This window comes from Pseudomonas triticifolii (assembly GCF_014358015.1).
Taxonomy (GTDB): domain Bacteria; phylum Pseudomonadota; class Gammaproteobacteria; order Pseudomonadales; family Pseudomonadaceae; genus Aquipseudomonas; species Aquipseudomonas triticifolii.
On the sequence record NZ_JACONV010000025.1, the window covers coordinates 1 to 57671 of the forward strand.

Annotated in this window: 40 protein-coding genes (1 of these 40 running past the window's edge); 25 read left to right on the forward strand and 15 right to left on the reverse strand. The window is 60.9% G+C overall.

The window, feature by feature from the left end; all coding sequences use genetic code 11:
• The first annotated feature begins 434 nt into the window (after positions 1 to 434).
• From H8S56_RS21670 to yccS, 6 genes are all read left to right on the forward strand, one after another.
• Positions 435 to 1877 (forward strand): TldD/PmbA family protein, encoded by a 1443-nt coding sequence (locus H8S56_RS21670; protein WP_187519734.1) that lies wholly within the window; start codon positions 435 to 437, stop codon positions 1875 to 1877.
• Positions 1877 to 3202, forward strand: a complete 1326-nt coding sequence (locus H8S56_RS21675; RefSeq protein ID WP_024686428.1) for a TldD/PmbA family protein — start codon at positions 1877 to 1879, stop codon at positions 3200 to 3202. Before H8S56_RS21670 ends, H8S56_RS21675 begins: the two co-directional genes overlap by 1 nt.
• A 10-nt stretch (positions 3203 to 3212) precedes the next feature.
• On the forward strand, positions 3213 to 4622 hold the full coding sequence (gene mdtD, locus H8S56_RS21680) for a multidrug transporter subunit MdtD (RefSeq protein ID WP_024686427.1): 1410 nt from the start codon (positions 3213 to 3215) through the stop codon (positions 4620 to 4622).
• Positions 4623 to 4831: 209 nt separating this feature from the next.
• Positions 4832 to 6211, forward strand: a complete 1380-nt coding sequence (gene dbpA, locus H8S56_RS21685) for an ATP-dependent RNA helicase DbpA (RefSeq protein ID WP_024686578.1) — start codon at positions 4832 to 4834, stop codon at positions 6209 to 6211.
• Positions 6212 to 6526: 315 nt separating this feature from the next.
• Positions 6527 to 7705, forward strand: a complete 1179-nt coding sequence (locus H8S56_RS21690) for a BaiN/RdsA family NAD(P)/FAD-dependent oxidoreductase (protein ID WP_187519756.1) — start codon at positions 6527 to 6529, stop codon at positions 7703 to 7705.
• Between the two features lie 114 nt (positions 7706 to 7819).
• Positions 7820 to 10018 carry a YccS family putative transporter gene (yccS, locus tag H8S56_RS21695; RefSeq protein WP_032610692.1) on the forward strand — a complete coding sequence of 733 codons (2199 nt, stop codon included), beginning with the start codon at positions 7820 to 7822 and terminating at the stop codon, positions 10016 to 10018.
• On the opposite strand, the gene H8S56_RS21700 is transcribed toward yccS, so the two are convergent.
• Positions 9999 to 10736 carry a substrate-binding periplasmic protein gene (locus tag H8S56_RS21700; protein WP_187519735.1) on the reverse strand — a complete coding sequence of 246 codons (738 nt, stop codon included), beginning with the start codon at positions 10734 to 10736 and terminating at the stop codon, positions 9999 to 10001. The two genes, yccS and H8S56_RS21700, sit on opposite strands and share 20 nt — an antisense overlap.
• Positions 10737 to 10975: 239 nt before the next feature.
• Between H8S56_RS21700 and H8S56_RS21705 the strand changes: the two genes are divergently transcribed.
• Positions 10976 to 11434, forward strand: a complete 459-nt coding sequence (locus H8S56_RS21705) for a GNAT family N-acetyltransferase (protein WP_187519736.1) — start codon at positions 10976 to 10978, stop codon at positions 11432 to 11434.
• 169 nt (positions 11435 to 11603) lie between these two features.
• Here H8S56_RS21705 and H8S56_RS21710 read toward each other — a convergent pair whose 3' ends face one another.
• From H8S56_RS21710 to H8S56_RS21720, 3 genes are read right to left on the reverse strand one after another with little or no spacing between them, the layout of a single operon-like run.
• On the reverse strand, positions 11604 to 11900 hold the full coding sequence (locus H8S56_RS21710; RefSeq protein WP_187519737.1) for a winged helix-turn-helix domain-containing protein: 297 nt from the start codon (positions 11898 to 11900) through the stop codon (positions 11604 to 11606).
• Positions 11901 to 11922: 22 nt separating this feature from the next.
• The gene (locus tag H8S56_RS21715; RefSeq protein WP_187519738.1) at positions 11923 to 12450 is read right to left on the reverse strand and encodes a YgjP-like metallopeptidase domain-containing protein; all 528 of its coding nucleotides are present in this window, start codon (positions 12448 to 12450) and stop codon (positions 11923 to 11925) included.
• 51 nt (positions 12451 to 12501) lie between these two features.
• Positions 12502 to 14619 carry a two-component system response regulator gene (locus H8S56_RS21720; protein ID WP_187519739.1) on the reverse strand — a complete coding sequence of 706 codons (2118 nt, stop codon included), beginning with the start codon at positions 14617 to 14619 and terminating at the stop codon, positions 12502 to 12504.
• A gap of 316 nt (positions 14620 to 14935) precedes the next feature.
• Here H8S56_RS21720 and H8S56_RS21725 point away from each other — a divergent pair, with 316 nt between their 5' ends.
• Complete coding sequence (locus H8S56_RS21725; protein ID WP_187519740.1) at positions 14936 to 15607, forward strand: polysaccharide lyase family 7 protein; 672 nt, start codon at positions 14936 to 14938, stop codon at positions 15605 to 15607.
• Between the two features lie 85 nt (positions 15608 to 15692).
• Here the strand turns inward: H8S56_RS21725 and putP are convergent, their stop codons facing one another.
• Positions 15693 to 17180, reverse strand: coding sequence for a sodium/proline symporter PutP (putP, locus tag H8S56_RS21730; protein ID WP_187519741.1), 1488 nt, complete (start codon positions 17178 to 17180; stop codon positions 15693 to 15695).
• A 448-nt stretch (positions 17181 to 17628) separates the two neighbouring features.
• Between putP and putA the strand changes: the two genes are divergently transcribed.
• Positions 17629 to 21582 carry a trifunctional transcriptional regulator/proline dehydrogenase/L-glutamate gamma-semialdehyde dehydrogenase gene (putA, locus tag H8S56_RS21735; protein WP_187519742.1) on the forward strand — a complete coding sequence of 1318 codons (3954 nt, stop codon included), beginning with the start codon at positions 17629 to 17631 and terminating at the stop codon, positions 21580 to 21582.
• Positions 21583 to 21803: 221 nt separating this feature from the next.
• Positions 21804 to 23606 (forward strand): acyl-CoA dehydrogenase, encoded by a 1803-nt coding sequence (locus H8S56_RS21740; RefSeq protein ID WP_024688270.1) that lies wholly within the window; start codon positions 21804 to 21806, stop codon positions 23604 to 23606.
• Between the two features lie 8 nt (positions 23607 to 23614).
• Here H8S56_RS21740 and H8S56_RS21745 read toward each other — a convergent pair whose 3' ends face one another.
• Both H8S56_RS21745 and H8S56_RS21750 read right to left on the reverse strand, forming a co-directional pair.
• Positions 23615 to 26149: a dermonecrotic toxin domain-containing protein gene (locus H8S56_RS21745; protein WP_187519743.1), complete on the reverse strand. Its 2535-nt coding sequence runs from the start codon at positions 26147 to 26149 to the stop codon at positions 23615 to 23617.
• 85 nt (positions 26150 to 26234) lie between these two features.
• Complete coding sequence (locus H8S56_RS21750) at positions 26235 to 28829, reverse strand: dermonecrotic toxin domain-containing protein (RefSeq protein WP_187519744.1); 2595 nt, start codon at positions 28827 to 28829, stop codon at positions 26235 to 26237.
• Positions 28830 to 29053: 224 nt separating this feature from the next.
• On the opposite strand from H8S56_RS21750, the gene H8S56_RS21755 reads away from it, so the two are divergent.
• The 3 genes from H8S56_RS21755 to selO are packed head-to-tail and all read left to right on the forward strand — an operon-like array spanning position 29054 to position 35745.
• Entirely contained in the window at positions 29054 to 30796 is a 1743-nt protein-coding gene (locus H8S56_RS21755) for a potassium/proton antiporter (RefSeq protein ID WP_024688268.1), read from the forward strand.
• Between the two features lie 38 nt (positions 30797 to 30834).
• Complete coding sequence (mscK, locus tag H8S56_RS21760; protein WP_187519757.1) at positions 30835 to 34221, forward strand: mechanosensitive channel MscK; 3387 nt, start codon at positions 30835 to 30837, stop codon at positions 34219 to 34221.
• Between the two features lie 48 nt (positions 34222 to 34269).
• Positions 34270 to 35745, forward strand: a complete 1476-nt coding sequence (gene selO / locus H8S56_RS21765) for a protein adenylyltransferase SelO (RefSeq protein WP_187519745.1) — start codon at positions 34270 to 34272, stop codon at positions 35743 to 35745.
• A 473-nt stretch (positions 35746 to 36218) separates the two neighbouring features.
• Here the strand turns inward: selO and H8S56_RS21770 are convergent, their stop codons facing one another.
• From H8S56_RS21770 to pilG, 6 genes are all read right to left on the reverse strand, one after another.
• On the reverse strand, positions 36219 to 36707 hold the full coding sequence (locus H8S56_RS21770) for a chemotaxis protein CheW (protein WP_187519746.1): 489 nt from the start codon (positions 36705 to 36707) through the stop codon (positions 36219 to 36221).
• Positions 36700 to 42675, reverse strand: a complete 5976-nt coding sequence (locus H8S56_RS21775; protein ID WP_187519747.1) for an Hpt domain-containing protein — start codon at positions 42673 to 42675, stop codon at positions 36700 to 36702. Before H8S56_RS21775 ends, H8S56_RS21770 begins: the two co-directional genes overlap by 8 nt.
• A gap of 47 nt (positions 42676 to 42722) precedes the next feature.
• Entirely contained in the window at positions 42723 to 44765 is a 2043-nt protein-coding gene (locus H8S56_RS21780; protein WP_024685309.1) for a methyl-accepting chemotaxis protein, read from the reverse strand.
• Positions 44766 to 44840: 75 nt separating this feature from the next.
• Entirely contained in the window at positions 44841 to 45380 is a 540-nt protein-coding gene (locus H8S56_RS21785; RefSeq protein WP_187519748.1) for a chemotaxis protein CheW, read from the reverse strand.
• 14 nt (positions 45381 to 45394) lie between these two features.
• On the reverse strand, positions 45395 to 45760 hold the full coding sequence (gene pilH / locus H8S56_RS21790; RefSeq protein ID WP_004884368.1) for a twitching motility response regulator PilH: 366 nt from the start codon (positions 45758 to 45760) through the stop codon (positions 45395 to 45397).
• Between the two features lie 47 nt (positions 45761 to 45807).
• On the reverse strand, positions 45808 to 46218 hold the full coding sequence (pilG, locus tag H8S56_RS21795; protein ID WP_024685311.1) for a twitching motility response regulator PilG: 411 nt from the start codon (positions 46216 to 46218) through the stop codon (positions 45808 to 45810).
• 244 nt (positions 46219 to 46462) lie between these two features.
• Between pilG and gshB the strand changes: the two genes are divergently transcribed.
• From gshB to H8S56_RS21830, 7 genes are all read left to right on the forward strand, one after another.
• The gene (gene gshB / locus H8S56_RS21800) at positions 46463 to 47422 is read left to right on the forward strand and encodes a glutathione synthase (protein ID WP_024685312.1); all 960 of its coding nucleotides are present in this window, start codon (positions 46463 to 46465) and stop codon (positions 47420 to 47422) included.
• Between the two features lie 296 nt (positions 47423 to 47718).
• Complete coding sequence (locus tag H8S56_RS21805; protein ID WP_024684942.1) at positions 47719 to 48621, forward strand: energy transducer TonB; 903 nt, start codon at positions 47719 to 47721, stop codon at positions 48619 to 48621.
• A gap of 78 nt (positions 48622 to 48699) precedes the next feature.
• Positions 48700 to 49272: a YqgE/AlgH family protein gene (locus H8S56_RS21810; protein WP_187519749.1), complete on the forward strand. Its 573-nt coding sequence runs from the start codon at positions 48700 to 48702 to the stop codon at positions 49270 to 49272.
• Positions 49272 to 49712: a Holliday junction resolvase RuvX gene (gene ruvX, locus H8S56_RS21815; RefSeq protein ID WP_024684940.1), complete on the forward strand. Its 441-nt coding sequence runs from the start codon at positions 49272 to 49274 to the stop codon at positions 49710 to 49712. Before H8S56_RS21810 ends, ruvX begins: the two co-directional genes overlap by 1 nt.
• Positions 49713 to 49810: 98 nt before the next feature.
• On the forward strand, positions 49811 to 50323 hold the full coding sequence (gene pyrR, locus H8S56_RS21820) for a bifunctional pyr operon transcriptional regulator/uracil phosphoribosyltransferase PyrR (protein ID WP_024695864.1): 513 nt from the start codon (positions 49811 to 49813) through the stop codon (positions 50321 to 50323).
• A 12-nt stretch (positions 50324 to 50335) separates the two neighbouring features.
• Positions 50336 to 51340, forward strand: coding sequence for an aspartate carbamoyltransferase catalytic subunit (locus H8S56_RS21825; protein ID WP_024684938.1), 1005 nt, complete (start codon positions 50336 to 50338; stop codon positions 51338 to 51340).
• A complete protein-coding gene (locus H8S56_RS21830) occupies positions 51337 to 52614 on the forward strand; it encodes a dihydroorotase (RefSeq protein ID WP_024684937.1) in 1278 nt (425 codons plus the stop codon). The genes H8S56_RS21825 and H8S56_RS21830 overlap by 4 nt, the downstream gene beginning before the upstream one ends.
• A gap of 97 nt (positions 52615 to 52711) precedes the next feature.
• Here the strand turns inward: H8S56_RS21830 and H8S56_RS21835 are convergent, their stop codons facing one another.
• Positions 52712 to 53116 (reverse strand): NINE protein, encoded by a 405-nt coding sequence (locus tag H8S56_RS21835; RefSeq protein WP_024684936.1) that lies wholly within the window; start codon positions 53114 to 53116, stop codon positions 52712 to 52714.
• Between the two features lie 250 nt (positions 53117 to 53366).
• Here H8S56_RS21835 and H8S56_RS21840 point away from each other — a divergent pair, with 250 nt between their 5' ends.
• On the forward strand, positions 53367 to 54053 hold the full coding sequence (locus tag H8S56_RS21840) for a C40 family peptidase (protein WP_187519750.1): 687 nt from the start codon (positions 53367 to 53369) through the stop codon (positions 54051 to 54053).
• A gap of 62 nt (positions 54054 to 54115) precedes the next feature.
• Here the strand turns inward: H8S56_RS21840 and H8S56_RS21845 are convergent, their stop codons facing one another.
• Positions 54116 to 55150 carry a type IV pilus twitching motility protein PilT gene (locus H8S56_RS21845; RefSeq protein WP_024695861.1) on the reverse strand — a complete coding sequence of 345 codons (1035 nt, stop codon included), beginning with the start codon at positions 55148 to 55150 and terminating at the stop codon, positions 54116 to 54118.
• A 55-nt stretch (positions 55151 to 55205) separates the two neighbouring features.
• Between H8S56_RS21845 and H8S56_RS21850 the strand changes: the two genes are divergently transcribed.
• The 4 genes from H8S56_RS21850 to metX all read left to right on the forward strand — a co-directional run.
• Positions 55206 to 55892: a YggS family pyridoxal phosphate-dependent enzyme gene (locus H8S56_RS21850; RefSeq protein WP_187519751.1), complete on the forward strand. Its 687-nt coding sequence runs from the start codon at positions 55206 to 55208 to the stop codon at positions 55890 to 55892.
• A 23-nt stretch (positions 55893 to 55915) separates the two neighbouring features.
• Complete coding sequence (gene proC, locus H8S56_RS21855; RefSeq protein WP_024684932.1) at positions 55916 to 56734, forward strand: pyrroline-5-carboxylate reductase; 819 nt, start codon at positions 55916 to 55918, stop codon at positions 56732 to 56734.
• Positions 56735 to 56761: 27 nt separating this feature from the next.
• Entirely contained in the window at positions 56762 to 57352 is a 591-nt protein-coding gene (locus tag H8S56_RS21860; protein WP_122696578.1) for a YggT family protein, read from the forward strand.
• Positions 57353 to 57521: 169 nt separating this feature from the next.
• Positions 57522 to 57671, forward strand: partial view of a homoserine O-succinyltransferase MetX gene (gene metX / locus H8S56_RS21865; protein ID WP_187519752.1) — the 5' portion only. Its footprint extends 990 nt past the window's final position; only the first 150 of its 1140 coding nucleotides appear in the window; the start codon lies at positions 57522 to 57524; its stop codon lies off the right edge, out of view.

Genomic DNA, 57671 nt, shown 5'->3' on the forward strand with positions numbered 1-57671 from the left:
CCTCCCACGGGGTATGCACTCAGTCAGACACTTTCGTTTCGGCCCCGTTTTGCGCATCCTCAGCGTTACATGCAAGCCTTGCTGCAACCCACGGGGTATGCACTCAGTCAGACACTTCGTTTCGGCCTCGTTTTGCGCGTCTTCAGCGTCATACACAAGCCTTGCTGAAACCCACGGACTGTGGGAGGCGGCTTGCCGGCGATGGCGTCCGTTCAGTCACCGATAGGTCGCTTCAGAAACAGCATCGCCGGCAAGCCGCCTCCCACGGGGTATGCATTCAGTCAGGTACTTCCTTTTTAAGGGTCACGCACGCGTCTATCTCAACCCAACGGGTGCAGCACGGGCTGTCCTCGGGTTAATCTCTTTCTTCAAGGCAATCGGCCCACAAGGTCGTCCGGGCTTCACCGACCGCCCTCAAGAAGGAGCTTGTCTGCATGTTCGATTTCTCCGCCCCACTCAAGCAGCGGTTTGCTGCCCTCAAGAGTGATGCACAATTCTTTTCCGTGCGTTATGTCCGTCGAACCGGGCAACGTTTGTGTGTACGCAAGAACGTGGCCGAGCCGCCGTCGCTGTTTACCGATGAAGGTGCGATGCTGACGGTGCGTCTCAATGGTGTCGAAACCTACGCCGCCACTCACGACATTTCCCAGAACGGCCTGCAGACCGCTCTGCACCAGGCCGAAAGCATGGCTCGCCGTCTGGCCCCCCATGCATTGCTGGACCTGAGCGAACAACCTGTGTCGACCGCCAGGGCCGACTACTTTTCGCCGAACTTCGATCAGGCGTTCCCGCCCTTGAGCGACTGCATTGGCCTGCTGATGACGGAATCCACGTCAGTCCCCAAAGACGAGCGCCTGGTCAACTGGCAGGCAGAGTTGGGGCTGGAAACGGTCGAGCAGCTCTACTTCAATACGGCAGGTGCCGAGTTGCGCCAGGCGCAGCGCTTTGTCTTTCCGGGCATGAGCGTCACGGCCTATGACGGGGCCGACAGCCAGACCCGCAGCCTGGGCGGTCAGAATTTCGGCCAGCAAGGCGGCGTGGAAGTGCTGAGCAGTTGCGGTTTGATCGGTGCGGCCACTACGGTCGCCGATCAGGCGTTGCAGCTGATCATGGCACCCAACACCCCATCCGGCCCTCGCGACCTGCTGTTGATGCCGGACCAGATGGTGCTGCAAGTCCACGAATCCATCGGCCATCCGCTGGAGCTGGACCGGATTCTGGGCGATGAGCGCAATTACGCAGGCACCAGCTTCGTCAAGATGTCGGACTTCGGCACCCTGCAATACGGCTCTGACCTGCTCAACGTAACGTTCGACCCGGACATTCCCGAGCAGCTCGCCAGCTACGCCCATGACGACGACGGCACCGCGGCGAGCAAGCAATTCCTGATCCGCAACGGTTTGCTGCAACGCCCACTGGGCGGTGCGCTGTCGCAATACCGCAGCGGCATGGAAGGCGTGGCCAACAGCCGCGCCAGCAGCTGGAATCGTCCGCCCATCGACCGCATGGCCAACCTGAACATCGAGCCGGGCGAGCAATCCATGGACAGCCTGATTGGCAACATCGAGCACGGCATTCTGATGTCGAGCAATCGCTCATGGTCCATCGACGACGCCCGCAACAAGTTTCAGTTCGGCTGTGAGTGGGGTCAATTGATTGAAAACGGCGAACTCAAAGGCGTGGTGAAGAACCCCAACTATCGGGCGATCTCTGCGCGCTTCTGGAAAAGCCTCAGCGCCGTCGGCGACATCAGCACCTTCAAGGTGCTGGGCACTCCGAACTGCGGCAAGGGTGAGCCCAACCAGGTGATCCGGGTCGGCCACGCGACACCCGCGTGCGTCTTCAGTCGCGTCGATGTGTTTGGAGGAGATGCCTGATGACTCAGCAGCAGCAATTCGAGGCGCTGGTCGCCGTGCTCAAGACCGCTGTTCGCCCGACCGAACACTTCACCCTGGCGTATGACGCAGAGGCGTCGGACTTCATTCGCTTCAACCACGGTCAGGTGCGTCAGGCCGGGCAGGTGCGGCAAGCCATCCTGAACGTGAAGCTGATTGATGACGGCCGCCACGCCAACCTGGAAGTGACGTTGTCCGGCGACACAGGCACCGACACCCAGCGCCTGACTGACGCCTTGCACCAGTTGCGCGAAACCCTGCCATTGTTGTCGAAAGACCCTTATCTGTTGCCCAACACGCAGCCCTGGCAGAGCAACAATGTGCAGGAAAACCCGCTGCCGGACAGCGCAGAGGTGGTCGAGCGGATCAGCGAACTGGCTCACGGGCTGGATCTGGTCGGCTTCTACGCCTCTGGCCCGTTGTATCGCGGGTTCGCCAGTTCGTGGGGCGCGCAGGGCTGGCACCAGGCCAACAGCTTCAACTTCGACTGGAGCCTGTTTCACGAAAACGGTCAGGCGGTGAAAGCCAACTACGCCGGTCACGACTGGGACAGCGAGGCCTTCACGCGTCGCTTCGAACAAGCCCGGGAGCAACTGGACTACCTCGGCCGTCCACTGCACACGCTTGAGCCTGGACAGTACCGCGCCTACCTGGCCCCGGCCGCGCTGGACGAAGTCATCGGCATGCTGAGCTGGGGCGGGTTCTCTGCGCAGGCCATTGCCAGCAAACGCAGCCCGCTACAACGGCTGTACAACGGCGACGCGCACTTCAGTGCGCAGGTCAGTATCGAAGAAAAGGTCAGCGGTTCGCTGTCGCCGGCCTTTTCACGCGAAGGCTACCCACGCAAGGATCTGAAACTGGTCGCTTGCGGCAAGGCGGATGAGCGGCTGGTGGACTCCAGCAGCGCCGCCGAATACGACTTGCAGGCCAACGGTGCCGACTACGGCGAATGGCCGAGTGCGCTGGACATCGCGGGCGGTTCACTGGCGCTGGATCAGATTCTGCAGAAGCTCGGCACCGGGCTGTACATCAGTAACCTCTGGTACCTGAACTTCTCCGACCAGGCGGCGGGACGTCTGACCGGCATGACGCGTTTCGCGACCTTCTGGGTCGAGGACGGCAAGATCGTTGCGCCGGTCAGCACCATGCGTTTCGACGACAGCGCCTACAGCCTGCTGGGCAGCGCACTGGAAGATCTGACGCAAGAGCGGGAACTCATTCTGCAATCGAGTACCTACAGTCAGCGCCAGACAGGATCCATTCAACTGCCCGGTGCTCTGATCAGCCGACTGACCCTCACGTTATAGCAAGGAGCTTATGGCCAACTCTGCCACGCACGTACTGGATGAGAAGACCCTGCGCTGGATGCCGTGGGTCATTGCCATCGCGTTCTTCATGCAAAGCCTGGACGGCACAATTCTCAACACTGCCCTGCCGTCCATGGCCCATTCGCTGGCCGAAGATCCACTGCGCATGCAATCGGTGGTCATCGCCTACATGCTGACCATCGCACTGCTGATTCCCGCCTCGGGCTGGATTGCCGACCGGTTCGGGATCAAGCGGATTTTCTTCAGTGCCATTCTGCTGTTCAGCTTCGGCTCGCTGCTGTGTGCGCTGTCCAACTCGCTGGGCATGCTGGTCGGCGCACGGGTGATCCAGGGGCTGGGCGGCGCACTGATGGTGCCCATCGGGCGGCTGATCGTGCTGCGGGTGTATCCGCGTTCAGAGCTGGTGCGGATCATGGGCTTCATCACGGTTCCGGGTCTGGTGGGTCCGCTGCTGGGCCCGACACTGGGCGGCTGGATGGTCGAGTACCTGAGCTGGCACTGGATTTTCCTGCTGAATATTCCGGTCGGGATCATCGGCTGTTACGCGGTCAAGCACTTCATCCCGGACATCCCCGGCGGCGGACGCACCCGTTTCGACGGGGTCGGGTTCGTGCTGTTCGGCGCAGCCATGGTGCTGATCACCATTGCCCTGGAGGGCCTGGGCGAGCTGCATCTGCCGCACATGCGCGTGGTCTTGCTGCTGTTCGCGGGCATGGGCTGTCTGGCGGCCTACTGGTTGCGGGCCGGGCACATCGACGCGCCGCTGTTCGCGCCGTCGCTATTTCGCACCCGCACCTTTGCGGTCGGCATCATGGGCAACCTGTTTGCGCGACTGGGCAGCGGCGCGTTGCCCTTTCTGGTGCCGTTGCTGCTGCAGGTCGCGCTGGGCTATTCGCCGTCTCAGGCTGGCATGAGCATGCTGCCGCTGGCCGCCGCCGGGATGTTCGCCAAGACGGTGGCGCGCTGGCTGATCGAGCACCTGGGCTATCGCAACATCCTGACCGGCAATACGTTGCTGCTGGGCATTCTGCTGGCGAGCCTGGCGCTGGTCGATGTGCAGACACCGTACTGGGTGTTGCTGGTGCATCTGGGCCTGCTGGGCGCGGTCAACTCGCTACAATTCACGGCGATGAACACCGTGACCCTGATCGACCTGGACGACGCCAGCGCCGCCAGCGGCAACAGTTTGCTGTCGGTGGTTGCACAGCTGTCGCTGAGTCTGGGGGTTGCCAGTGCGGCGGCTTTGCTGGGCGGTTTCAGCGAGGAAGTCACTACCGGCGAAGTCAGCAGTGTGCTGGGCGCATTCCAGATGACCTTCCTGAGCGTTGGCGTGCTGGCAATGTTCGCAGCGGGGATCTTTCTGCAACTGCCTGCAGGTGAGGGGCGCAAGAAGGTGTGACGCCTAACCCGTGGGAGGCGGCTTGCCGGCGATGCGTATTCCGAAGCGACCTGTCAGTGACTGAACTGACGCCATCGCCGGCAAGCCGCCTCCCACAGGCCGTTGAACCGGGCCCAATAAGTTGGACAGCCATTTATCGACATCGCCATCTGAGCCTGCCCCGGGACCTGATACACTGCGCGACATTTTTGTTTTGCAGGTCCATCGTCGTGACAAACACCGCTTTCAATACTTTGCCTCTGTCCGCTGCCATGCTGGCTAACCTGGAGTCGCTTGGTTATGCCGAAATGACACCGATTCAGGCGCAGAGCCTGCCGGTGATCCTCAAGGGCATGGACCTGATCGCTCAGGCCAAGACCGGCAGCGGCAAGACCGCCGCCTTCGGCATCGGCCTGCTCAACCCCATCAACCCGCGCTTCTTCGGCTGTCAGGCACTGGTCATGTGCCCGACACGCGAACTGGCCGACCAGGTGGCCAAGGAAATCCGTCGTCTGGCGCGCTCGGAAGACAACATCAAGGTCCTGACCCTGTGTGGCGGCGTGTCGTTCGGGCCGCAGATCGGTTCGCTGGAACACGGCGCGCACATCATCGTCGGCACGCCAGGACGCATTCAACAGCACTTGCGCAAAGGTTCGCTGGTGCTGGACGGCCTGAACACGCTGATCCTCGACGAAGCCGACCGCATGCTGGACATGGGCTTCTACGACGCCATCGCCGACATCATCGAGCAGACCCCGCAACGTCGTCAGACCCTGCTGTTCTCGGCCACCTACCCGGTCGGCATCAAGCAGCTGTCCTCGAAGTTCATGCGCGACCCGCAGACCGTGAAGGTCGAGGCGCTGCACGCAGACAGCCAGATCGAGCAGATCTTCTACGAAATCTCGCCCGAGCAGCGCCTGGAAGCCGTGGTCAAGGTGCTGGGCCATTTCCGCCCGACGTCCTGCGTCGCGTTCTGCTTCACCAAGCAGCAGGTTCAGGAAGTCGTCGACCATCTGACTGCCAAAGGCATGTCCGCCGTCGGCCTGCATGGTGATCTGGAGCAGCGCGACCGTGATCAGGTGCTGGCGATGTTCGCCAACCGCAGCACCTCGGTGCTGGTCGCGACGGACGTGGCCGCGCGCGGTCTGGACATCGATGCGCTGGACATGGTGATCAACGTCGAACTGGCCCGCGATTCGGAAATCCACATCCACCGCGTCGGCCGTACCGGTCGTGCGGGCGAGAAAGGCATCGCGGTCAGCCTCGTGGCACCGTCGGAAAGCCAGCGCGCCCGCGCCATCGAAGAACTGCAGAAAGCGCCGTTGAACTGGCAGCAGTACGACAAACTGAGCATCAAGGAAGGCGGCAAGCTGCTGCCGACCATGACCACGCTGTGCATCGGCTCGGGCCGCAAGGACAAACTGCGTCCAGGCGACATCCTCGGGGCGCTGACAGGCGAGGCTGGCATTGCGGGTACTCAGGTCGGCAAGATCGCAATCTTCGACTTCCAGGCCTATGTAGCGGTCGAGCGCAGCATGGCCAAACAGGCACTGGAGCGTTTGAACAACGGCAAGATCAAAGGCAAGTCGCTGCGCGTGCGGATTTTGTAACGTTTACCGAAGATGATCGCGCCCATGGGGCAAGCGCTCATCGTCATACACAATCCTCATTGAGGAATAAGATTGCGGAACGTGGGAGCGGACTTGTCCGCGAATACTGCGCTTCAGACGCTGCATATTCGTCGGATTTACCCGCTTTCGCGGACAAGTCCGCTCCCACAGCCGAAATCGTGCCCGCTCCAGATGCCCATCGCGACTTTTGTATAACGATGAGCAGCCCGCGTGGGCATGCAACCTGTGACGTTCTGCGTCACCTCCATAAGCGGACGCACAGCGTCCATGCAGGCGATTCCCGAGGACCACGCTGTGCCCGTTACTGACGTTGTAATCATTGGCGCTGGCGCCGCAGGTTTGATGTGTGCGTTTACCGCTGCCCGTCGCGGGCGCAAGGTGATGTTGATCGACCACGCCAACAAACCCGGCAAGAAGATTCTCATGTCGGGTGGCGGACGCTGCAACTTCACCAACATGTACACCGAACCTGCCAACTTTCTTTCGCAGAACGCGCACTTCTGCAAGTCGGCACTGGCGCGCTATACCCAGTGGGATTTCATCGAGATGGTCGCCAGACATGGCGTGCCGTATCACGAGAAAAAACTCGGCCAGTTGTTCTGCGACAACAAGTCCAGCGACATTCTGGAGATGCTGCTCGAAGAGTGCCGCCAGGCCGGTGCCAGCCTGCACATGGACACCTCGGTGCAGCAGATCGACAAGACCGATTCGGGCTATCGCCTGCAAACCACCCTCGGCACGCTGGATTGCCAGTCACTGGTGATTGCCACTGGCGGGTTGTCGATCCCCACGCTGGGTGCGACCGGGTTCGGCTATCAGGTCGGCAAACAGTTCGGCCACACTCTGCTGCCAACGCGCGCAGGCCTGGTGCCGTTCACCATCACCGATCAGCTCAAGGCGCTGTGCACCGAGCTGTCGGGCACGTCGGTGGATTGCCTGGTGAGCTGCAACGACACCAGTTTCCGCGAGAACATCCTGTTCACCCACCGGGGCCTCAGCGGTCCGGCGATTCTGCAGATTTCCTCGTTCTGGCAACCTGGCGACACCGTGGAGATCAACCTGCTGCCGGATCACGATGTGCCTGCCTGGCTGTCGCAACAGCAGGCCGAACGCCCCAACAGCGAATTGAAGACGCTGCTGGGCGAGATCTTCACCAAGAAGATGGCCAACCTGATTGCCGAGCACTGGTTCGTGTCCAAACCGATGAAGCAGTACACCCACGCCGAACTGGCCGACATCGCCGCGAAGCTGGCGAGCTGGCAGGTCATCCCGGCCGGCACCGAAGGTTACCGCACGGCCGAGGTCACGCTGGGTGGGATCGACACACGCGAGGTGTCTTCCAAGACCATGGAATCGCTGAAAGCGCCTGGCCTCTATTTCGTGGGCGAAGTGCTGGACGTCAGCGGCCACCTGGGCGGCTTCAATTTTCAATGGGCGTGGGCGTCTGCCTACGCGGCTGCGCAATACGTGTGACGCAACACTGAATGCCGGTATAAATTTTGCGAGGCGGATGTACAGTCAGGCATTTGGTCTGTACATATCCTCCAGCAGGATCGACTAATTGAGCACAAGGCCGTCAGCTTATTCATGGCATCGAAATCGCTTCGTCATACTTTCCGCCGTTTGTGGGCACTGGATAAATTCAGTTACAGCGTTCGAGTCTTCATTGCCCTGACCGGCAGCATGGCGCTGTGCTGGTATCAGAACGAGATGGGCCTGCTGATTCCGCTGTTTCTGGGGATTATCGCCAGCGCCCTGGCCGAGACCGACGACAGCTGGCAAGGCCGCCTGAACGCGCTGGCCGTAACGCTGGTGTGTTTCAGCGTCGCCGCCCTCGCCGTCGAATTGTTGTTCCCTTACCCATGGCTGTTCGTGTGCTCGCTGGCGCTGGCAAGCTTCTGCCTGACCATGCTCGGCGCGCTGGGGGAACGCTATGGGGCCATTGCCTACGGCACGCTGATTCTGTCGGTCTACACCATGATTGGCGTTGACCAGCGCGGCGGCGAAGTGCTGGATTTCTGGCATGAGCCGATGCTGCTGGTGGCCGGTGCCGCGTGGTACGGCCTGCTGTCGGTGCTGTGGCAGATGCTGTTTTCCAACCAGCCGGTGCAACAGGCGTTGGCGCGCCTGTTCCGCGAGCTGGGCCAATACCTGAAACTCAAATCGACACTGTTCGAACCGATCCGCACCCTTGATGTTGAAGCCCGTCGCCTCGAACTGGCCCAGCAGAACGGCAAGGTGGTCGCGGCGCTGAACGCGACCAAGGAGATCATCCTGCACCGGGTGGGCAGCGGCCGACCGGGCTCGAAAGTCAGTCGCTACCTGAAGCTGTACTTCATCGCTCAGGACATCCACGAACGCGCCAGTTCCTCGCACTACCCTTACAACTCGCTGACCGACGCCTTTTTCCACAGTGACGTGCTGTTCCGCTGCCAGCGCCTGCTGCGTCAGCAAGGCGGTGCGTGTCAGGCGCTGTCGGAATCCATCCAGCTGCGTCAGCCATTCGTGTACGACCCCAACTTCGCCGAGGCCATGGAAGACCTGCATGCCTCGCTGGAACACCTGCGCATCCAGAGCAATCCTGCCTGGCGCGGGCTGCTGCGCTCGTTGCGCGCACTGGCTGCCAACCTCACCACGCTGGACCGGCTGATCAGCGACGCCAGCAACCCGGATGCTGTGGCAGACGCTACTGACAGCAGCCTGCTGGACCGCTCACCACGCAACCTCAAGGACGTGTGGACGCGTCTGCGCCTGCAGATGACGCCGACTTCCCTGCTGTTTCGTCACGCACTGCGCTTGCCGCTGGCGCTGACCATTGGCTACGCCATGGTGCATTTGATTCACCCGTCGCAGGGCTACTGGATCATCCTGACCACGGTCTTCGTCTGCCAGCCAAGCTACGGCGCGACCCGGCGCAAGCTGGGGCAGCGGATCATCGGCACTGCCATCGGCCTGACCGTTGGCTGGGCGCTGTTCGACCTGATTACCAGCCCGATTCTGCAATCGATGTGCGCAGTGCTGGCCGGCGTGGTGTTCTTCGTCAACCGCACCACGCGTTACACGCTATCGACGGCTGCTATAACGGTCATGGTGCTGTTCTGTTTCAATCAGGTAGGCGACGGCTACGGGCTGTTCCTGCCACGGCTGTTCGACACTCTGCTGGGCAGCCTGATTGCGGGCCTCGCCGTGTTCCTGTTCCTGCCTGACTGGCAGGGGCGACGCCTGAACAAGGTGCTGGCCAACACCCTGACCTGCAACAGCATCTACCTGCGCCAGATCATGCAGCAGTATGCTAAGGGCAAGAGTGACGACCTGGCTTACCGGCTGGCACGGCGCAACGCGCACAATGCCGATGCGGCGCTGTCGACGACGCTTGCGAACATGCTCATGGAGCCGGGTCATTTTCGTAAGGAAGCGGACGTCGGCTTCCGCTTTCTGGTTCTGTCGCACACGCTGCTCAGCTACCTGTCGGGCCTTGGCGCACACCGCGACACGCAACTGCCGAGCGATGTGCATGAACAACTCATCGACGGCGCAGGCGCCAGACTCGCCGCCAGCATCGACGAAATCGCCAGCGGCCTGGCAGAAAAGAAAAACGTTGCCGTGCAGAGCGATGAAGAAGAAGCGCTGGCCTCCCAACTGGAGCAGATACCGGAAGAGATGGACGAAAGCCAGCGACTGGTGCAGACCCAGCTTGCGCTGATCTGCCGTCAGCTCGCCCCGCTGCGCACCCTTGCCGCTCACCTGATCAAGACCCCGCAAGCCGTTACAGACCGTGCAGTTTGAACAGCTCGTCGTAACTGCCGTCAGCTTTCATCGCGGCAATTTCGCGGTCGAAGCGGGCGACAATTTCAGCATGTTTCGGATTTTTCAGGCTGACCAGAATATGCAGGCCATTCTCGCTCAGTGAGCCGGGCAAGAACTCGACGTTGTTTCTGACGTCCTCGGCCTCTCGCGCCAGGTTATAGCGGGCCACATACTCGTCTTCCAGCGCCAGGTCCACGCGTGCGGCGGCCAGCATGCGTATCGCCATGGAAAAACTCTGTACGGGGATTTTCTTCAACAGGGCGTCGTTATCGAACGCGGTAGAGTAGGCATATCCGCGCACCACGGCGATCACATACGCATGCAATTGCTCATGCGTCAGACTTTGGACAGTCGAATCGCGCCGCTTGAGCAGGCGCACACGGTTGACCAGATACTCCTTGGAAAACTGACCGACCCTGGTGCGATCCTCGCTGAACCAGGCGGCGACAAGCACATCATGACGCCCTTCGCTCACGCCCAGCATCGCCCGGGCCCAAGGCACTTGCTCGTAGACCGTCGTATAGCCGGCCCGCCGCAACGCGGTGCTGACGATGTCGGTCGCCAGCCCGCCGTTGAGCAACATGGCATCCGTGAACGGAGGCCAGCGATCGGCAGCGATGCGCAGTTTTTCCGCCGCACCGGCAGACGCCATCGTCAGAACAAGCAGAAAACCCATGGCTCGAAGCAGGTATGACATGCTCATTTTCCTGAAAAGACACGTGTCGACTTCAGACTCTTTCGCGGCAGCGCCGCCATGCAGCAGGGTGGCTATACGCCTGTATTGAAGACCCTAAATCGCTATCGAACAACCCGAAGAACGGTTGCCTTGCCTGACATGCCTGAAAACGACTAAGGCTCATCTGCACAGCAGCGTTTATTGGGAATGACGCCAGATGCGTTTAGACTTCACTTCTGGTTTCTCTGCGAGTCGGCAACATGTCTATCAAATGGATCTGCAAACATCACACCGAGCTGAACATCGAACAGCTCTACGCCGTGCTGAAGCTGCGCGCAGAAGTGTTCGTGGTGGAGCAGCAATGTGTGTATCTGGACGTGGATGGTCAGGACCTCACGGGCGACACCTGCCATTTGATGGCGTGGCAGGAAGACACACTGGTTGCGTACCTGCGCCTGCTCGACCCCATTCAGCAAGGGGGTGATGTCACCATCGGCCGAGTGGTCACGGCACCTTCGATTCGCAGCAGGGGCATCGGTCATGAACTGATGGTTCAGGCCCTGGAGCACGCCGAACGCAAATGGCCCGACCAGCCCATCTACCTGTCTGCGCAGGCGCACCTGCAGGGCTACTACAGCCGTTATGGCTTCAATCCGGTGGGCGAGGTCTATATGGAAGACGACATCCCCCACATCGGCATGCGTCGGGACCTGGAGTGAAGACGCTGCTGCGCGGTAGCCCCCCTCGTTGTACGCACGTCTAGCTGGATCGCTACAAAACGAGTGGGAGCGAGCTTGCTCGCGAAGACCGCATTGCGGACGCCTGATTCCTGGCGGCTGTACCTACAGGTTCGTGAGCAAGCTCACTCCCACACTGTACGTACATCGCTCACGGATACCCCAACACCGCCTTGATGGTGCTCAGGTGATGGGTGATCCAGTCCCGGTCGATGGCACCCCAGTCGATGATCCGGTATCGCCCGGAATGGTTGCGGGCACCTTCCTGTTGTTCGAACTCGCACTGGATGTCCAGGTCCGCCAGCGCAGCGATGGTGTCCTGAGCTGTACGGCGCGGCATGCCGGTCACTTTTTCCAGTTCCGGGACGCTGCTGGCAAGCTGACAGTCGATCAGGTACGCCACGTACAAACGGCGGTAGAAACTGCTTTTGGTCTTGCTGACCTCCATCTTTGTATCCTTCAATGCGGTGTCAGGTGATCGATCCAGAGGCGGACTGCAGGTCGCGGTACGTCAGGTAGATGCGCAGGTCGAATTCCAGTTGGTGGTAGCCGGGAAGCATGTGCTCACACAGCTTGTAAAAGGCTTTGTTGTGATCCGATTCCCGAAAGTGCGCGAGTTCGTGAACCACGATCATCTGCAGAAACTCGGGCGGCGCTTCCTTGAACAGCGACGCCACGCGAATCTCGTTCTTGGCCTTGAGCTTGCCACCCTGCACCCTTGAAATTTTAGTATGCAAGCCCAGCGCACGATGGGTCAGGTCCAGACGATTATCGAATAGGACCTTGTCGATGTTAGGTGCATTGCGCAGGTGGTCCTGCTTGAGGCTCAGGGCGAAGGCATACAACGCCTTGTCACTCTGAATCTGATGCCGCGCCGGATAACGCTGCTGCAGATAGTCCGCCAGGCGCCCCTGCGCGATCAGCTCACGCACCTGGTCCTGTAGGGCCTGCGGATAAGCTTGCAGGTATTTGAGCGGCGCGTGGCTGGGCGAAGTCATGGGCTCGAAGTACAGTCTGAAAAGCGGCCATTCTACAGCAATCAGCCCGCCTCAAGCCCGCAGTTGGACGTGCGCCGGAAAACGCAGTGCCTCCTCGGCCAGCATCGGATGAGCGATGAAAAACCCCTGCACCACCTGACAGCCATTGCTGACCAGCCACTGATACTGCTCGTGGGTTTCGACACCTTCAGCGATGACCAGCATGTCCAGGTTGCGACACAGATCAATGATGCTGCGCGCCAACGCGGCCTCGCGAGGCGACCTCAGGATGTTGGCGACGAAATGCCGGTCCAGCTTCAGCGTGTCCAGTTGCAGGTTGCGCAAATGCGACAGCGAGCACTCGCCGGTGCCGAAATCGTCCAGCGCGACGCGCACGCCGATGTCATGCAGCTCCCCCAGTTGCTTGTGGCTGTGGGAGAGGTTATGCACCAGCGAGCTTTCAGTGATCTCCACTTCCAGCTGACCCGGCTTGAGTTCGAAGCGGTCCATGGCACGCTTGAGCTCCGACACCAGATTGGGCATGCAGAACTGCGTAGGGCTGACGCAGACACTGAGCACCACGTCGGAAGAGAACACACCGCTCCAGGCTTGTCGCTGCTCCGCGCCCTGATCAAAAATCCAGCTGCCCAGTCTGTTGATCAGTCGGGTTTCTTCCAGCAGCGGGATGAACAGAGCGGGCGGCACGTCGCCCACCGCAGGATGCTGCCAGCGCAACAGCGCCTCGAACCCCCGCAGCCTGCCGTCTGCAACATGGATTTGCGGCTGATACACCACCGAAAAATCCTTGCCGTCGATGGCCGTGCGCACACTTTCTTCGAGCATCAGACGCGAGCGCGCCCGACCGTTCATGTTCTGATCGTAAAAGCGGTATTGCTGGCGTCCGGCGCGCTTGGCCTCGTACATGGCGATGTCCGCTGCGCGCAACAGGCCATCCAGGTTGGCACCACACTCGGGGTAGGTAGCAATCCCGACGCTGGCCCCAAGCGTGATGTCCACCCCATCGACATGCCGGCGACCCGACACGCGCTCGATCAGCTTTTCGGCGATCTTGGCGGCCTGCTCGGGGTAGTCCAGGCCATCAATGACCACCGTGAATTCGTCACCGCCAATACGCGCCAGAATATCGTACGGGCGCATGCTGTCTTTCAACTGCTCGGCGACCCAGAGCAGCACCTGGTCACCGGCATCGTGGCCCAGCGCATCGTTGATCTGCTTGAAGCCGTCCAGGTCCATGTACAGCACCACCAGGTACTTACCGCCCTGATCGTTGCGTCCCAGCATGCCCTCGACGGCCTGGTAGAAGCCGCGCCGGTTGAGCAGCCCGGTCAGGGCATCGGTCACCGCCTGCTTTTCCAGTTGCTGATACAGATCACGCACCACCGACATGTCGAGCACGGTGATGACCATGGCCTTCTGGTCGGCAGGCAGCGCCGCACACGACAACGCCACCGGCAACTGCTGATCTTGAGGGGTCAGCAGGACGGCGTCGTGGACGCGGTAGGTATCGGCCCTGCGGTAATGTTTGTAGAAGCCTGACTCCAGCCAGCTTTCGACATGCGGCTTATGAATGTAATCCAGCCACCGCGTGCCGCGCAGCTGTTCCACGGTGGAATTGAGCAGGAAGCAGATGGCAGGGTTGGCGAAGCGGATCACGCCGCCTTCATCCACCACCAGAATGCCTTCGGCCACGTTGGCCAGCACCGACGCATTGAAGGCACGCGCCTCTTCTAGCTCATGGGACAATTTCTGCAGCGCACGGCGGTTACGCTGCTGTTCCAGCAACGTCTGCACCTTGGGCTTGAGAATATTGGGATCGAAGGGCTTGAACAGGTAGTCGGTCGCACCGCTGGCATACCCCTTCTGCACCGCATCCTTGCTTTGCTCGTTGGCAGTCAGAAAGATAATCGGTGTCAGCCGGGTACGCTGGCTCCCGCGCATCAGGCGTGCCACCTCAAAGCCGTCCATGCCGGGCATCTGGACGTCCAGCAACACCAGGTCGACCTCGTGCTCCAGCAGGACGGTCAACGCTTCAACACCTGAACTGGCCGTGATGATGCGCCAGTCGGTCCTCTGCAGGACGGCGCACATCGTTACCAGGTTTTCCGGGTAATCATCTACAACGAGCAGTACCGAAGAGCCATCAACTGGCTGGGTTTGGGCGCATTCCATGCTACTTCTCTATGTGTGGCAAGACGCCTGGAGCTCAGGAAGACCGTCATGCTTATAAAGTGAACTCTAGCCCCGTCTCAGCAAAAGCAGAAGCAAGCCAGCCATTTGCCATCATCAAAGTAGGACCTAACCGACTAACGGTAGTTTCCTACACGCCCTACGGGTCGTGCGCTGCGGGAAAAGTGACAGCACTTTGACGTCATTTCGTCGACAATTTTCCATTAACAAATTGTCCTACAACCCGTATAAAGCCCCGTCAAACCCTCTGACTAGAGGCCTCCCTTGCTGGCAAACAGACATACCGGATGGACACACAATGATTGATCTTGGCACGTGGCAACTCAGCATTCCCGTGGGCTCACCACCCAAGACCATTGAGACCGCACAATTGGTAAAGGGTTACGACGGCAAGTACTTCGAATCCAAATCAAAATCGATTTTTTTCTGGGCACCGGTCACAGGCTCCAAGACCGATAACGCCAAATACGCACGAAGCGAGCTACGCGAGACATGGCCTGACGGCACCCTGCGAAACTGGATGTACCCTGACGCAGACAACTTCCTCAATGCCACTCTGGAAGTCGATCAGGTCCCCTCTTCCGGCAAGATCGTCATCGGCCAGATCCACGCGTATGAAAGCACCGAGCCAATGCTCAAGGTCGAGTATCAATACAAGGACGCCGACAAGGCGGGCGACATCGTGGTCAAGGTGCGCAAGCGCTTCGATGACGACGAGAGCAAGGTGTACAAGATCGCCGAAGGCGTGCCGCTCAACGAGAAATTCAAATACATCATTCACCTCAGCCCCGGCGGCCAACTGAGCGTCAGCGCGCGCAACGTGAACTGGAACACCCAGGTCAGTTCGAGCTGGCGTGACAAGCCGCTGTACTTCAAGGCGGGCGTCTACACTCAGGACCACACCGGTTATAGCAGCGAAGGCGGCAAGGCCACGTTCTATAACCTGGACATCGATCACAACAAGACCTGAACGCTACGCACCGCCGAAAACGAAAACGGCCCGCACTCACCAGAGTACGGGCCGTTCTTTATATAGCGCGATGAAGCGTTCGTGATCAGCGGTTGGCCTGGTAGTCCTTCTCGGCCGCCAGGAAGCGCGCCTGCATCGATGCAGAAGCGCCTTTACCGATCAGGCTGAACAGCACGATCGCAATGCTGGCGAAGATGAAGCCAGGAATGATTTCGTACAAGCCACTCGTGCTGAACTGTTTCCAGAGCACCACGGTAACGGCACCGACGATCACACCGGCCAGCGCGCCGTTGCGGGTCATGCCTTTCCACAGCACCGAAATCAGCACCACCGGCCCGAACGCCGCGCCAAAGCCTGCCCACGCGTAGCTGACCAGACCCAGCACACGGTTTTCCGGGTTAGCTGCCAGCAGAATGGAAATGACTGCAATCAGCAGTACCATCGCGCGACCGACCCACACCAGTTCCACCTGCGAAGCGCTTTTGCGCAGGTACGCTTTATAGAAGTCCTCGGTCAGCGCACTGGAGCACACCAGCAACTGGCAGCTCAGCGTACTCATCACCGCCGCCAGAATCGCCGACAGCAGCACGCCTGCAACCCACGGGTTGAACAGCAGCTTGGCCAGTTCGATGAAGACCCGCTCCGGGTTCTCGGTCACAGGCCCTGCCACATCGGGGTGCGCAGAGAAGTAGGCGATACCGAAGAAACCTACCGCCACGGTGCCGCCCAGGCACAGGATCATCCAGGCCATCGAGATGCGGCGGGCCTTGGCAATCGACTTGACCGAATCCGCCGCCATGAAGCGCGCGAGGATGTGCGGCTGACCGAAATAGCCCAGGCCCCAGGCCAGCAAGGAGATGATGCCGATGAAGGTGGTGTTCTTGAACATGTCGAAGCTGGTCGGATCCTTCGCTTCGATGGCCAGGAACGTGGTGTCCACGCCGCCAGTCGCCAGCAACACGATGATCGGCGTCAGGATCAGTGCAAAGATCATCAGCGTGGCCTGCACGGTGTCTGTCCAGCTCACCGCAAGGAAGCCGCCGACAAACGTGTAGGCAATGGTCGCTGCTGCGCCGGCCCACAAGGCAGTTTCGTAGGACATGCCAAAGGTGCTTTCAAACAGACGCGCGCCGGCAACGATGCCTGATGCGCAGTAAATGGTGAAGAACACCAGAATCACGACAGCCGAGATGATGCGCAACAGGCCGCTGTTGTCTTCAAAGCGGCTGCTGAAATAGTCAGGCAGGGTCAGGGCATCACCATTGTGCTCGGTCTGCACACGCAGACGACCGGCCACGAACAGCCAGTTCAGGTAGGCACCGATGATCAGGCCGATGGCGATCCAGCTTTCCGACAGGCCCGACATGTAGATAGCACCCGGCAACCCCATCAGCAGCCAGCCGCTCATGTCCGACGCACCGGCCGACAACGCCGTGACCACGCTGCCCAGACTGCGTCCGCCGAGGATGTAATCCGAAAGGTTGTTGGTGGATCGATAGGCCATGAGGCCGATCAGGACCATTGCCGCGATGTAGATCACAAACGTGATCAAGGTAGGGTTACTGACACTCATGAGTTCTGCCTTGGCATTGTTTTTATTTGGCACCTGATGACCAAAGAGGATGACAACTGAACTCCAGCTCTCCCCCGTCTCTTCACCCGACACCGCGCTGGCGATTCACTTCACAGAAATGAACAGCTAATGACTACGGTTGCACCGTGGGAACGAATCCTATTAAACAAACTGAATTAGGTGCAACCAATTTCATCCAGCAAGTTGCACCTACCACAAAAAACCGGATAGTTACGCTTTGACGCCCTATTTTGGGGCGCAAAGCCGACAGTATTCAAATAAAACTGCACCCCGATGACGCATGCAGAAGGTTTTCCCGGCACGCCAGCAAAAACGTCATGAAATATTATGAAAAAAAGGTTGCACCCGGTTGCACCTCACCGAGAACCGAGGCTAATCTGCAACAAAGCCGATGCCACATCCGTCGTGGCTACAATGAGGACAACATATGGCCACCACCACTTTGGGCGTCAAGCTGGACGACCCGACCCGCGAGCGATTGAAAGCAGCCGCCCACTCCATCGACCGGACCCCGCACTGGTTGATCAAGCAGGCGATCTTCAATTACCTGGAAAAGCTGGAAAGTGGTGCAACCCTGTCTGAACTCAACGGATCGGCGATCAAGGACAGTGATGACCGCGGCGAACTGACAGACGACGCCGGTCTGCAATGTTTCCTGGATTTTGCCGAAAGCATCCAGCCGCAATCGGTTCTGCGCGCAGCCATCACCTCCGCTTATCGTCGCCCCGAGCCTGAAGTCGTGCCGATGCTGCTTGAGCAGGCGCGTCTGCCCGTACCCATGGCCGAAGCCGCCAACAAGCTCGCTGCGTCCATCGCTGAAAAGCTGCGTAATCAGAAGAGTGCCGGCGGGCGTGCCGGTATCGTTCAAGGCCTGCTGCAGGAATTCTCACTGTCGTCGCAGGAAGGCGTCGCCCTGATGTGCCTGGCCGAAGCGCTGCTGCGTATTCCCGACAAGGGCACGCGCGATGCACTGATTCGCGACAAGATCAGCAACGGTAACTGGCAGCCACACTTGGGCAACAGCCCATCGCTGTTCGTCAACGCCGCGACCTGGGGCCTGTTGCTGACCGGCAAGCTGGTTGCTACGCACAACGAATCCGGCCTGACCTCATCGCTGAGCCGCATCATCGGCAAGAGCGGCGAGCCCATGATCCGTAAGGGCGTGGACATGGCCATGCGCCTGATGGGCGAGCAGTTCGTCACCGGTGAAACCATCGGTGAAGCGCTGGCCAACGCCAGTCGCTTCGAAGCCAAGGGCTTCCGTTATTCCTACGACATGCTGGGTGAAGCCGCGCTCACCGAGCACGACGCGCAGAAATACCTGGCGTCCTACGAACAGGCCATCCACTCCATCGGCAAGGCCTCTCACGGTCGCGGCATATATGAAGGGCCGGGCATCTCCATCAAGCTGTCGGCACTGCACCCGCGCTACAGCCGCGCCCAGTATGAGCGCGTGATGGAAGAGCTGTATCCGCGCCTGCTGTCGCTGACGCTGCTGGCCAAGCAATACGATATCGGCCTGAACATCGACGCCGAAGAAGCCGACCGCCTGGAGCTGTCGCTGGACCTGCTTGAGCGCCTGTGCTTCGAGCCACAACTGACCGGCTGGAACGGTATCGGTTTCGTGATTCAGGCCTACCAGAAGCGCTGCCCGTACGTGATCGATTATGTGATCGACCTGGCCCGTCGCAGCCGTCATCGCCTGATGATCCGTCTGGTAAAAGGCGCGTACTGGGACAGCGAGATCAAGCGCGCTCAGGTCGAAGGCCTGGAAGGCTATCCGGTTTACACCCGCAAGGTGTACACCGACGTTTCCTACATCGCCTGCGCTCGCAAACTGCTCGCCGCACCGGAAGTCATCTACCCGCAGTTCGCCACGCACAACGCGCATACCCTCGCAGCCATCTACCAGATCGCCGGGCAAAACTACTACCCCGGCCAGTACGAGTTCCAGTGCCTGCACGGCATGGGCGAACCGTTGTACGAGCAAGTGGTGGGCAAGGTGGCCGATGGCAAGCTGAACCGTCCATGCCGCGTGTACGCACCGGTCGGCACCCATGAAACGCTGCTGGCCTATCTGGTACGTCGCCTGCTGGAGAACGGTGCCAACACCTCGTTCGTCAACCGTATCGCCGACCACACCATTTCCATTCAGGAGCTGGTGGCCGACCCGGTTAACCAGATCGAACGTATGGCCACTCAGGAAGGCGGTTTCGGCCTGCCGCACCCGCGCATTCCGTTGCCACGCGACCTGTACGGCAGCGAACGCGCCAACTCCAGCGGCATCGACATGGCCAACGAACACCGCCTGGCGTCGCTGTCGTCGGCGTTGCTGGCCACCGCGCACAACGACTGGAAAGCCGCACCCATGCTTGGCTGCCCCGCCAGCGAAGGCGTAGCGAATGCTGCGCTGAACCCGTCCGACCTGCGTGACGTCGTCGGCCATGTGCAGGAAGCCACGGTGCAGGACGTCGACAACGCCATTCAATGCGCGCTCAGCGCCGGTCCAATCTGGCAGGCCACACCGCCAGCCGAACGTGCCGCCATTCTGGAGCGTGCCGCAGACTTGATGGAAGGCGAGATCCAGCCACTGATGGGCCTGCTGGTCCGCGAAGCCGGCAAGACCTTTGCCAACGCCATTGCCGAAGTGCGTGAAGCGGTGGACTTCCTGCGTTATTACGCAGTCCAGGCGCGCAACGATTTCTCCAACGATGCGCACCGTCCGCTGGGTCCTGTGGTCTGCATCAGCCCATGGAACTTCCCGCTGGCGATCTTCAGTGGCCAGGTGGCCGCTGCACTCGCCGCCGGCAACCCGGTGCTGGCCAAGCCTGCCGAGCAGACGCCGCTGATCGCCGCCCAGGCCGTACGCCTGCTGCTGGAAGCCGGTATCCCCGAAGGCGTGGTGCAATTGCTGCCAGGTCGCGGTGAAACCGTGGGCGCAGGGTTGGTCGGTGATGAGCGCGTCAAAGGCGTGATGTTCACCGGTTCCACCGAAGTCGCTCGCCTGCTGCAACGCAACGTGGCCGGTCGTCTGGACTCGCAGGGCCGTCCGGTTCCGCTGATCGCCGAAACCGGTGGCCAGAACGCCATGATCGTCGACTCCTCGGCACTGACCGAACAAGTGGTGATCGACGTCGTTTCCTCGGCCTTCGACAGCGCCGGTCAACGCTGCTCGGCACTGCGCGTGCTGTGCCTGCAGGAAGACTCTGCTGACCGTGTCATTGAAATGCTCAAGGGTGCCATGGCGGAAAACCGTCTGGGCAACCCGGAGCGCTTGTCTGTGGACATCGGCCCGGTGATCGACGCCGAAGCCAAGTCAGGCATTGAAAAACACATTCAGGCCATGCGCGACAAAGGCCGCAGCGTGTATCAGGTCGCCATCGCCGACAGCGCCGAACTCAAGCGCGGCACCTACGTGATGCCGACCCTGATCGAGCTGGAAAGCTTCGATGAACTGCAACGCGAAATCTTCGGCCCCGTGCTGCACGTAGTGCGTTACAAGCGCAAGGAACTGGACCAGTTGATCGCGCAGATCAACGCCTCCGGTTACGGCCTGACCCTGGGCGTGCACACGCGCATCGACGAGACCATCGCCAAGGTGATCGACAACGTCAATGCCGGTAACGTCTACGTCAACCGCAACATCGTCGGTGCTGTGGTGGGTGTTCAGCCGTTTGGTGGTGAAGGCCTGTCAGGCACGGGACCGAAAGCCGGTGGGCCGCTGTACCTGTATCGCCTGCTGTCGACGCGTCCACAGGACGCCATCGAGAAGTCGTTCGTGCGTGGCGATGCACTGTCCGCCCCGGATCTGCGTCTGCGCGAAGCCATGAGCAAGCCGTTGCAAGCGTTGAAAACCTGGGCCACCAGCCATCAGAACGCTGAGCTGACTGCGTTGTGCAGCCAATACGCCGAGCAATCGCAGAGCGGCATCACGCGTCAACTGGCGGGCCCGACCGGCGAGCGCAACAGCTACGCAATCCTGCCGCGCGAGCACGTGCTGTGTCTGGCCGATGACGAAACCGATCTGTTGACGCAACTGGCCGCTGTGCTGGCGGTCGGCAGCTCGGCCGTCTGGCCGGACACCGAGATCAGCAAACCGCTGCGCGCTCGCCTGCCGAAAGAGGTTCAGGCGCGCATCAAGCAGGTTGCCGACTGGACCAAGGACGAAGTGATCATCGACGCGGTCCTGCACCACGGTGATTCGGACCAACTGCGCGCCATCTGCCAGCAGATCGCCCAACGCAGCGGCGCCATTGTCGGCGTCAACGGCCTGTCCCACGGCGAGACCAACATCCCGCTGGAACGTCTGGTGATCGAGCGCGCACTGAGCGTCAACACTGCAGCGGCGGGCGGTAATGCGAGTTTGATGACCATCGGCTAACCCTGTCCCTAGCCGTATTCCCACACAGGACCGTGGGAGATACCGCAGCCTCGTAGGGGCTGCGGTCTCTCCAAGCAAACACGGAATTGTGGGAGGCGGCTTGCTGGTTGCAGCAAGACGATACCCGTCACTCACTGCGCTTCATCACCCGCATCAATCTTGCTACCGCCCCCCCATTGAGCCGCCTAGACTGGAACGATCCCCAGTCAAGGTGCGTTGCCATGTCCGAGTCGCTGCTCAGTTCCCGTAATCTGGCTTTCGAGCTGTATGAAGTGCTGGATGCCGAAGCCCTGACCCATCGTGAGCGCTTTGCCGAGCACACGCGTGAAACGTTCGATGCGGCGATTGGCACGGCGCGCACCATCGCCGAAAAGTACTTTGCGCCGCACAACCGCAAGGCCGACGAGAACGAACCGCGTTACGAAAACGGCGCGGCGGTGCTGATCCCGGAGGTGAAGCCTGCGGTGGATGCGTTTCTGGAAGCCGGTTTCCTCAACGCCGCGCGGGACTTCGAGGCAGGCGGCATGCAGCTGCCGACGCTGCTGTCGCAAGCCTGCTTTGCCCACTTTCAGGCCGCCAACGCCAGCACCACCGCGTACCCGTTTCTGACCATGGGCGCGGCGAACCTGATCGAAAGTTTCGGCGATGACGAACAGAAGCAGCGCTTTCTGCAACCGATGATCGAAGGCCGTTTCTTCGGCACCATGGCGCTGACCGAACCCCATGCTGGTTCATCGCTGTCCGATATTCGCACCCGCGCCGAACCGGCTGCGGATGGCACTTACCGGCTGCGCGGCAACAAGATTTTCATTTCCGGCGGTGATCACGGGTTGTCGGAAAACATCGTACACATGGTGCTGGCCAAGCTGCCCGATGCGCCGGGCGGCGTCAAAGGCATCTCGCTGTTCATCGTGCCCAAGTTTCTGGTCAACGACGACGGCAGTGTTGGCGAGCGTAACGACGTGGTACTGGCCGGGCTGTTTCACAAGATGGGCTGGAAAGGCACGACCTCGACCGCACTCAACTTCGGCGACAATGGCGAATGCGTGGCCTATCTGGTCGGCAAGCCGCATCACGGCCTGAGCTATATGTTCCAGATGATGAACGAAGCGCGCATCGGCGTCGGCATGGGCGCGGTCATGCTCGGTTATGCCGGTTATCTGTACTCCCTCGATTATGCGCGTGAGCGGCCGCAAGGTCGGCTGCCGGACAACAAGAGCCCGGACAGCGCTCCCGTGCCGATCATCCAGCACACCGATGTGCGACGCATGCTGTTGACCCAGAAGGCTTACGTGGAAGGTGCCTTCGACCTGGGCCTTTACGCTGCCCGCCTGTTCGATGACGCGCAGACCGGAGAGACCGGGCAAGTGCGTCAGCAGGCCCACGAACTGCTGGACCTGCTGACGCCCATCGTCAAATCCTGGCCGTCGGAATTCTGCCTCAAGGCCAACGAGCTGGCGATCCAGATTCTTGGCGGCCACGGTTATACCCGCGACTACCCGGTCGAGCAGTATTACCGGGACAACCGCCTGAACCCGATTCACGAAGGCACCCACGGCATTCAGTCGCTGGACCTGCTGGGTCGCAAGCTGGCGCAAAACGGCGGAGCGGGTCTGAAGCAACTGGTCAGGCTGATTGCCGATACCGCACAACGCGCCAGCGCCCACAGCCAGCTCGATCACCTGCGTCAGCCGCTGGAGCAATTGGTAACGGCCTTGCAGGGCGTGACCGTCGGCCTGCTGACCGATCTGGCACAGGGCAAGGTCAACGTCGCACTGGCCAACTCAGCGCTTTACCTCAAGGCATTCGGGCACACTGTGATCGGCTGGCGCTGGCTGGAACAAGCGATTCGCGCCGAAGAAGGGCTCAGCAAGGGCAACACGACAGACGCCGACTTCTACAAGGGCAAGCTGCAGGCGGCGCGGTACTTCCTGACCTGGGAAGTACCGGCCTGTCATCACGAACTGGCGATCCTGCAGGCCCGCGATGACGTGTGCCTTTCCATGCACAACGACTGGTTCTGACTCACGGTTCAAGAACGAGGAGGAAATAACCCGTCCACCAGTGCCTTGGCGTCGTCACCCAGTCTGGCTGCATATTGCTCGCGACTGAAGGCCTCCCCGGTGCGCAGGTCATAGGCAGGCCCCGACACCTGTTCCACCGGCACCTGACGCAGTTGCACATTAATGAAGCGGTAATTGCTGCCGGCCAGCTCTTCGATGCGTCGAATCTCGAAGTAGTTGCCCGGCAGGAACACCGATTCGACTTCATTGGGGCTGTTGGAAAACGGGCTGATGGGCGTTGCCGTCAGGTATTCCTTGGCGGGCAGCTCGAACACCACTGACGTGTCATCGAATGTAATCTCGCCCTTGAACCCCGTAGACGACACGCCTCCCTGACTGCTGGCAAAGACGCGGGCGATGTAGGGATTTTCACTGAACGAGGTGACGTCGGTATTCACCAGCACATCGCCGACCTTGAGCCTGCCCTCCCGGAACACCTTGCCTGACGTGCCCCGTTCGCCGCTGCCTCCACGGTACAGGGCCACATCGTTGTTGTGCGCAACGTCGCCAAGGTCTTCGATCAGTTGCTCCACCGCCTCGATCTGATTGGCCTCCGTGCGCTCGCCTGTGCGCAAAAACACGTTGTAGGCATCATCGTCCTCGGTATATCGGGTTATCGCTCCGCCGAAGTACGCGTTATCCATGGTTTTGAACACCCGATGCTTTTCGTTCCAGGCATCGATGACCACCTCTTCACCTTCGGAGTCCGAGATCACTTCCTCGTCTTCATCCAGTTCGTAAATGCCGAGCACCGACTCCTGACGCTGGTTACCCAACGCTGACAGACGCTGTTCTTCGGCCAGGTTGAACTGCATGTGGGTGTCCCAGAACGACGATGAGGCAGGGACAAGATCTTGGGCAGATGAAGCACCCGAGGCGTCTTCCATCAGCGGTTTGCCGCCCTGTAATCCGGGCTTGCGGATCAACTCCCACTGATCAAGTTCATTCAGCCTTACCGGACGTGCACCATTGAAAGCGAAGGGGTTCTCGGGGTCGACGATCGCCCAGGTCTTCAGGCTCTCCAGATACCTCACCCGGTAAGGCAGCTCACCCAGCGTGATCCAGGTCTGGCCATTGCCCAGAACATGAACACCTCGGGCATGGCCTTGCACCACAGCGGGTATGTCCTCCAGCACTTCATTACCTTCAAGGCCCGCCAGTGCAGCGGCTTCATCGTCTACTGCCGGGGCGACCTGAGCATCACGGCCGATGTCGGCCAGCAGGGGCAGGTTCAGAAACAGATAAACCGCATTCATGACAGCGCCCCGAACCCCGGCCTTGCGCAATTGCGCAGTCCGCCCGTTGACGGCCTGATCAATGTTCAGGCCCACGCTTGCAATGCCCGCCCCGATGAGGCTCAACGCGACAGGCCAGGCCAGCGCGGCCGCACCGCCAGCAACCCGGATGAATGCGCCCAGGTAGCCGATCCACAGTTGTTTGCGAAGGCTGGCACTGCTGGTCAATTGCTCATGAACGTCCTCGTTCATTTCCTGGCGAGCGACATCGCGCAGATGCTCGAACACAGGCTGAGCGCTGGTGAGCGTCGAATGCCCCAGCAGGGTCTGTTCAGTGGACCAGGGCCGAGTACCTAGCGTCGAAAGGGTTGTGCTCAACGCCTGCTGCTGCGGCTTGCGCACAAAGTGCGACACCAGCGCATCTCTGGTCGTGGCGTCGGCCAGCTGAGTCTGCAACCACTGATACAGCTCCTGCTCGTCGTCAAAACACTGGAACGCGGGTTCAGCAGCGGGCGAGTAAAGTATCTGCCGTCCATTGGCGTCGCTGATTCGCAGCATGTCCCTGGAAACATGGCCTGCACATTCGAGTACCTGCATGGCAATGCCCCCCGCGAAAGGCGGGTTCTGCTGCAACATCGCCCACGTGACCTGCGGATCGTTCAGGCCGGTAAGCGCAGTGAGTACGGTGTCAAAGTCATCTACCCGCAACTGCTTTCTGCTCAGGGCCAGCCCCGCCGAAGACAGCAGGTTCAGCTTCGCCAACGTGCAGAAGTCCTGATCATGAACGCGCCAGAACGTGTCGACTTTCTGCCTGCAGTCAGCCGCGAAATCCAGTTTCCAGAAGTCCTGCAGCACATCGCTGGGCAACATCGGCACTTCGTTGCGTTCGTTATAGAAACGCTCGCCGGGACCTGCGAGGTAGAAGCCGCTGTCGGTATTGAGCTGGTCGACTGACACGTTGTCGCTGGCGTTGAAACGATGCATCACCAGTTCAATGAGGGTCATCGATTCGGAAGGCGGCCCGACATGCTCCCATCCGGTGAACGTCAGACCGCTGCTGTCTGCACGTTCGAAGCGGTGCCAGTAAACGTCGCCCGGGTCGAGTGATTTGCCCGTATGTTTGAGAAGAATCCCGCGGGCGGCCTGAAAGGCCAACACGTAAAGATCCGGGTAGGCATTCATCAGCGTCGCCGCGCGGGCCTGAAGCTGTTTGTCCGCCCACGTGTCAGTGGCTGGCGCAGGCAGCGCCTGATGAGTTGTTTCGTGCATGACTTCCTGTCCTTGCAATGGATGAAAGCCATGCACATTAAGCAGTCGGCAGGCACAGACTGCGGTAACTATCTAAGTCGCCCACTCATGCCTGAGGTGACGCCGCCTCAGGAAAGAACACGTCCACCAGCGGTTTGCCCGCCGCACCTAACCGGGCGGCGTATCGTTCACGGCTGAACGGCTCACCGGTGCGCATCTCCAGAAGCCTGCGACCTGCAACCGGGGCGAATATTTCCTTGATCCGCACCCTCATGAACCGATAGAAGCCACCCTGAACCTCGTCGAGTTGCTCGATCTGGAAGTAGCGGCCCGGCAAAAAGATGGACTCGGCTTCTCCGGGGCTCGAGGAAAAGGGTGCGATGGGTGTGGCGCCCAAGTAGTGTCTGGCAGGCAACTCGAAGACCACCGAGCTGTCATCAAAGGAGACCGGAGCCGAGACTGAAACAGCATTGTCGCCCGCCTGGCTGCTGGCAAAGGTTCTGGCTTGATAGGGGTTTTCGCTGAACGAGGTGATGTCGGTATTGGTCAACACGTCCCCTACCTCGACATGGCCACTGCGAAAGAACTGCCCAGAGGTGCTTCGCTCGCCACTTCCACCGCGATACAGGGTGACGTCGTTATTGAAGCCCAGGGTCCTCACGTCTTCGACAAAACGCTTGATGTCCTCGACCTGCTCGGCAACGCTCGCCATTCCCGGCGGCTGGCCGTCCTCAAAGACCGTTCCGGTGCGCAGGTACTGGTTATAGAGGCCACCATTGTCGGTGTAACGCCGGATGCTCTGGCCGTAAAACATGGCCTCGTGGGTCTTGAACACACGGTGTTTTGCGCCCCAAAGGTCGATGTGCACGTCTTCGCCTTCGGAATCGGAGACCACCTCCTCTCCCGGCTCCATCCGGAAAATATCCATGACGGCCTCCTGCCGGGCAATAGCGGCCTCGGCCAGGTGCTTTTCGTCATACACGTTGATCAACATGTAGTGGTCCCAGAACGTCGACGTGGTCGTTGCGTAGCGCGGCGAGGACGACGGCTCGATCACGTCCGGCAGCACCTCCTGAGGCGCGCCGCCTGACAGGCCAGGCGATGTGATCGGCTGCCACTCGCCTTGCGCATCCAGCACAACAACCGGGCCGGAAAAGAAGGCAAACGGATTGTGCGGATCAATCACCTGCCAGCCTTGCAGCGATTCGCTGTAGCGCACGCGATAGAACAACCCGCTGCGTTGTATCCATGTCTCGCCATTGGCGAGTTGATAAATGCCTCGCAGCCGACCGTCGGCCGTGATGGGCGTGACGCCTTCAAGCGCCAGCTGATTACCGTTGAGATTGGCCAGGGTATCCGTGGTCGAAGTGGCGGGTGCCGACTCTGCAATGCCGGTGATAGCGCGACTCGACTGCGCCAGCAGCGGCAGATTGAACGCCAGGTAAATGGCATTGCAAATCGCGCCCAACACCCCGGCCTTGCGCTGCGTCGGGGTCTTGCCGCGCAACGCCTGATCGATATTCAGCCCCAGGTTGAACGCGCTCGCCTCCACCACAGCCAGCGCCACCGGCCAGCCCAACAGTGCGAGATTGCCTGCTACATGCACAAAGGCATCCAGGTACCCCATGGCTATTCGCTTGCGCACTTCGGTGTTGCTGGTCAGCAGCGCATGGGCATCCGCCCTCATCTCTTCGCGGGCGGCATCACGCAGGTAGTCGAACGGATCGCCGGGAATGGCCTCCTTGATCTGGTTGACCAGGCTGCGCCCCGTTTGAGCATCATGGCTCAGCAGGTGGGCGACGCACGCATCGAACGTGACGTCAGGCGTCTGCCGATCGGCGGCCGGGCGAACGAAGTGCCCGCGCATTTCACTGTGGGTCTGGGCATTGGCGAAACGCGCTTTGAGCCAGTCGATCAGCGCCTGCTGATCTTCAAAGCGGTGAAACGGGCTGACGTCGCCGGGCATATAAAGCATCTGCACACCCTGCTCGCCGACGATGCGCAGAATATCCCGGGCCTTGAAGCCCCCGATGTCCAGCCAGTGCACGCTTGCCTTCGCGCCGGATCGTATGCCTGCCCCCAGAGACGCCAGAGTGGGCGTGTCGCTGTGCTCATCCAGCACCAGGCTCACCAGCACCTCGAAATCGGTCGCCGATATCCGCCCGTTCTGCTTGCATCGCCCCGCTGCGGCCAGGTACCGGGCCTTGGCCAGCACACCGAACGTGTGTTCATTCAGACGCCAGAATTCATCCAGCGTCCGTTGATAAGCGACGCTGAAATCCAGCGCCCAGAAATCATTCAGTACGTCCTGCGCGAGCACGCGCACTTCATTGGTTTCGTTGAACCTGCCGTGGTCGGCTTTTACGGTGTAGAAGCCACCATAGGATGACAGCTCGTCACTGGCCACGTGATCCTGAGGGCTGAAGCGGCGAATCAACAATTCGACGATCGTCATCGACTCGACCGGCGTGCCGACATGCTCCCACCCGGTAAAGGTGTGCGGGCTGCTGACCGCGCCGCTGAACCGGTGCCAGTAGACGGCTTCGGGGTCGAGCCACTTGCCGGTGCGTTTGAACAGTACGCCCCGCGCAGCACGCCACGCCATGTCGTAGAGGTCGGGATAGGCCACAACATAGTCGTGGGCTTTCTTGCGCAGTTGTTCTTGATCGGTTAGGAGTGGCTGTGTCGTTTGAGAAGTCATGGCTTCCTGTTCCTTTGGAATGGGAGCCGTACGCAATCAAAGTCGACAGAGGCACGGGTCTTACATAGTTACGACACCCACAGGCTGCGGCCAAAAGGCCGTGTATTAATCGGCAAAACTTTGACAGCCAGCCAATTCAACAGGTTAGAATCCCTTGGCACGCGGACTGCATGGTCAGTTCTCGCACCCGCCGTTTTCGATTCGTTTTCTATGGAGTACCGCCCTTGGATGCCACGACCATCAACAGCCTGTTCCTGATTGGCGCGTTGCTGGTAGCGGCGAGCATTCTGGTCAGTTCTCTTTCTTCACGCCTGGGCATCCCGATTCTGGTCATCATCCTTGCGGTGGGCATGGTCGCGGGCGTGGATGGCGGCGGCATCATTTTCGACAACTACGCCACCGCCTATCTGGTGGGCAACCTGGCACTGGCGGTCATTCTGCTCGATGGCGGCCTGCGAACGCGGGTTGCGAGTTTCCGGGTGGCGCTCTGGCCCGCCCTGTCGCTGGCAACCGTCGGGGTGCTGATCACCACGGGGCTGACGGGCATGGTCGCCGCATGGCTGTTCAACCTGAACATGATTCAGGGCCTGCTGATCGGTGCCATCGTCGGATCGACCGACGCGGCGGCCGTGTTCTCGCTGCTCGGCGGCAAGGGACTTAACGAACGGGTCACGGCCAGTCTGGAAATCGAATCCGGCAGCAACGACCCGATGGCGGTGTTTCTGACCGTGACCCTGATCGGCATGCTCGCCAGCGGCCAGACCGGCCTGCACTGGGGGCTGCTGGGGCACCTGATTCAGGAATTCGGCATCGGCGCAATCATCGGTCTGGGCGGCGGCTGGATCATGTTGCAACTGGTCAACCGCATCAATCTGGCCGCTGGCCTGTACCCGATCCTGGTCATCGCCGGTGGTCTGGCGATCTTTGCCCTGACCAACGCCATCCACGGCAGTGGCTTTCTGGCGGTCTACCTGTGCGGTCTGGTACTGGGTAACCGGCCGATCCGCAGCCGCCATGGCATTCTGCACATGCTTGACGGCATGGCCTGGCTGGCACAGATCGGCATGTTTCTGGTGCTGGGCTTGCTGGTCACACCACACGACCTGCTGCCGATTGCCATCCCGGCGCTGGGTCTGGCGCTGTGGATGATTCTGGTGGCGCGGCCATTGTCGGTCATGGTCGGCCTGCTGCCGTTCAAGGCGTTTCATGGTCGCGAAAAGGCCTTCATCGCCTGGGTCGGCCTGCGCGGCGCGGTACCGATCATTCTTGCCGTGTTCCCGCTGATGGCCGGGCTGCCCAACGCGCAGCTGTACTTCAACCTCGCGTTCTTCATCGTGCTGGTCTCGCTGCTCCTGCAAGGCACCAGCCTGCCGTGGATGGCAAAACTGTTGAAAGTCACGGTTCCGCCCGATCCTGCGCCGATTTCCCGCGCGGCCCTTGAAGTCCATGTCACCAGCGAATGGGAGCTGTTCGTTTATCGTCTGGGCGCAGAAAAGTGGTGCATCGGCGCGGCGCTGCGTGAACTGAAAATGCCTGAAGGCACGCGCATCGCGGCGCTGTTTCGCGGCCAGCAGTTGCTTCACCCCTCCGGCAGTACCACGCTGGAAGTGGGCGACCTGCTCTGCGTGATCGGCCACGAACACGACCTGCCTGCACTGGGCAAACTGTTCAGTCAGGCTCCGCAACGGGGTCTGGACCTGCGCTTCTTCGGCGACTTCGTGCTCGAAGGTGACGCGCAACTGGGCGCGGTGGCCGCGCTTTATGGCCTGAAACTCGATGGCATCGACCCTGGCATGCCGCTCAGTCAGTTCATCGTGCAGAAGAACCGTGGCGAGCCGGTGATCGGTGACCAGATCGAATGGAATGGAACTATTTGGACCGTTGCCGTCATGGACGGGAACAAGATCCAGAAAGTGGGCGTCAAATTCCCCGAAGGAAGCCGCCCGGGTCCCGGATTGTTCCTTTAAACTGCCCACCCACACGTACCATCATGCGACCGGTGTCTATGTTTTTCCTGCGCTCCCTTTGTGCTGCCACACTGTTTACGCTTTGTCTTTCCACCTTCCCTGCGTTGGCTGCAGACCCGCCTACCAGCGAAGCCGTACAACAAAGTCTGGACAAGATCGCCGACCGCAAGCTGCCGGATGCTGACCAGAAAGCGCTGCAGCAGGTACTTGAACAGACTCTGGGGTTTCTGGCCAGCAAGCAGGACAGCGAACAGAAGCTGACCGCGCTCAAGCAGCAACTCAACCAGGCACCCAAGCAGACCACCGACAACCAGCGTGAGCTGAGCCGGCTCAAGGAAAGCAAGGTGGTTGCGGTGGCACAACGCTACGGCGGCCTCGACGTGCCGCAACTGGAGCAGGTGCTCAGCCAGCGCAGCACTCAGCAAAGCGATCTGCAGAAAGAACTCAACGACGCCAACAGCCTGAGCATCACGGCCCAGACTCGCCCGGAGCGTGCGCAGGCAGAAATCAGCGCCAACCAGAACCGCATCCAGCAGATCAACGCCATCCTCAAACTGGGCAAGGACAACGGCAAGACCCTCAGCGCCGATCAGCGCAACCTGCTGAATGCCGAGTTGGCGTCGATCAATGCGCTGAACCTGTTGCGCCGTCAGGAACTGGCTGGCAACAGCCAGCTTCAGGACCTGGGTAACAGCCAGCACGATCTGCTGACCGAGAAAGTCGCGCGCCAGGAGCAGGAAATTCAGGACCTGCAAACCCTGATCAACGACAAGCGCCGCGCCCAGTCGCAGAAAACCGTCGCCGACCTGTCCCTTGAAGCCCAAAAATCCGGCGGCAGCAGCCTGCTGGCCACCGAAAGCGCAGCCAACCTGCAACTGTCCGACTACCTGCTGCGCGGCACCGATCGCCTCAACGAACTGACGCAGCAGAACCTCAAGACCAAGCAGCAACTGGACAACCTGACCCAGACTGACCAGGCCCTGAGCGAGCAGATCAACGTTCTCAGCGGCAGCCTGCTGCTGTCCAAGATTCTCTACAAACAGAAGCAGTCGTTGCCGCATCTGGAACTGGACAAAGGACTGGCCGACGAAATCGCCAACATCCGTTTGTACCAGTTCGAAATCAACCAGCAACGCGAGCAGATGAGTACGCCGAACGCCTATGTCGAGAAACTGCTCGCCACTCAGGCTCCGGAAAACGTCACCCCGCAGTTGCGCAGAACCCTGCTGGACCTGGCCATTACCCGCAGTGACCTGCTGGAACGCCTGAACCGCGAGCTCAGTGCGTTGCTCAACGAATCCATCACCCTGCAACTGAACCAGAAGCAACTGACCAGCACCGCGATCAGCCTGCGCTCCACGCTGGACGAGCAGATGTTCTGGATTCCCAGCAACAAGCCGCTGGACATCGAGTGGTTCCAGAACATCTGGCCGCGCCTTGAAAAACAGGTCGCCACCCTGCCCTGGACGTCAAGCCTTAGCGAGCTGTCGGATGGACTGACGCAGCGCCCTCTGCTGTTCCTGCCGCTGCTGTTGCTGATAGGTGTACTGACCTGGCGGCGCAAGGCGCTGTATCAGCGTCTGAACCGCCTGCATGCAGACATTGGCCACTTCAAGCGTGACAGCCAGTGGAAAACCCCGCTGGCCCTGCTGATCAACGTGCTGCTGGCCATGCCTGTCGCCTTGGGCCTGGCCCTGTGCGGCTATGCACTGCAGATCGATGCCCGCGGGCAGAACGCCAACCTCGGCGAGGCGCTGTTGCAGATCGCTCTGGCCTGGCTGGTGTTCTACACCGCCTACCGCGTGCTCGCGCCGTCGGGTGTTGCGCAGCTGCATTTCCGCTGGGAGACGGCGCAGGTCGAGTTCCTGCGCGGCTGGATTCGTCGCCTCGGGCTGGTCGTTCTGGCGTTGGTTGCGGTCGTAGCGGTGGCTGAACACCAGCCTGCCGCGCTGGCCGACGACGTGCTGGGGATTGGCGTGGTGCTGACCTGCTACGCACTGATGGCCTGGCTGCTGGGTCGCCTGCTGGTCTCAAGCCCGACCCACCACAATGCTTCGCTGTTTCGCAAAGCCGTGGGCATGGCCTTCACCGCGCTGCCCGTGGCGTTGTTCGTGGCAGTGTGCTTCGGCTATTACTACACCGCGCTCAAGCTCAGCGACCGACTGATCGACACGCTTTACCTGCTCATGCTCTGGCTGGTGGTGGAAGCGACGTTCGTGCGCGGCCTGGGTGTGGCGGCACGCCGTCTGGCCTACCAGCGCGCCTTGGCCAAACGTCAGGCTGCTCGCGAAAACGGCGACAGCGACGCACCGGTCGAAGAGCCGAAACTGGACATCGAACAGGTCAACCAGCAGTCGCTGCGTCTGATTCGTCTGGCCTTGCTGGGCGGATTCATCGGCGCGTTGTATCTGGTCTGGGCCGACCTGATCACGGTCTTTGCCTACCTCGACAACATTACCCTTTACGAGTACACCAGCGGCACCGGCGCCAACATGAGCATGGTGCCGATCAGCCTCGGCGACTTCATCGGCGCGGTGGTGATCATCGCCATCACCTTCGTGCTGGCAGGCAACCTGCCCGGCCTTCTGGAAGTGCTGGTGCTGTCACGCCTGAATCTGGCGCAAGGCAGTGCCTACGCGACGACGACATTGCTGTCCTATGCAATTGCCGGCATCGGTTTCGTCACCACGCTCTCGACACTCGGCGTGAGCTGGGACAAATTGCAGTGGCTGGTAGCCGCGCTGTCGGTCGGTCTCGGCTTCGGTATGCAAGAGATCTTCGCCAACTTCATCTCCGGCATCATGATCCTGTTCGAACGTCCGGTGCGGATCGGCGACACCATCACCATTGGCAACCTGTCGGGTACGGTCAGCAAGATACGCATTCGTGCCACGACCATCACCGACTTCGACCGCAAGGACATCATCGTCCCGAACAAGACGTTCATCACCGGCCAGCTCATCAACTGGTCGCTGACCGACACCATCACCCGCGTGACCCTCAAACTCGGCGTGGACTACGGCTCGGACCTGGAACTGGTGCGCGAGTTGCTGTTGCAGGCGGCGCGCGAGAACCCACGGGTGCTGAAAGAGCCTGAGCCGATCGTCTACTTCCTGAACTTCGGCGAAAGTACGCTGGACCACGAACTGCGCATGCATGTACGTGATCTGGGCGACCGCAACCCGGTACTGGACGAAATCAACCGGTTCATCAACCGCGAGTTCAAGAAGCAGAAGATCAACATTTCCTTCCGCCAGATGGAGATCTACCTGAAGAACACTCAGGGCAAGGAATACAAGATGGTGCCCGTGGAGCCGGAGGAAAAACCCGGTCTGCCGACCGAGAAGACCACGCCGCCGGTCAACACCAAAGTAGCACCAGCGACCAAGGACGCGCCCGAGCCACCTGAACTCAGGCTCGACTGATCGGGTCAACCCCAGCAGAATGCCCTCACACTCTGCTGGAGATGGCCTGTGAAAGCCCTCGACGAACTCGTCTTCGACAACCGCTTCGCCCGCTTGGGCGACGCGTTCTCCACCTCGGTCCTGCCCGAACCCATCGCAGAGCCTCGCCTCGTGGTCGCCAGCACCTCGGCGCTGGCCTTGCTCGACCTCGACCCGAGCCAGGCCGAACTGCCACTTTTTGCAGACATCTTTTCTGGACACAAACTCTGGCAGGAAGCCGAGCCGCGGGCGATGGTGTACTCCGGTCATCAGTTCGGCTCATACAATCCGCGTCTGGGCGATGGCCGTGGCCTGTTGCTGGGCGAGGTTTACAACGACGCAGGCGAGCATTGGGACCTGCACCTCAAGGGTGCCGGGCAAACGCCATATTCGCGCATGGGTGACGGCCGTGCCGTGCTGCGCTCTTCGATCCGCGAGTTTCTGGCCTCCGAAGCGCTACACGCGCTGAACATCCCGAGCAGCCGCGCGGCCTGTGTGATCGGTTCGAGCACCCCAGTGTGGCGCGAAACCGAGGAACGTGCCGCCATGGTGCTGCGTCTTGCCCACAGCCATATACGCTTTGGCAGCCTCGAATACTTCTACTACACCAAGCAGCCTGAGCAGTTGAAGCAGCTGGCCGAACACGTGCTGACGATGCACTACCCGCAGTGCCAGGAACAGCCTGAGCCGTATCTGGCGATGTTCCGGGAAATCGTCGAGCGCAATGCCGAGTTGATCGCGAAGTGGCAAGCCTACGGCTTTTGCCATGGCGTGATGAACACCGACAACATGTCGATTCTGGGCATCACCTTCGACTTTGGCCCGTTCGCGTTTCTGGACGATTTCGACCAGCACTTCGTCTGCAACCATTCCGATCATGAAGGCCGTTACTCTTTCAGCAATCAAGTGCCCATCGCGCAGTGGAACCTCAGCGCGCTGGCCCAGGCCCTGACGCCGTTCATCAGCGTAGATGCGTTACGCGAGACCATCGGGTTGTTCCTGCCGCTTTATCAGGCACATTACCGGGACCTGATGCGCCGTCGCCTCGGCCTGGCTCAGGCAGGCGAGCAGGACGACGAGCAGGACGACGTGCTGATCAGCCGCCTGCTGCAATTGATGCAGAACAGTGGCGTCGATTACACGTTGTTTTTCCGCCGTCTGGGCGATGCCCCGGCCGCCGACGCATTGCAGGCCCTGCGTGACGACTTTGTCGACATAAAAGGCTTCGATAGCTGGGGCGAGACCTACCTGGCGCGCATCGCCCAGGAAGACCCTAGCCCGGAAGATGAGCGCAAAACACGCATGCACGCGGTCAACCCGCTCTACATCCTGCGCAATTACCTGGCGCAAAACGCGATTCAGGCGGCCGAACAGGGCGACTACGAAGAAGTCCGCCGCCTGCACGACGTGCTCTGCACGCCTTTCACCGAACAACCCGGCATGGACCGCTACGCCCAGCGCCCACCGGACTGGGGCAAGCATCTGGAGATCAGCTGTTCGTCGTGACGTGAGCCATGCGCTCGGCTCACTGAGTCCGCAATCCATGCCAAGTGACGCGGAACGTCACGGGAGGCATGCCCACGCGGGGCACGATCAATATCGGGTAATGATCATTCAGACACTCTGCGCTCATCGTTATACACACATCATCCTGCTCTCCAGTAGGGCAGCAGCGCTGCCCTGCTTCTTTTGACGCGGTAGTGCGGACACCACCGATTGCGACTGGGTGAAGGCTGAGTCCTGGCGCTGATTCGGGGGGCAATCGGCAGGGATGCCGATTGAGCCGCACTGGGCCATGGATGGCCCATTTGCGGCGACCCCCGAATCAGTGGCAGGACGAAGGAACCCCGGCGAAGCCGGGGCCGCAACCGGAGCGAAGGAGTTTGCTTACTTTGCTCCGTCAAAGTGAGTCGCCGAGGGGCGAAAAGGTGACGTGAGCCATGCGCTCGGCTCACTGAGTCCGCAATCCGCGTCTGCTTTCAGCCCCGCAGGGATGGATCGGCCAGCCCCGCATCCACCAGCCATTGTTCCAGCCCTTGCAGATCAGGAATACGGGTCACGGTGTCGCCGACCTGTACGGCGGCCAGTTCCAGTTCGGTCAAGGGCACGTCGACGTAGCTCAGTTGGCTGTCGACCTTGCAGGAGCGCGGGATGCCTTGGGTCAGCAGTGCAATGAACCTGACGTCATGGCGTCCGCCCAGCGCATTGAGCACAACGATACGCGCTCGCCCGCCTACGCGCGTACGGCCACCGCAGGCCGCTTCGAAGCTGAGCAGCGGCAAGGTCCGTTCGCGCCAGCTGATCGGACCCAGGTACCACTCAGGCGCGCCCGGTTCGGCGCTGCAGTCCTGGTAATCGATCAACTCGGCAACGGCGACGTTGGGCAGCAGCAGGTGACGATCACTCAACGGCAGGATCAACCCGGTCAGGCTGGTCAGCCGCTGGGTCTGGAACGAACTTTCAGACATGAACCTGGCTCCAGTGCGCGATGCTGTCGAGCAGCACATTTTCCTGATACGGCTTGCTCAGGTATTCGTTGACGCCAAGGGCCATGGCCCGGTCGCGGTGTTTCTTGCCGGAGCGGGAGGTGATCATGATGATCGGCAGATCCTTGAGCTGCTCGTCGCGGCGGATCTGGCTCGCCACTTCAAAGCCGTCCATGCGCGGCATTTCGATGTCCAGCAACAGGATGTCCGGCGTGTGTTCCTGCAGCAGGGTCATGGCATCGACACCGTCCTTGGCGGTCAGCACATGCATGCCATGACGCTCCAGCAACCGGCCCGTGACCTTGCGCACGGTGACCGAGTCGTCCACCACCATGACCAGTAGCGGCCTGCTGTGCTCGACCTCTGCCGATGTCGCCACTGACCCGACACCCGAACGAGCGCTCTGTAACCGTCCCTGCAAGGTGCGGATCTGCGCCATCAGGTCGAGGATCAGCACCACATGACCATCACCCAGAATGGTTGCACCGGAGATGCCCTGAACCCTGGAGAACTGTGCGCCGAGGTGCTTGACGACAATTTCCCGCGACCCGGCCAGCGCATCCACCTGCACCGCCACCCACTGGTCCTGCAGATGCACCAGCAGCACCGGCAGCGGCTGCAACTGGCCGATGAGCCTTGGCGGGCTGTTGTCGATCAGCTCACCCAGGTAGCGCAACTCGTAGCTGCGTCCGCCGTATTGATAGCGCGGCGGGCTGGCCTGGTAATACGCGTCCAGTTCGTTTGGCATGACGCGCACGATGCCGTCCACGGTGTTGAGCGGCACGGCGTACTGTTCTTCGCCACAGGTCACCATCAACGCACGGTTGACCGAGACCGAGAACGGCAGGCGAATCCTGAATCGTGTGCCTTTGCCCGGCACCGAATCGATCACCATCGACCCGCCCAGTTGCTTGACCTCGGCGTGCACCACGTCCATGCCGACGCCACGCCCGGAGATCTGGGTGATGATTTCGGTGGTGGAAAAACCGGCCTGCAGGATGAACGGCAGGATTTCATGATCGGCAAGGTCAGCGTCCGGATGAATCATGCCGCGCTTGATCGCCTTGCGCCGCACGGCCGCCAGATCAACACCGGAGCCGTCATCGCTGAGCTCGATCACGATATCGCCGCCCTCGTGCATCAGCTCAAGGTTGATATGACCCTCCTCGGGCTTACCGACGGCCAGGCGCTTCTCTGTGCTTTCAAGGCCATGATCGACGGCGTTGCGCAGCATGTGTTCCAGCGGCGCAACCATTCGCTCCAGCACGTTTCGGTCCATTTCACCGTCAGCATTGCCGACATCGAACTGCACCTTCTTGTCCAGTTGAGTCGCCACCTGACGCACCACCCGGCGCAGGCGCGGGACCATGCGTTCGAACGGCACCATGCGCGTGCGCATCAGGCCTTCCTGCAAACGGGTGTTGACCCGTGCCTGTTGCGACAACAGCATTTCTGCGTCATGCGCCCGGGCCGACAGGGTTTCCTTGAGGTCCATCAAGTCGGACGCCGATTCGAACAGCGATCGCGAGAGCTGTTGCAGTTGCGAATGGCGGTCCATCTCCAGCGGATCGAAATCTTCGTAGCCCAGCCGCTCCGCCTGAGCCTGATCGCGACTCAGAATCCGGCCTTGAGTCTCGATATCGAGGCGACGCAACTGATCGCGCATCCGCTCGATCGTGGTCTCCATCTCGGTCAGCGTCACCTGGGTGTCGAGCACTTCCTGCTCAAGCCGCCCGCGAAATATCGACGTCTCACCCGCCAGATTGACCAGGTCCTCCAACTGCTCGGCCGGCACCTTGATCGTTTCGGGCACATTGCGCTCGGACTCGGCATCCACACCAGGCGCGACCATGGCGGGCACCGGCTCTGGCGGACGGGCAACCGGCGTACGGTCTGTCGGCTCCAGGCTGGCGAGCTTTTGAATGCTCTCGATCAGCAGGGCCGCATCAGGCATCGGCTTTTCGGTGCGCGCCGCATCAAGCATGTCAGCCAGCACATCGTGGCCGCTTTGCAGCAGGCTCATCATCAGCGGGTCAGGCTGCATGGTGCCACTCGACAGCCCTTCGTAAAGGGTTTCAAGCTCATGCGCGAGGTCGCCGATAGGCGTGATTTCGACCATTCGCGCCCCGCCCTTGAGCGTGTGCAGGTCGCGCAGCAGGTTTTCGACTTCCAGGGTGTTCTGCGGATCGGCTTGCCAGCGAGCGAGCGACGTGCCTGAGCTTTCGAGCAGGTCGAACCCTTCCTCCAGAAAGATCTCCAGCAGCTCAGTGTCACGCTCTTGCAGCTCATCAGGTTGCGCGGCCGGCGCAAGCGACTCTGGCTCGGCTGTCTCGCCGGTGCGACAACGGATCAGCGCCTCGATCAGCGAGGAGGGATCACTGAGTGCCTCTTGCCGATACAACTGATCAAGCATGATCGCCAGTTCATCGTGGCTCTGGAGCAGCAGCCCGGCCAGTGGCGGCGAGTGGCTGAAACGCCGGTCGATCAAGCCTTCGTAGAGGTTTTCCAGTTCATGGGCCAGGTCGCCGACTTCAGCGACCTCAGCCATCCGCGCCCCTCCCTTGAGGGTGTGCAGATCACGCTGCAGCGACGACAGCGGCAAGGGGTTGTCCGGTTCGTCCAGCCAGCGCTGCAGGGCTTGCCCGGCGCTGTCGAGGATATCGACCGCTTCTTCGAGGAATATCTCGACGATCTCGTCGTCCAGGCTGGCCGCTTCAGATCGTACAGCCTCGGCCTGCGAGGCTTCGTGCGCCAGTTGTTCGGTGGCGGCATTGAGTTCCGTGACGCTCAGCGTGCGATGGCCATCGCTTTTCACCAGCCCGGTCGCAGCAGGATCGAGCGCCTGATCAAGCAGCTCGTGCAAAGCCTTCACGCATTCGGGACGAGGCTCGACATCCTGCCCCGCCGCCACCTGATCAAGCATGTTGATCAAGGCTTCGTGTGCGTGTTCGGCATCATCGAAAAAGCGCTCGCTGACGGCCAGGCTGCTTTCTTCCACTGCGCCATACAGGTCGAGCAAGGCTTCGCACAGCTCATCGACCTGCGGCAGGTCGGCCAGGTGAGCGCCGTGGCCCAGCGTGGTCAGCTCGTCGAGCAGCGCGCTGAGTTCCTGACGCTCGCCGGGGTGCTCGCGCCAGCGTCGCAGCAGGTTTTCCGCGTCCAGCACGATGTCCATGCCTTCGGCGAGGAAGCTGGCGATCAACTGAGGATTACGCTTGATGCGCAGGCCGTTGTCCGACTCGCGCAACGCCGACGTCAGCCGGTCATTGAGCAGCGCATAAGCGGATTCGATCAAGGCAGGCGCGCCCGGAATCGGCGCAAGCGGCTGACTGTCCAGTTGTTCAAGGCCTTTGAGCAGCAGCGGTTCGGCACTGCGCAGCAAGCGAATTTCAGGCGAGCCGATGGCGATCAGGTTGGCCTTGTACTCGCGCACCAGTTGGTCCAGCGGGCTGGCCAGTTCGGCTATCGGTAACACGCCCGCCATGTGCGCGCTGCCCTTGAGCGTATGCAACGCGCGCAGCAGGCTGTCGCTGATCGATGGCGAGGCCGATTGCTCGGCGCTCTCAAGAAAACGGTTCAGGGTATTCAAGTGACCGAACGCTTCCTGGCGGAAGATCTCCAACAACTGTGGATCAATGACTTCGACCTCTGTCGGCTCCACCGGCAGTGCGAGAGGTTCCAGGCCGTTGGCCAATGCATGCGCGCGCGCGGCCAGCAGATCAACGTCGTTGCGTTGACGCTGGGCACCTTCGGCAAAATCCCTGATGACCAGCGGCAACAGCGCCAGCACTTCATGCGTCAGTTGCCGGGCTTCCAGACCCGGCAGTACGTCGCCTTCCAGAATCCGGTTCAGCAGGTTTTCAACCGACCAGGCCAACTCGCTCAGGATCAGCGCACGCACCATCCGCCCGCTGCCCTTGAGCGTGTGGAACGCACGACGCACTTCGGTCAGCGCAGCGACATCCACTTGATTACCCGCCGCCAGCGAGCTCAGCCACCTGGGCAAATACTCTCGCAGCGCATCCAGCACTTCCTCGGCTTCTTCGAGGAAGACTTCACGCAGTTCATCGTCCACGGCGTCCTCACCGGAGGGCGGTGGCAACAGGCTCGTCGGGGCATGGCGAGCAGGCGGATTCACAGCTGATACCGGGCTTGCCAGCACTTGAGCGATGGTCTGCGTCGGGCTGACCAGCGCCTTGCGGTCATCCAGCGCCAGCAATTCATCCTGGGTGATCACTTCGTCGAGCAGCGGCACCTCCAGCGTATCCGGCGCAGGTGCGTAGCCCAGCCGCGCCAGACTCTGCTGCGCCAGATCGAGGATCTGGTCACCCGGCGCTTCATGGTCTTCGCCCATGCGCTCCAGGTAGTATTCGACGCCGGTGAGGGTATCCGCCAGGCAGTCGAGACGGCCCGCATCGGGGCGCGTCTCGTCCACCAGCAGGTGCTCCTGAATGTATTCGTTGCACGCCGCCAGCAGACTGGCCGCACGCGCCAGCGGGATCATGGCCAGCGCGCCGCGCACCTGAACCAGCAGGGCGCACAACGGGTCGAGGCGTCGCCGGTCCCACTCGCCGTCGATGGACTCCAGAATCACGTCCTTGGCCTGTTGCAGCACCGTGCGTGCTTCACGAATCACCAACTGGTGAATCTGGATCAGGTCGGTGGTCGGCAAGCGGCTTTCTTCACGACTGGCCTGCTCGGTGTTGCCCGCCATGCCTGCCAGCGTCGATTCGACGTAGAGCAACGCCCCCGCGACGTCCATCAACGCGGCATCGCTGGGCTCGCGCTGCCCTTGTGCCAGCCCCAGCACCACGGACAACTGATCAATGATCACCTTGCGCGGCTGACCGAAACCCAGCACTGCGAGGGTGTCGGCGATCTGTCGCAACGGCGGCAGCAGTGCGTTCAGTTCGCTGACATGCTGACGGTCGCCGCGCACGAACACGTCCAGCCGCTCCTTGACCCGCACCAGCCCTTCGCACAGGGCCTCGATGACCGAACGCATGGCGTCGCGATCCGGGCCGGTCATACGGGCGCGCTCTTCATTAACCACGTCGTTGCCGGGCAGTGCGTCGTCCAGTGCGTACTGATCCTTCAGGTCGAGCATCTTTGGCGCCAGGCTGTCGGATTTGGCGATGTAGAACAGCAGGCTTTTCAACAACTCTTCGGGCGCTGGCTGATTGATGCCCTCAACGCCCTGCTCGACCAGACGCTTGAGTTCTTTGTCGGCATCCTTCAGCAGGCTGCGCAGCGCCGGGCTGTTGGTGAAGTTGCCGTTGAGCATGGTTTCGACCAGCGCCGTGGAAATCCGCCAGAGCGGCCCGAGCGGCGCGTCTTCGCAGAGCTGTTCGAGCCTGGCGAAGACCTTGGCCATGAAGCCGAGCTGGGTTTTAACGCCCTGCTCGCGCATCAGGCCCGCCAAGGCCGCCTGCAAGGTCTGGCGCAATTTGCGCAACAGGCCGGGCAGCTCGGGCGTGTTGCGCCGGGCGAGTTCTTCCTTGTCCAGCGCGGGCACGACCACCAGTTGCGGGGCGAACAGACTGGTTTCCGACAGCAGGCTTTCGCCACGGGCGCTGCGCAGGTCGTTGAGTAACGGCAGGACCACCAGCGGCAGATCACGGCGCGCCGAATGAATGCGCTCCAGGTAGATCGGCAACTGAGTCATGGCCTGAATCAACAGCTGCTCGGACTCGACCGGATGGCTGACGCGATGCTGCTGCACCGCCAGCACCAGTTGCTCGATTTCCTCGGCCAGCAGCGCCGCGCCGTAGAACTCGATCATCTGCAGGCTGCCATGCACCTGATGCACAAGGTTCAGGCACTCGGCCATCGCCGCTGTGTTCGCGGGGTCTTCGATGAACTCATCCAGCGCGTGACGTGCCTGCGTGAGGGTCTGGGCGATTTCGCCCTTGAGCCACTCCAGCGCCACGTAGTCGTGACGATCAGCCATGACGAATACCGCCCTTTACCCGATCCAGATCGTTCATGGGGTGAACATCATCCGATTTTTTTCGATGGCGGCAAGGTGAAGCCCGACACGGAACGGCGCATTTCGCTGGCCATCTTCGCCAGGTTGCCAATGCTTTCAGCCGTTGCCGAGGTGCCCGAGGTGGTTTGCGACGTAGTCTGCTGAATCACGCTCATGGTCTGGGAAATCTGTCCGGCCGACGCGGCCTGTTGCCGCGCCGCGTCGGTGATACTTTCGATCAGTTCGGCCAGCACTCTGGACACCCCTTCGATCTCTTCGAGCGCAACGCCTGCATCCTGCGCCAGCCGCGCACCACGCACCACTTCGCTGGTGGTCTGCTCCATGGAGATGACCGCCTCGTTGGTGTCGTTCTGAATGGCCCGCACCAGCGTTTCGATCTGCTTGGTGGCCGACGACGACCGCTCGGCCAGACGCTGCACCTCGTCCGCCACCACCGCAAAACCGCGTCCGGCATCACCTGCCATGGACGCCTGAATGGCCGCGTTGAGGGCCAGAATGTTGGTCTGGTCGGCAATGTCATCGATCAGACTGACAATGTCGCCAATTTCCTGCGAAGACTCGCCCAAACGCTTGATGCGCTTGGACGTGTCCTGAATCTGCTCGCGGATATTGTCCATGCCACGAATGGTGTTATGCACCACCTCGTTGCCCTTGTTGGCGATGGTCACCGAGCGCTCGGCCACCGAGGAGGATTCCGAAGCATTGGCGGAGACCTGATCAATGGACGCGGCCATGTCGTTGATCGACGTCGAGGCTGCGCTGATCTGCAGCGCCTGATGTTCGGACGCCGCCGACAGTTGCATGGCCGTGGCCTGGGTTTCGGTGACCGCCGAGGCGACCTGCTCGGCCGTGAGGTTGATCGTGACCACCAGCTCGCGCAGTTGATCAATGGAGTAGTTGATGGAGTCGGCAATCGCGCCGGTGAAATCCTCGGTGACCGACGCGGTAACGGTCAGGTCGCCATCGGCCAGGTTCTCGATTTCATCGAGCAGGCGCATGATCGCGTTCTGGTTACGCTCGCTCTTCTGCGCCGTTTCGCGCAACTGGCGGTTGGTCTCGCGGACCATCACCAGACCGATCAGGATGATCGACATCAGCGCCAGCAGCCCCAGCACGTAACCGCCCACGGTATTGACCGTGCGCCGGTTAGCCAGGTTTTCCAGGCTGTTGGCCAGCACCGAAGTCTCGTCCAGTAGCGTCTGCGAGGTGTTGAAAATATTGCCGGACGCCTCCCGCACCCGGTACAGCTCAGGCGACGTTTCGAGAATCTCGTCCACCGAACCGGACACGAACTCGAACAGCTCGGCAATTTCGGCCAGTCGCGCCCGCGCATCCCGGTCCTCGACCTGGGTGATGCGCAAGGTCGCGTTACCTTCCAGCATGCCATTGAGCACGCGCCCGAACTGGCTGGCGTCGCGACCAAACGCATCGGCAGCCTGCACAGCCGTTTCGTCACCGGCCAGCACGGTGTTGACCGAACCCAGAATCCGCTCGGCCAGCAGGGCCTGACGCTGGGCGACCACCACCTGGGTCGCAGGCGCTTTGCTTTGCAGAAGAATCTCGACGACCTTTTCGTACTCGGCCTGTAACTGTGGAATAGTCTCGGCCAGGGTCGCGGCCACCTGATGCAGCGACAGGACGGTCTGTTCGCTGGCCAGAATCACGTCGGTGTTCTTGCGCAGCGCTTCCCAGTCGTTCTGCACGTTGCGCAACTCGTCACGTATCGACGACGGCGCAGCAGGCAGGCTGGTGTTGGGGTCGCCCTTTCTGAGGTAACCCCAGCGCAGGTCGAAGTCGTTACGCGCATCGGCCAGTAGCTTGAAAGCCTGGGCCTTACCCGACGCCGCTTCGGTGGCGTTTTTCGCGATGCGCTGGGACAGCACACGCAATTCCCCGGCATGTCCGATGTACTGCTTGTCGTAATTGGACTGCGTATTGAGGTAAGCGAAGTTGGCGAACAGCAACATGATGAAAACGATCAGCGCAAAGAACAGCACCATAATTTGCGTGCGGCTTCGAGCGCCTTCCAGTGATCTGCCTGTCTTACCCATTAATCAGGCCCCCGCCTGGACCAACTGCGATTCGTGATACACAACAGACCGGTCAATACCGGGCCAACAGCTTTTCTACAACGCCACATCCATGAAATCTGCCGACTGCACCAGCCCCCAGGGACTGAACACCAGCCAAGCCTGCTCCCGAATGAACTGCCCGCGCAGAAACGGCGCAACACGCGGATCGGGCGTGCCCTGCGCCTCGGAGATCAGACTCATCTGGCTGAAATGCTGCATGCCGAAAACCTCATCCACCAGCAGGCCCGTCAACATATCCTGATGTTCCACCACCAACACACGCCGCTGTTTGCGCACTGCTGAGAGCTCATGACCGAAGAACCCGCACAGGTCCATGAGCGGCAGCAACCGCCCGCGAAGATTGGCGACGCCCAACACCCAGGGTTTGACGCCATGCAGCGCGGCATAACGAGGCTCATGGAGGATTTCGGCGATTTCGCCGATAGGTGCCACAAAACGCTGATCGCCCATCCGAAAACCGATGCCGCTCCATTCCTGCTGATGGGTTTCCTGCAGCGGCAAACCGGCCGCCAGCGAACGGCAGCGCCGATCGATGTCCAGAAGCATTTCAAACGCTGTGCGTGGCTCGGCCATGATGATTCCGGCAATCAGCCGGCCAGCACCGCATTCAGGGTTTTCATCAGGGTGTCTTCATCCACCGGCTTGGTCAGATAATCCCGAGCACCCTGGCGCTTGCCCCAGACCTTGTCGGTTTCCTGATCCTTGGTGGTGATCATGATCACCGGAATCATCGCGGTGTCAGCGTCCTTGGTCAGCTGGCGCGTTGCCTGAAAACCGTTGAGGCCCGGCATCACGATGTCCATCAATACCGCATCGGGCTTTTCCTGACGGGCCAACGCCACGCCGTCTGCGCCGTTCTCAGCCTTGAGCACCTCGTGGCCATGCTTTTCCAGCATGCCGGTGAGTTTGTACATTTCTGTCGGCGAGTCATCGACGATCAATATTCGAGCCATGGGTGTTCCCCGTCAGGTTGCGAGCACGCGTTCAATGGGCGCGGGCGTCACGGTATATGTTGTTCTGCTGCAACGAAGCTCGGCACATGAGCCTTGATCGCGCTGAGCAGTTCTTCCTTGCTGAAAGGCTTGGTCAAAAACTGATCAGAACCTACGATTCGTCCTTTGGCCTTGTCGAACAGCCCGTCCTTGGAGGACAGCATAATGACAGGTGTGGACTTGAAGGCACGGTTGTTCTTGATCAGGGCGCAGGTCTGATAGCCGTCCAGGCGCGGCATCATGATATCGACGAATATGATGCGCGGGTGGTTATCGGCAATCTTGGCCAGGGCGTCGAAACCGTCCACCGCCGTGATGACGTCACATCCTGCGTTTTTCAGCAGCGTTTCGGCGGTGCGGCGGATGGTCTTCGAGTCATCGATGACCATGACTTTCAGGGCTGTGGGGTGTTGTTCCATATCTGCTCTTCCATCGCCGCAGCGAATTTTTGCGCGTTCTGCAAAGCACTGGGAGCCTGATGGTATGGCTTTAAGGATCCGTCAGGATCCTGGACCGGATGCCGAGTCTTTTTAGCACACTCTCTGTGCTCAAGCCATAAAGTGCGCGACCGCATGCCTACCCCTTGACCCAGCGCACTCGGAGCGCCACCCTGACGCCAATTTCACGGCCGTATCGGCCCTTATCGATCAGAGGATATTGCCCATGAGCGTTCGCCTAGGGATTGTCATGGACCCCATTGAGCACATCTCCTATAAAAAGGACAGCTCGCTGGCCATGCTGCTGGCGGCACAGGCGCGCGGCTGGACACTGTTCTATATGGAGCAGAAGGACCTTTACCAGAACGCAGGTCAGGCGCGTGCGCGCATGAAGCCGCTCAAGGTGTTCGCAGATCCAGGCAAATGGTTCGAATTCGAGGCTGAAGTCGATGCTGGCCTGGACGATCTGGACGTGATCCTGATGCGCAAGGATCCACCGTTCGACATGGAATTCGTCTACGCCACCTACCTGCTGGAGCAGGCCGAGCGTGCCGGCGTGCTGGTGGTGAACAAGCCGCAGAGCCTGCGTGACTGCAACGAAAAGCTGTTCGCCACGCTGTTCCCGCAATGCACCCCGCCGACCCTGGTGAGCCGTCGCGCCGACATCATCCGCGAGTTCGCCGAGCAACACGGCGACGTGATCCTCAAACCGCTGGATGGCATGGGCGGCGCGTCGATCTTTCGCCATCGCGCAGGCGACCCCAATCTGTCAGTGATCCTCGAAACCCTGACTGCACATGGCACCCAGCAGATCATGGCGCAAGGTTATCTGCCCGCCATCAAGGACGGCGACAAACGCATCCTGATGGTTGATGGCGAGCCTGTTCCATACTGCCTGGCACGCATTCCGGCGGCGGGCGAAACCCGTGGCAACCTCGCCGCTGGCGGCCGAGGCGAAGCGCGTCCGCTGAGTGACAAGGACCGCTGGATCGCCGAGCAGATCGGCCCGACGCTGCGTGAGAAAGGTCTGCTGTTCGTGGGTCTGGACGTGATCGGCGAGCACCTGACCGAAATCAACGTCACCAGCCCGACCTGCATCCGCGAAATCGACAACGCGTTTGGCACCGACATTGGCGGCCTGTTGATGGATGCAATCGAGAAGAAACTGCAGGCGCGCGCTGCCTGATCAGCTGGCTTCACGGCGCACGGTTGTGCAGTTCACCTGCTGTGGGAGGGGGCTTGCCCGCGATGAACGATAATGCGGTTCTCCTGATGTACCGCGTCGTCTGCATCGCCGGCAAGCCGCCTCCCACGGCCCAGTGTTTGCCGCAGGACGTGACACAATGACTGCCGGGCATATCGGGCACTAGACTTCCCTTCGTCCGATCCGGACCAGAGCTTCAACGCACATTGCGTTATCATGCGCCACCTGTAACACGACACGGACTTTGACATGCAGGCTGACGAGATGCTGAACCGCCAATGACATCAATGGCCAGAAACGACCTCCCTCTGGAGCTCGCCAACATCGGTGTACGTCCGGCTGATCGACTGGGTTTCACCCTGCTGATCGCCGCGCTGATCCATTTGGCGGTAATCCTTGGCGTGGGCTTTACCTATGTAAAGCCTGAACAGATCTCACAAACGCTGGAAATCACCCTTGCCACCTTCAAGAGCGAAGAGAAGCCCAAACAGGCAGACTTTCTCGCCCAGGACGACCAGCAGGGCAGCGGTACGTTAGACAAGGCCGAAACGCTCAAGACCACAGAAATCGCGCCCTATCAGGACACCAAGGTCAACAAGGTGACGCCGCCTCCGGCCAGCAAGCCGGTGGTTAGGCAGGAAGCGCCGAAGACCGCCGTTGCCACCACTGCGCCCAGCCCTCAGAAAACCGTCGCCAAGCGTGAAGAGGTCAAACCCGAGCCCACCGCCAAGGCCGCGCCGTCCTTCGACAGCTCGCAGTTGAGCAACGAAATTGCCAGCCTCGAGGCTGAACTGTCCGCCGAGCAGCAGCTGTATGCCAAGCGTCCGAAGATCCATCGCCTGAACGCAGCCTCGACCATGCGTGACAAGGGTGCGTGGTACAAGGATGACTGGCGCAAGAAAGTCGAGCGGGTCGGCAACCTGAATTACCCGGAAGAAGCGCGCCGCAAGCAGATCTACGGAAACTTGCGACTGCTGGTATCGATCAACCGCGACGGCTCGCTGTACGAAGTCCTGGTGCTGGAATCCTCCGGACAGCCGCTGCTGGACCAGGCCGCGCAGCGAATCGTGCGCCTGGCTGCGCCATTTGCGCCGTTCACCGGCGATCTGGCAGACATTGATCGACTGGAGATTATCCGCACCTGGAAATTCGCCCGCGGCGACAAGCTTTCCAGTAACTGATCCTTTATTTGCCGATACTGCCGACACACGTATAACTGACAGTTGTCAGGCACGCGGCTCAACGCCACACTAGGGCTCATGAAAAAAGTCTCTCCGAGTTACCTCAAGCATCAGTTCTTGATCGCCATGCCGCACATGCACGACGAGAACTTCTCGCAGACCTTGACTTATATCGTCGAGCACAACGCCAATGGCGCAATGGGACTGGTGATCAACCGCCCGCAAAGCCTGACCCTGGCCGACGTGCTCGAACAATTGCGACCGGAGCTTCCAGCCCCGGTGCGCTGCCAGCAGATTCCCATTCATTCCGGCGGTCCGGTACAGCCAGACCGCGGCTTCGTGCTGCACCCCAGCGGTCAGACCTTTCAGGCGACCGTCGACCTGCCGGGCGGCATCTCGCTTTCCACCTCTCAGGACGTGCTGTTCTCGATTGCCGACGGCTATGGCCCCGATCAAAACGTGATCACCCTGGGCTATGCAGGCTGGGACGCAGGCCAATTGGATGCCGAGATGGCCGCCAACGCCTGGCTGACCTGCTCGTTCGACCCGACCATCCTGTTCGACGTGGACAGTGAGCTGCGCCTCGATGCGGCGGCCGCACGACTGGGGGTTAATCTCAGCCTTCTCTCGACTCAGGCGGGACACGCCTGATGGCTGCATTGCGCCTGCTGCTGGGGTTTGATTTCGGCACCAAACAGATCGGCGTCGCGGTCGGCCAGGCCATTACCGGCCAGGCACGCGAGCTGTGCACACTCAAAGCGCAGAACGGCATCCCGGACTGGGACAAGGTTCAGGCGCTGATCAAGGAATGGCAACCCGATGCCATCGTGGTCGGCCTGCCGCTGAACATGGACGGCACGCGCAGCAACATGAGCGACCTGGCCGAGAAATTTTCGCGCAAGCTCAATGGTCGTTTCGGCGTGACGGTGTATACCCACGATGAACGCCTGACCACCTTCGAAGCCAAGGGCGAACGCATGGCCCGGGGCGGCCAGAAAGGCAGTTACCGCGACAACCCGGTCGACGCCATTGCCGCCGCCCTCCTGCTGCAAGGCTGGCTCGATGAGAACGCTGCGCTGTTGAATGCGTGACTTTTTGTGTCCGCATAGCTTCGAGATACCCGGATTCCACGTTTACGCCTGAGCCGCGCCGCATGGACGGACGCTGCCCGAGCCCTCAAGGAGCAACCATGAGCCTGCCAAACCCCGCCGAACTGATTCGTCAGATGGCCACTGACCTGAACGCTCACCTGAGCAAGCGCGGCATCAGCGACCCTCGCTTCATCGGTATCCGCACCGGCGGCGTGTGGGTTGCACAGGCGCTGCTCAAGGCGCTCGACAAGCCCGACCCGCTCGGCACGCTGGATGTGTCCTTCTACCGCGACGACTTCAGCCAGAATGGCCTGCACCCACAGGTGCGCCCGTCGGAGCTGCCGTTCGAGATCGAAGGCCAGCATCTGGTGCTGATCGACGACGTGCTGATGAGCGGCCGCACCATTCGCGCCGCCCTTAATGAGCTGTTCGATTACGGTCGCCCGGCCAGTGTCACGCTGGTCTGCCTGCTGGACCTGGACGCTGGCGAATTGCCGATCAGCCCTGATGTAGTGGGCGCGACGCTGTCTCTGGCGCCACAGGCACGCATCAAACTGTCCGGCCCCGAGCCACTTGCGCTTGAACTTCAAGACCTCTCTACCGCCCTCTAAGAGTCCTTTGCGATGACGCCTCTCGACGCCAAGCGCCCGCTGCAGCTCAACCACCAGGGTCAGCTGCGCCATTTTCTGTCTCTGGACGGCTTGCCTCGCGAGCTGCTCACCGAAATTCTCGACACTGCCGACTCGTTTCTCGAAGTCGGTGCCCGGGCGGTGAAAAAAGTCCCGCTGCTAAGGGGCAAGACGGTGTGTAACGTGTTCTTCGAGAACTCGACCCGCACGCGGACCACCTTCGAACTGGCCGCCCAGCGCCTGTCAGCTGACGTGATCACGCTGAACGTTTCGACCTCCTCCACCAGCAAGGGCGAGACGCTGTTCGACACCCTGCGCAACCTTGAGGCCATGGCCGCCGACATGTTCGTCGTGCGCCACGCCGACTCGGGTGCTGCGCATTTCATCGCCGAGCATGTGTGCCCGGAGGTGGCGATCATCAATGGCGGCGACGGCCGTCATGCGCACCCGACCCAGGGCATGCTCGACATGCTGACGATCCGTCGTCATAAAGGCGGTTTCGAGAACCTCTCGGTGGCCATCGTCGGCGACATCCTGCACTCGCGCGTGGCGCGCTCCAACATGCTGGCGCTCAAGGCGCTGGGCTGTCCGGACATCCGCGTGATCGGGCCGAAAACCCTGCTGCCGGTCGGCATCGAGCAATACGGGGTGAAGGTCTACACCGACCTGAACGAAGGTTTGAAAGACGTGGACGTGGTCATCATGCTGCGCCTGCAACGCGAACGCATGACCGGCGGCCTGCTGCCCAGTGAAGGCGAGTTCTACCGCCTGTTCGGCCTGACCACTGCACGTCTGGCCGTCGCAAAACCCGACGCTATCGTCATGCATCCCGGCCCGATCAATCGTGGCGTGGAAATCGAGTCGGCAGTGGCCGACGGGGCTCATTCGGTGATTCTCAATCAGGTGACATACGGCATCGCCGTGCGCATGGCCGTGCTGTCCATGGCCATGAGCGGACAGACCGCACAACGACAGTTCGAGCAGGAGAACGCCCAGTGAAGCTCAGTATTCTCGGCGCTCGCGTCATCGACCCGGTCAGCGGACTGGATCAAGTTACCGATCTGCACATCGAGGCGAGCAAGGTGCTGGCAATCGGCGCGGCACCGGCCGGTTTCGAAGCGGGCCAGACCATCGACGCCACAGGCCTTGTCGCCGCGCCCGGCCTGGTCGACCTCAATGTCTCTCTGTGCGAGCCGGGTTACAGCCGCAAAGGCAGTATCGCCAGCGAAACCCGCGCGGCAACCGCAGGCGGCGTGACCAGCGTGTGCTGCCCGCCGCGCACCAAACCGGTGCTGGACACCTCGGCGGTCGCCGAGCTGATTCTGGACCGCGCCCGCGAAGCCGGTTTCAGCAAGGTGTTTCCTGTCGGCGCACTGAGCAAAGGCCTGGACGGCGAGCAACTGGCCGAACTGATCGCCCTGCGCGATGCGGGCTGCGTGGCGTTCGGCAACGGGCTGAGCAGCTTCAACAACACCCGCACACTATGCCGGGCGCTGGAATACGCGGCCACCTTTGACCTGACCGTAATTTTCAATTCGCAGGATCGTGACCTGGCCGAAGGCGGACTGGCGCACGAAGGTCCGACGGCCAGCTTCCTCGGGCTGGCGGGTATTCCGGAGACCGCTGAAACGGTGGCTCTGGCACGCGACCTGTTGCTGGTGGAGCAAACTGGCGTGCGTGCGCACTTCAGCCAGTTGACCAGCGCTCGCGGCGCGGCGTTGATCGCCCAGGCGCAGGCACGCGGACTGCCGGTGACGGCGGATGTGGCGCTGTATCAATTGATCCTGACGGATGAGGCGTTGATCGACTTCTCCAGCCTGTACCACGTTCAGCCGCCGCTGCGCACCCGCGCCGACCGCGATGGCCTGCGTGAGGCGGTGAAGTCCGGGGTGATTCAAGCCATCTCCAGCCACCACCAGCCCCATGAGCGCGATGCCAAGCTGGCACCGTTTGGGGCCACCGAGCCTGGCATCAGCAGCGTGGAGTTGTTGCTGCCGCTGGCCATGACGCTGGTCGAAGACGGCCTGCTGGACCTCCCCACCCTGCTCGCACGCCTGAGCAGCGGCCCGGCTGCCGCCCTACGCCTGCCTGCTGGCAAGCTGAGCGCCGGTGCGCCCGCCGACATCGTCCTGTTCGACCCGGCGGCGTCCACACTTGCCGGCGAAACCTGGCTGTCCAAAGGTGAAAACTGCCCCTTCATCGGCCACTGCCTGCCAGGCTCGGTGCGCTACACGCTGGTGGACGGACGGATCAGCTATAGCCGAGAGGCGTGATTCAGCCCCGAGCGGGCGCTGACCGAGTCTGCACGGGGAATGCCGTTACGCTTGATTCAGCGCGCGCTCGCGCCTCCCGCAATGGTTTTGCCGAGCTTTAGCCGCGCTGTGCATTCTTCATGGATATCTGGTCATTGAGCGTCCAGAAGTCATACAGGATGCCGATCAGGAACAGCCCGCCGGTCAGCAGGTAGATGATCCCGGTTATCCACTTGCCCTGATACATGCGATGCACGCCGAACAGACCGAGGAAAGTCAGCAGCACCCAGGCCACGCTGTAGTCGGTGGAGCCAGGAGTGAAACGCAGGTCGGCCTGACGATCCATGGACGGGATCAGGAACAGGTCGATCAGCCAGCCGATGCCGAACAGGCCGAAGGTGAAGAACCAGATCGTCCCGGTGACCGGCTTGCCGTAGTAGAAACGGTGCGCGCCCAGAAACCCCAGAATCCACAACAGATACCCCATGACCTTGCTGTGCGTGTCGGAGCGATAGCCGTTCATTTGTAACCTCTTTAAGCCAATAGAAAAAAATAAATAACAATTTTGTGACTTCGCTGTCGTCTTCCGACGTATGGCATCAAGCCTGTTACAGCACCGTCAAACCCTTGTCGCCAAAGGAATTACGGCGAAAAGGGAAAGAGTCTGTCGCACATTTTGCAATGATGCCACTGTGACGCACTCGACAAAGGGGGTCAGATTTTTCGAAAAAGCTGTTATAAAGTTGCGCGCTGACCACTATGAGCCCTGCCGAATGCGTCCTTTTTTCAAGACATGGCTAACCATTTGCCTATTTATGCCACTGGCCGCCCACGCCACCAATCGTGAGCAACAGCTTCCTGCGAGCTTCTCGGGTTACACCGCAAAAAGCCACTTTTCGCCCGCGATCGCAACGCGCACTGCGCCTCAGGAAGCCACTGTCGTCCCTCATGCTACGCGAGACTCCCGTGCCGTTCAGACGCCGGTTTCGCGAAAGAATTCAGCCAAGGCCGTCAACGCGCAAGCGCTGGCTGCAGGCAATGCCAAGCAGGGAAACGCCGTTGTGAAACGCGCGCTGCAGGCAGTGGGTACACCCTATCGCTGGGGCGGCACCACGCCTGGCAAGGGTCTGGATTGCAGCGGTCTGGTGAAGTACGCCTACACCGACGTACGTGAAGTCGACCTGCCCCGCACGTCCAACGCCATGGCCCAGGGCCACGGGCAGACAGTGGACCGCAAGGATTTGAAGCCAGGTGATCTGCTGTTCTTCAACATCAAGAGCCGCAACATCAACCATGTGGCGATCTACCTGGGCGACAACAAGTTCGTTCACGCCCCACGCCGTGGCAAGGCTGTCACCGTCGATACGCTGAAAAAGCCGTACTGGAACAGCCATTACAAGATTGCCAAACGCGTTCTGCCGAAACAGGCCACGCCACAAATGCGGGTCGTGCAGCGCTGATTCACCCAGGCCTGCCATCGTGCAGGCCTGATTCTCCCCTTCTTTTCTCCCTTGCCAAACCGTCAGAAGTTGTCGGGTATCTTGGCGCGCTCGCGAGCGGCGTCTCGCGTGATCACCCCTTTCTTGAGCAGGTCGGCCAGGCACATGTCCAGCGTCTGCATGCCCAGCGAACCGCCGGTTTGCATGGCCGAATACATCTGCGCCACCTTGTCCTCGCGGATCAGGTTACGAATCGCGGGTGTGCCCATCATGATTTCGTGTGCCGCTACGCGCCCGCCGCCCACTTTCTTGAGCAGTGACTGCGACACCACTGCATGCAGGGACTCGGACAACATCGAGCGAATCATGGATTTTTCCTGAGCAGGAAACACGTCCACGACACGGTCGATGGTCTTGGCCGCCGAGGTGGTGTGCAAGGTGCCGAACACCAGGTGACCGGTCTCGGCCGCCGTCAGCGCAAGGCGAATGGTTTCCAGGTCGCGCAGCTCGCCGACCATGATCACATCCGGGTCCTCACGCAGAGCCGACCGCAAGGCTTCCGAGAAGCCGAGTGTATCGCGATGCACTTCACGTTGGTTGACCAGGCACTTCTTGGAGTCGTGAACGAATTCGATCGGGTCTTCGATGGTCAGGATGTGGTGGTGCTTGTTGCAGTTGAGGTAGTCGATCATCGCCGCCAGCGTTGTCGACTTGCCTGACCCGGTCGGGCCGGTCACCAGCACCAGGCCGCGGGGCACGTCTGTAATCTTGCGAAACACACTGCCCATGCCCAGGTCTTCCATGCTCAGGATCCTGGAGGGAATGGTTCGAAATACCGCGCCTGCACCCCGGTTCTGGTTGAAGGCATTGACCCGAAAACGTGCCACACCGGGCACCTCGAACGAAAAGTCAGTCTCCAGGTACTCCTCGAAGTCCTGACGCTGCTTGTCATTCATGATGTCGTAGATCAGCGCCTTGGTTTCCTTCGCGTCGAGCGGGGGCAGGTTGATCCGCCGCACATCGCCGTCGACCCGAATCATCGGAGGAAGGCCTGCAGAGAGGTGCAAGTCCGACGCGCCCTGTTTGGCACTGAAGGCCAGCAGCTCGGTAATATCCATACAGCTCCTCAATCACATAGAATGCCGCAGACTTTAGCCCTGCTGGCGCAAATCAATGTCCACGATAGCATCGAACATTTCAACGCTCGAACAGCGAATTCGTACAGCGACCGTTGAGGCCCAGCGCGACCCGGCCTCGGTGGGTCTGCTGGCGGTGAGCAAAACCAAGCCTTCCAGCGACCTGCGTGAAGCCTATGCTGCCGGTTTGCGCGACTTTGGCGAAAACTATTTGCAGGAAGCCCTGAGCAAACAGGCTGAATTGGCCGACCTGCCCTTGTGCTGGCACTTCATTGGCCCCATTCAATCGAACAAGACGCGTGCAATCGCCGAACACTTCGCCTGGGTACATTCCGTGGATCGCCTGAAAATCGCTCAACGCCTCTCCGAGCAACGTCCTGAAGGCATGGAACCGCTCAATATCTGCATTCAGGTCAATGTCAGCGGCGAGACCAGCAAATCCGGCTGCACGCCAGAGGACCTGCCTGCACTGGCAAGCGCCATCAGCGCCCTGCCGCGCTTGAAGCTGCGAGGCCTGATGGCGATTCCCGAGCCGACTGAAGACCGCGATGAGCAGCAGGCCGCGTTCGCAGCTGTACGCACGCTGCAGGAGCAACTGGGCCTGCCACTCGACACACTCTCCATGGGCATGAGCCACGACCTGGAAGCCGCCATCGCGCAAGGCGCAACCTGGGTCAGGGTCGGCACCGCTCTGTTTGGCGCCCGCGACTACGGCCAGACCTAACTTTCCACACAAGGACCTCATTGATGAGCAAGACTCGTATCGCCTTCATCGGCGCCGGAAACATGGCCTCCAGCCTGATTGGCGGCCTGCGCGCGCAAGGCGTTGACGCGGCGCTGATCTGCGCCAGCGCGCCGGGTGCCGAAACTCGCGAACGCATTGCGACCGAGCATGGCATCAGCGTATTCGCCGACAACGCCGAGGCGGTCAGGCATGCGGATGTTGTGGTGCTGGCGGTCAAGCCGCAGATGATGAAGGCCGTGTGCCAGGCGCTCAAACCCAGCCTTGAAGCGCATCAACTGATCGTGTCGGTTGCCGCGGGCATCACCTGCGCCAGCCTGACCGCCTGGCTCGGCGAGCTACCTGTCGTGCGCTGCATGCCCAATACGCCTTCGCTGCTGCGCCAAGGCGCGAGCGGCCTGTACGCCACAGCTAACGTCACAGCGGCACAACGCGAGCAGGCCGAGCACATGCTGTCGGCCGTCGGCATTGCGGTCTGGGTCGAGCAGGAAAAACACATGGACGCCGTGACCGCTGTGTCCGGCAGCGGTCCTGCGTATTTTTTCCTGATGATGGAAGCGATGACCGCCGCAGGTGTGAAACTGGGCCTGCCGGAAGACATCGCCAAAAAGCTCACCCTGCAAACCGCGCTGGGCTCAGCGCTGATCGCCACCGGCAGCGACACGGATGCAGGCGAACTGCGTCGCCGTGTCACCTCGCCAGGCGGAACCACGGAAGCAGCGATCAAGGCATTTCAGACAGGCGGGTTCGAAGCACTGGTGGAAACCGCGCTGACCGCCGCCGATCATCGCGCAGCCGAACTGGCTGAGCAACTGGGCAACTAATTTTCAGGTCTTTTTCGGAGCAGATTGATGATCGGATTGAACACCGCTGCAATTTTCGTCCTGCAAACCCTCGGCAGTCTGTACCTGCTGATCGTTCTGTTGCGCTTTGTGCTGCAACTGGTGCGCGCCAACTTCTACAACCCGCTGAGCCAGTTCATCGTCAAGGCCACTCAGCCGCTGCTCAAGCCACTGCGCCGTATCATCCCGAGTGTATTCGGGCTGGACATGTCGTCACTGGTGCTGGCGATCATTGTGCAGATTATTTTGATGGCCCTGACCCTGCTCTTGATGTTCGGCACAACGGGTGAGCCGCTGAAACTGCCGGTCTGGGCGATCATTGGCGTGACTGCGCTGTTCCTGAATATTTTCTTCTTCGCGCTGATCGTGAGCGTGATCCTGTCATGGGTCGCACCAGGCAGTCACAATCCGGCGGCGGAACTGGTCAATCAGATCTGTGAACCGGCACTGGCACCCTTCCGCAAAATCGTCCCGAACCTGGGCGGTCTCGACATCTCGCCGATCCTGGCGTTTCTGGTAATCAAGCTGCTGGACATGCTGGTCATCAACAACCTGGCGATCATGAGCGGTATGCCAGACGTGCTGCGTTTGTTGATGTGATCCATCAAAGATGAACATGCCCATGCGCTGCGTGGGCATGTTCTGCCGCTGGAATGCATGTCCAGGTCAGCTCCTACCACTGACCCTGCCTGCCTGACGACCATTCCCTTATTGCCGCTACACCCCACGGTCTTTAGACTTACGCCTCATTCAAGCGAGAGCAGGGTCGATGCCCACGGTCTTTCCCCACGATTCTGTCGGTCTGGTCACACCGCAACTGGCGCATTTCAGCGAGCCTCTGGCGCTGGCGTGTGGCCGTTCGCTGCCGGCCTACGACCTGATTTACGAAACCTACGGTCAACTCAACGATACGGCCAGC

Coding starts and splice junctions, on each gene's coding strand:
- H8S56_RS21860 (WP_122696578.1), top strand. CDS start 56,762: ATGATCGGATTGAACACCGCTGCAATTTTCGTCCTGCAAACCCTCGGC.
- H8S56_RS21825 (WP_024684938.1), top strand. CDS start 50,336: ATGACGCCTCTCGACGCCAAGCGCCCGCTGCAGCTCAACCACCAGGGT.
- mscK (WP_187519757.1), top strand. CDS start 30,835: ATGTTTTTCCTGCGCTCCCTTTGTGCTGCCACACTGTTTACGCTTTGT.
- H8S56_RS21810 (WP_187519749.1), top strand. CDS start 48,700: ATGAAAAAAGTCTCTCCGAGTTACCTCAAGCATCAGTTCTTGATCGCC.
- H8S56_RS21840 (WP_187519750.1), top strand. CDS start 53,367: ATGCGTCCTTTTTTCAAGACATGGCTAACCATTTGCCTATTTATGCCA.
- pilG (WP_024685311.1), bottom strand. CDS start 46,218: ATGGAACAACACCCCACAGCCCTGAAAGTCATGGTCATCGATGACTCG.
- H8S56_RS21670 (WP_187519734.1), top strand. CDS start 435: ATGTTCGATTTCTCCGCCCCACTCAAGCAGCGGTTTGCTGCCCTCAAG.
- H8S56_RS21700 (WP_187519735.1), bottom strand. CDS start 10,736: ATGTCATACCTGCTTCGAGCCATGGGTTTTCTGCTTGTTCTGACGATG.
- H8S56_RS21845 (WP_024695861.1), bottom strand. CDS start 55,150: ATGGATATTACCGAGCTGCTGGCCTTCAGTGCCAAACAGGGCGCGTCG.
- putA (WP_187519742.1), top strand. CDS start 17,629: ATGGCCACCACCACTTTGGGCGTCAAGCTGGACGACCCGACCCGCGAG.
- ruvX (WP_024684940.1), top strand. CDS start 49,272: ATGGCTGCATTGCGCCTGCTGCTGGGGTTTGATTTCGGCACCAAACAG.
- H8S56_RS21850 (WP_187519751.1), top strand. CDS start 55,206: ATGTCCACGATAGCATCGAACATTTCAACGCTCGAACAGCGAATTCGT.
- H8S56_RS21785 (WP_187519748.1), bottom strand. CDS start 45,380: ATGGCCGAGCCACGCACAGCGTTTGAAATGCTTCTGGACATCGATCGG.
- H8S56_RS21770 (WP_187519746.1), bottom strand. CDS start 36,707: ATGTCTGAAAGTTCGTTCCAGACCCAGCGGCTGACCAGCCTGACCGGG.
- H8S56_RS21705 (WP_187519736.1), top strand. CDS start 10,976: ATGTCTATCAAATGGATCTGCAAACATCACACCGAGCTGAACATCGAA.
- H8S56_RS21675 (WP_024686428.1), top strand. CDS start 1,877: ATGACTCAGCAGCAGCAATTCGAGGCGCTGGTCGCCGTGCTCAAGACC.
- pilH (WP_004884368.1), bottom strand. CDS start 45,760: ATGGCTCGAATATTGATCGTCGATGACTCGCCGACAGAAATGTACAAA.
- H8S56_RS21725 (WP_187519740.1), top strand. CDS start 14,936: ATGATTGATCTTGGCACGTGGCAACTCAGCATTCCCGTGGGCTCACCA.
- mdtD (WP_024686427.1), top strand. CDS start 3,213: ATGGCCAACTCTGCCACGCACGTACTGGATGAGAAGACCCTGCGCTGG.
- proC (WP_024684932.1), top strand. CDS start 55,916: ATGAGCAAGACTCGTATCGCCTTCATCGGCGCCGGAAACATGGCCTCC.
- H8S56_RS21780 (WP_024685309.1), bottom strand. CDS start 44,765: ATGGGTAAGACAGGCAGATCACTGGAAGGCGCTCGAAGCCGCACGCAA.
- H8S56_RS21710 (WP_187519737.1), bottom strand. CDS start 11,900: ATGGAGGTCAGCAAGACCAAAAGCAGTTTCTACCGCCGTTTGTACGTG.
- H8S56_RS21740 (WP_024688270.1), top strand. CDS start 21,804: ATGTCCGAGTCGCTGCTCAGTTCCCGTAATCTGGCTTTCGAGCTGTAT.
- yccS (WP_032610692.1), top strand. CDS start 7,820: ATGGCATCGAAATCGCTTCGTCATACTTTCCGCCGTTTGTGGGCACTG.
- H8S56_RS21750 (WP_187519744.1), bottom strand. CDS start 28,829: ATGACTTCTCAAACGACACAGCCACTCCTAACCGATCAAGAACAACTG.
- putP (WP_187519741.1), bottom strand. CDS start 17,180: ATGAGTGTCAGTAACCCTACCTTGATCACGTTTGTGATCTACATCGCG.
- gshB (WP_024685312.1), top strand. CDS start 46,463: ATGAGCGTTCGCCTAGGGATTGTCATGGACCCCATTGAGCACATCTCC.
- H8S56_RS21835 (WP_024684936.1), bottom strand. CDS start 53,116: ATGAACGGCTATCGCTCCGACACGCACAGCAAGGTCATGGGGTATCTG.
- H8S56_RS21745 (WP_187519743.1), bottom strand. CDS start 26,149: ATGCACGAAACAACTCATCAGGCGCTGCCTGCGCCAGCCACTGACACG.
- H8S56_RS21720 (WP_187519739.1), bottom strand. CDS start 14,619: ATGGAATGCGCCCAAACCCAGCCAGTTGATGGCTCTTCGGTACTGCTC.
- H8S56_RS21715 (WP_187519738.1), bottom strand. CDS start 12,450: ATGACTTCGCCCAGCCACGCGCCGCTCAAATACCTGCAAGCTTATCCG.
- H8S56_RS21775 (WP_187519747.1), bottom strand. CDS start 42,675: ATGGCTGATCGTCACGACTACGTGGCGCTGGAGTGGCTCAAGGGCGAA.
- pyrR (WP_024695864.1), top strand. CDS start 49,811: ATGAGCCTGCCAAACCCCGCCGAACTGATTCGTCAGATGGCCACTGAC.
- H8S56_RS21805 (WP_024684942.1), top strand. CDS start 47,719: ATGACATCAATGGCCAGAAACGACCTCCCTCTGGAGCTCGCCAACATC.